The 45,934-nt window shown below is 40.4% G+C and carries 38 protein-coding genes and 1 pseudogene; 22 read left to right on the top strand and 17 right to left on the bottom strand.

The annotated features are described in order from the left end of the window. Positions 1-196 precede the first annotated feature (196 nt). Positions 197-595, bottom strand: coding sequence for a four helix bundle protein (locus V7K45_RS26675; RefSeq protein ID WP_335008007.1), 399 nt, complete (start codon positions 593-595; stop codon positions 197-199). Between the two features lie 141 nt (positions 596-736). Between V7K45_RS26675 and V7K45_RS26670 the strand changes: the two genes are divergently transcribed. Both V7K45_RS26670 and V7K45_RS26665 read left to right on the top strand, forming a co-directional pair. Next, positions 737-2,914, top strand: a complete 2,178-nt coding sequence (locus tag V7K45_RS26670; protein ID WP_335008005.1) for an ATP-binding protein — start codon at positions 737-739, stop codon at positions 2,912-2,914. Next, positions 2,907-4,880, top strand: a complete 1,974-nt coding sequence (locus V7K45_RS26665) for a hybrid sensor histidine kinase/response regulator (protein ID WP_335008003.1) — start codon at positions 2,907-2,909, stop codon at positions 4,878-4,880. The genes V7K45_RS26670 and V7K45_RS26665 overlap by 8 nt, the downstream gene beginning before the upstream one ends. A 590-nt stretch (positions 4,881-5,470) precedes the next feature. Here V7K45_RS26665 and V7K45_RS26660 read toward each other — a convergent pair. Together V7K45_RS26660 and V7K45_RS26655 are read right to left on the bottom strand one after the other, a co-directional pair. Then, on the bottom strand, positions 5,471-7,699 hold the full coding sequence (locus tag V7K45_RS26660) for a hypothetical protein (protein WP_335008001.1): 2,229 nt from the start codon (positions 7,697-7,699) through the stop codon (positions 5,471-5,473). A gap of 174 nt (positions 7,700-7,873) precedes the next feature. Beyond that, positions 7,874-10,078, bottom strand: a complete 2,205-nt coding sequence (locus tag V7K45_RS26655) for a recombinase family protein (RefSeq protein WP_335007999.1) — start codon at positions 10,076-10,078, stop codon at positions 7,874-7,876. Positions 10,079-10,156: 78 nt separating this feature from the next. On the opposite strand from V7K45_RS26655, the gene V7K45_RS26650 reads away from it, so the two are divergent. The 3 genes and pseudogenes from V7K45_RS26650 (at position 10,157) to mltA (ending at position 14,411) form a co-directional block, all read left to right on the top strand. Next, complete coding sequence (locus tag V7K45_RS26650) at positions 10,157-11,512, top strand: proton extrusion protein PcxA (RefSeq protein ID WP_335007997.1); 1,356 nt, start codon at positions 10,157-10,159, stop codon at positions 11,510-11,512. Positions 11,513-12,235: 723 nt separating this feature from the next. Further along, positions 12,236-12,784: pseudogene (locus V7K45_RS26645) on the top strand (DUF4082 domain-containing protein); the annotation flags it as partial. A gap of 358 nt (positions 12,785-13,142) precedes the next feature. Beyond that, on the top strand, positions 13,143-14,411 hold the full coding sequence (gene mltA / locus V7K45_RS26640; RefSeq protein WP_335007993.1) for a murein transglycosylase A: 1,269 nt from the start codon (positions 13,143-13,145) through the stop codon (positions 14,409-14,411). Positions 14,412-14,548: 137 nt separating this feature from the next. Here the strand turns inward: mltA and V7K45_RS26635 are convergent, their stop codons facing one another. The 3 genes from V7K45_RS26635 to V7K45_RS26625 form a co-directional block, all read right to left on the bottom strand. Further along, complete coding sequence (locus V7K45_RS26635) at positions 14,549-14,782, bottom strand: DUF3134 domain-containing protein (RefSeq protein WP_289797739.1); 234 nt, start codon at positions 14,780-14,782, stop codon at positions 14,549-14,551. Between the two features lie 207 nt (positions 14,783-14,989). Then, positions 14,990-15,418, bottom strand: a complete 429-nt coding sequence (locus V7K45_RS26630) for a hypothetical protein (RefSeq protein ID WP_292779861.1) — start codon at positions 15,416-15,418, stop codon at positions 14,990-14,992. Between the two features lie 487 nt (positions 15,419-15,905). After that, on the bottom strand, positions 15,906-17,186 hold the full coding sequence (locus tag V7K45_RS26625; protein ID WP_335007990.1) for a substrate-binding domain-containing protein: 1,281 nt from the start codon (positions 17,184-17,186) through the stop codon (positions 15,906-15,908). Between the two features lie 1,365 nt (positions 17,187-18,551). On the opposite strand from V7K45_RS26625, the gene V7K45_RS26620 reads away from it, so the two are divergent. The 12 genes from V7K45_RS26620 to V7K45_RS26565 all read left to right on the top strand — a co-directional run bounded on the left by V7K45_RS26620 (position 18,552) and on the right by V7K45_RS26565 (position 31,271). Further along, entirely contained in the window at positions 18,552-19,742 is a 1,191-nt protein-coding gene (locus tag V7K45_RS26620; protein ID WP_335007988.1) for a choice-of-anchor tandem repeat GloVer-containing protein, read from the top strand. A 698-nt stretch (positions 19,743-20,440) separates the two neighbouring features. Further along, positions 20,441-21,061 carry a hypothetical protein gene (locus V7K45_RS26615; protein WP_335007987.1) on the top strand — a complete coding sequence of 207 codons (621 nt, stop codon included), beginning with the start codon at positions 20,441-20,443 and terminating at the stop codon, positions 21,059-21,061. A gap of 14 nt (positions 21,062-21,075) precedes the next feature. Beyond that, complete coding sequence (locus V7K45_RS26610) at positions 21,076-21,447, top strand: hypothetical protein (RefSeq protein ID WP_265276060.1); 372 nt, start codon at positions 21,076-21,078, stop codon at positions 21,445-21,447. Then, positions 21,401-24,148 carry a hypothetical protein gene (locus tag V7K45_RS26605; protein ID WP_335007984.1) on the top strand — a complete coding sequence of 916 codons (2,748 nt, stop codon included), beginning with the start codon at positions 21,401-21,403 and terminating at the stop codon, positions 24,146-24,148. The genes V7K45_RS26610 and V7K45_RS26605 overlap by 47 nt, the downstream gene beginning before the upstream one ends. 243 nt (positions 24,149-24,391) lie before the next feature. Next, positions 24,392-25,246 (top strand): hypothetical protein, encoded by an 855-nt coding sequence (locus tag V7K45_RS26600; RefSeq protein WP_335007982.1) that lies wholly within the window; start codon positions 24,392-24,394, stop codon positions 25,244-25,246. 130 nt (positions 25,247-25,376) lie between these two features. Further along, positions 25,377-26,426 (top strand): hypothetical protein, encoded by a 1,050-nt coding sequence (locus V7K45_RS26595; RefSeq protein ID WP_335007980.1) that lies wholly within the window; start codon positions 25,377-25,379, stop codon positions 26,424-26,426. A gap of 94 nt (positions 26,427-26,520) precedes the next feature. Beyond that, positions 26,521-27,342, top strand: coding sequence for a hypothetical protein (locus V7K45_RS26590; RefSeq protein WP_335007978.1), 822 nt, complete (start codon positions 26,521-26,523; stop codon positions 27,340-27,342). Between the two features lie 46 nt (positions 27,343-27,388). Next, entirely contained in the window at positions 27,389-28,084 is a 696-nt protein-coding gene (locus tag V7K45_RS26585; protein ID WP_335007976.1) for a hypothetical protein, read from the top strand. A gap of 8 nt (positions 28,085-28,092) precedes the next feature. Next, on the top strand, positions 28,093-29,751 hold the full coding sequence (locus V7K45_RS26580) for a hypothetical protein (protein WP_335007974.1): 1,659 nt from the start codon (positions 28,093-28,095) through the stop codon (positions 29,749-29,751). Positions 29,752-29,788: 37 nt separating this feature from the next. Beyond that, positions 29,789-30,361: a hypothetical protein gene (locus tag V7K45_RS26575; RefSeq protein ID WP_335007972.1), complete on the top strand. Its 573-nt coding sequence runs from the start codon at positions 29,789-29,791 to the stop codon at positions 30,359-30,361. Between the two features lie 349 nt (positions 30,362-30,710). Continuing rightward, entirely contained in the window at positions 30,711-30,950 is a 240-nt protein-coding gene (locus tag V7K45_RS26570) for a hypothetical protein (RefSeq protein WP_292735900.1), read from the top strand. 63 nt (positions 30,951-31,013) lie between these two features. Continuing rightward, positions 31,014-31,271 (top strand): hypothetical protein, encoded by a 258-nt coding sequence (locus V7K45_RS26565; protein WP_335007970.1) that lies wholly within the window; start codon positions 31,014-31,016, stop codon positions 31,269-31,271. Positions 31,272-31,350: 79 nt separating this feature from the next. On the opposite strand, the gene plsY is transcribed toward V7K45_RS26565, so the two are convergent. The 4 genes from plsY to V7K45_RS26545 form a co-directional block, all read right to left on the bottom strand. Continuing rightward, complete coding sequence (plsY, locus tag V7K45_RS26560; RefSeq protein ID WP_335007968.1) at positions 31,351-32,034, bottom strand: glycerol-3-phosphate 1-O-acyltransferase PlsY; 684 nt, start codon at positions 32,032-32,034, stop codon at positions 31,351-31,353. 96 nt (positions 32,035-32,130) lie between these two features. Then, the gene (locus tag V7K45_RS26555) at positions 32,131-33,405 is read right to left on the bottom strand and encodes a DUF3086 domain-containing protein (protein WP_335007966.1); all 1,275 of its coding nucleotides are present in this window, start codon (positions 33,403-33,405) and stop codon (positions 32,131-32,133) included. Between the two features lie 136 nt (positions 33,406-33,541). Beyond that, on the bottom strand, positions 33,542-33,928 hold the full coding sequence (locus tag V7K45_RS26550) for a DUF3119 family protein (protein ID WP_194043054.1): 387 nt from the start codon (positions 33,926-33,928) through the stop codon (positions 33,542-33,544). A 125-nt stretch (positions 33,929-34,053) separates the two neighbouring features. Continuing rightward, complete coding sequence (locus tag V7K45_RS26545) at positions 34,054-34,848, bottom strand: MlaE family lipid ABC transporter permease subunit (protein ID WP_335007964.1); 795 nt, start codon at positions 34,846-34,848, stop codon at positions 34,054-34,056. Between the two features lie 468 nt (positions 34,849-35,316). Here V7K45_RS26545 and V7K45_RS26540 point away from each other — a divergent pair, with 468 nt between their 5' ends. The 3 genes from V7K45_RS26540 to aroH all read left to right on the top strand — a co-directional run bounded on the left by V7K45_RS26540 (position 35,317) and on the right by aroH (position 37,495). After that, positions 35,317-35,613 (top strand): hypothetical protein, encoded by a 297-nt coding sequence (locus V7K45_RS26540; RefSeq protein ID WP_335007962.1) that lies wholly within the window; start codon positions 35,317-35,319, stop codon positions 35,611-35,613. A 544-nt stretch (positions 35,614-36,157) separates the two neighbouring features. Further along, positions 36,158-36,979, top strand: a complete 822-nt coding sequence (gene sppA / locus V7K45_RS26535; protein WP_335007960.1) for a signal peptide peptidase SppA — start codon at positions 36,158-36,160, stop codon at positions 36,977-36,979. 102 nt (positions 36,980-37,081) lie between these two features. Continuing rightward, entirely contained in the window at positions 37,082-37,495 is a 414-nt protein-coding gene (gene aroH / locus V7K45_RS26530) for a chorismate mutase (protein WP_335008009.1), read from the top strand. 15 nt (positions 37,496-37,510) lie between these two features. Here the strand turns inward: aroH and V7K45_RS26525 are convergent, their stop codons facing one another. Beyond that, positions 37,511-37,912, bottom strand: coding sequence for a type II toxin-antitoxin system VapC family toxin (locus tag V7K45_RS26525; protein WP_099102030.1), 402 nt, complete (start codon positions 37,910-37,912; stop codon positions 37,511-37,513). Continuing rightward, positions 37,909-38,268, bottom strand: a complete 360-nt coding sequence (locus V7K45_RS26520; protein WP_335007956.1) for a hypothetical protein — start codon at positions 38,266-38,268, stop codon at positions 37,909-37,911. The genes V7K45_RS26525 and V7K45_RS26520 overlap by 4 nt, the downstream gene beginning before the upstream one ends. 90 nt (positions 38,269-38,358) lie before the next feature. Between V7K45_RS26520 and V7K45_RS26515 the strand changes: the two genes are divergently transcribed. Continuing rightward, positions 38,359-38,529: a DUF4926 domain-containing protein gene (locus V7K45_RS26515; RefSeq protein ID WP_335007954.1), complete on the top strand. Its 171-nt coding sequence runs from the start codon at positions 38,359-38,361 to the stop codon at positions 38,527-38,529. 35 nt (positions 38,530-38,564) lie between these two features. Here the strand turns inward: V7K45_RS26515 and V7K45_RS26510 are convergent, their stop codons facing one another. The 5 genes from V7K45_RS26510 to V7K45_RS26490 all read right to left on the bottom strand — a co-directional run bounded on the left by V7K45_RS26510 (position 38,565) and on the right by V7K45_RS26490 (position 43,977). Beyond that, a complete protein-coding gene (locus V7K45_RS26510; RefSeq protein ID WP_335007952.1) occupies positions 38,565-38,978 on the bottom strand; it encodes a type II toxin-antitoxin system VapC family toxin in 414 nt (137 codons plus the stop codon). Continuing rightward, a complete protein-coding gene (locus V7K45_RS26505) occupies positions 38,965-39,225 on the bottom strand; it encodes a DUF2281 domain-containing protein (RefSeq protein WP_335007951.1) in 261 nt (86 codons plus the stop codon). The genes V7K45_RS26510 and V7K45_RS26505 overlap by 14 nt, the downstream gene beginning before the upstream one ends. Positions 39,226-39,478: 253 nt before the next feature. Beyond that, positions 39,479-40,186: an alpha-ketoglutarate-dependent dioxygenase AlkB gene (locus V7K45_RS26500; protein WP_335007949.1), complete on the bottom strand. Its 708-nt coding sequence runs from the start codon at positions 40,184-40,186 to the stop codon at positions 39,479-39,481. A gap of 1 nt (position 40,187) precedes the next feature. After that, entirely contained in the window at positions 40,188-41,093 is a 906-nt protein-coding gene (locus tag V7K45_RS26495) for a hypothetical protein (protein ID WP_335007948.1), read from the bottom strand. A gap of 670 nt (positions 41,094-41,763) precedes the next feature. Then, on the bottom strand, positions 41,764-43,977 hold the full coding sequence (locus V7K45_RS26490; RefSeq protein WP_335007946.1) for a phosphoketolase: 2,214 nt from the start codon (positions 43,975-43,977) through the stop codon (positions 41,764-41,766). 188 nt (positions 43,978-44,165) lie between these two features. Here V7K45_RS26490 and V7K45_RS26485 point away from each other — a divergent pair, with 188 nt between their 5' ends. Further along, positions 44,166-45,548 carry a cytochrome P450 gene (locus V7K45_RS26485; protein WP_335007944.1) on the top strand — a complete coding sequence of 461 codons (1,383 nt, stop codon included), beginning with the start codon at positions 44,166-44,168 and terminating at the stop codon, positions 45,546-45,548. Positions 45,549-45,934: the final 386 nt, after the last annotated feature.

The following is a 45,934-nucleotide window of genomic DNA, read 5'->3' as shown; positions in this document are numbered from 1 at the left end:
GAGTAATGAGTGATGAGTAATGAGTAATGAGTAATGAGTAATGAGTAATGAGTGATGAGTAATGAGTAATGAGTAATGAGTAATGAGTAATGAGTGATGAGTAATGAGTAATGAGTAATGAGTAATGAGTAATGAGTAATGAGTAATGAGTGATGAGTAATGAGTAATGAGTAATGAGTAATGAGTGGATTATTTTTTATTTTTCTTTCAATTTGTTGATTGAAGTTGTTAATATCTTAAGAATTCTTTCATTCTCTTCTATCAGATTTTGAAATTCTGATTTTGAAACCAACTCCGACTTTATCATTATTTTTATCCAATAAAGGGTTTCATTGGCTTCCTTTAATGCTATAGAATATTTATTGATAAAGTCTTTATTTGATTGTGCATATTTAGCTTCTGAACAGTTTGCACCTATTGATGTCCCGCTTCTTAAAAATTGTTTAGACAAGATTTTACCAGCGTCGTCAAAAGGTCTTTTATTTAGCTCAGAATAAGCTTTGATAACTCTTATTGCAAAATTTTCTGTTCTTTCTTGAATACTGATATTTGCGTTATAATTAACCACGAGTAAAAAAAAGAATGCGGTAATCAATTTTACTTTATAAATAATGGAATGGGTATTTACTCATGACTCATCACTCATGACTCATTACTCATCACTCATTACTCATCACTCATTACTCATTACTCATCACTCATTACTCATTACTCATTACTCATGGAGCGAAGCGACTTGACAATCCTTTTGGCGATCGCCATCCAGTACGAACAGGATGTTGTGCAAGCTCGGCAACGAACTCGTGAGATCGCCGAGCAGTTAGGCTTTGATGCTCAAGATCGGGCGCGATTGGCAACGGCAGTTTCCGAAATTGCCCGCAATGCGTTTCAATATGCCCAAGGCGGAACGGTTGAATTTTCTGTAGCAGGAGAGCCGCAAGCGTTTCTGATTCGGATTCAAGATCGGGGTGGGGGCATTCCTGATTTAACAGATGTTTTGGCAGGACGCTACACTTCTGATACGGGAGCGGGGCTAGGCATCGTGGGTACTCGGAGATTGATGGATTTGTTCGAGATTGAATCACTGCCGGAGCAAGGAACAACAGTAACAATTGGCAAAAGGTTGTCGAAGCGCACACCTACTTTCACCGATTCGCAATTGCAGCAGATTCGAGAAACTGTAATTGGGCGATCGCCCGAAAATCCCTATCAAGAAATCCAGCAGCAAAACCAGGAATTACTCCGGGCTATGGCAGAGCTACGCAAGCGCGAAGAAGAACTGAGCCAGCTCAATCAGGAACTGGAAGATACCAATCGCGGTGTAGTTGCTCTCTATGCAGAACTGGATGAAAAGGCCAGCTCCCTGCAACAGGTAAACGAGCTAAAAACCCGCTTTCTCTCGAACATGAGCCACGAGTTTCGCACGCCGCTCAACTCGATTCTGTCCCTCTCTCGGATGCTGCTAGCCCGGATGGATGGCGATTTGACCATCGAGCAAGAAAAGCAGGTGACATTCATCCAAAAGGCGGCCAGCGGATTATCAGAACTGGTTAACGACTTGCTAGATTTAGCAAAGGTGGAAGCTGGAAAAATTGAAGTGCATCCCAGTTCTTTTGAAGTTAGTGAATTGTTTGCCACGCTGCGGGGAATGCTGCGCCCCTTATTGGTTCAAGGCTCCTCTGTGGGGCTGATTGTCGAGGAACCTGAAGGTATTCCGCCGCTCTATACCGATGAGGGAAAAGTCGCTCAAATTCTGAGAAACTTTGTCTCGAATGCCCTCAAATTTACCGAGCAAGGAGAGGTGCGCGTCAGCGCTGTACAAACGGGTCATACCGTCACTTTCTCCGTATCTGATACGGGCATCGGCATTGCTCCCGGCGATCGAGAACGGATTTTTGAAGATTTTATGCAAATTGAGTCCCCTCTGCAAAAGCAGGTGAAGGGAACCGGGTTAGGATTGCCGTTATCGCGCAAGCTAGCGGAGCTAATCGGCGGCAGGATTTCGGTGAAAAGTCAGTTGGGTGAAGGCTCTACCTTTACAGCATTGATTCCCATCGTCTACCCACATGCCACCGAATTGACCACCGTACTGCAACCAATCGCATCAGTTGAGCCAACTCGGCTGCCGATTCTGGTGGTTGAAGATCATCCAGAAACTCTATTTATTTACGAAAAGCATCTTCAGCAATCAATCTATCAATTAATTGCTACCCGCACCTTAGCTCAGGCAAGGCTTGCCTTACAACAATTTCGACCAGCGGCGATTATGCTAGATATTCTGCTGGAGGGGCAAAACGGCTGGACGTTCTTGCGAGAAATCAAAGGGGATGAAATTACCCGTACTATCCCTGTACTTGTTATTACCATCATTGATAACGAGAAGCAAGCACTGGCGCTAGGAGCAGACGGTTTTCTAATTAAGCCGGTAGACAGATTGCCGTTGTTGAACAAACTGAATACGCTAATTACTGAGAACAAGCCTCAAAAAATCTTGTTAATTGATGATGACCCCGCCTATCGGTATTTGGTGAAACAGTTGTTAATAAATACACCATTGAGGATTTTAGAAGCCGCAAATGGAAAAGAAGGATTAAATGTGGCACAACAAGAGCAGCCAAACGCCATTGTGCTGGACTTGGAGATGCCAGAGATCGGCGGGTTTGATGTACTCAAGCAACTTAAAAACAATTCCGTCACTCAGTCGATTCCTGTGATTATTCACTCATCTGCTCAACTGGATGCAGAAGCGCAGAGCCGATTAGCGGCGCAAAGCATAGCCATTGTTTCCAAAGAAATAGGCTCTCAAACCACGGCGATGTCTGGCGACAAGCCGCTAGGCGTCTACGCTCAACTTCAAGATGCGCTCGTCAAAGCCGGACTTGTTCTAGAGGTTTCAGGGAAAAATCATGTCTGAGCCACGAGTTACGATCCTGCATGTTGATGATAACGAAGCCAATCGTTACGTTGTTACCCGGATTTTGCAAAATGCAGGCTTTAGTGTCGTGGAAGCGGTAACTGGAACGACAGGCTTAGAAGCTGTTGTTAACTTTCAGCCTGACTTAGTAATTTTAGATGTCCAATTACCAGATATCAGCGGTTTTGAAATCTGTCGCCAAATTAAGGCAAACCCAGAAACGGCTTTTATCCCTGTGCTACACCTTTCTGCAAGTTTTGTCCAAAGCCAAGATAAAGCAGAAGGCTTAGATAGCGGTGCTGATGCTTATCTAGTGCAACCCGTTGAACCAATTGAACTGCTTGCCACCTTGCGATCGCTGCTGCGAATTCGCCGGGCGGAGGAAGCTGCTTTGTCCTCAGCGCGGGAGTGGCAAACCACCTTTGACTCCATGAACGACGGCGTTTCTCTGGTAGATCGGGAAGGTAGAATTATGCGCTGTAATCGAGCGATGATGCAGCTTTTTTCCAAGCCCTCCCACGAAATCTTAGGTTATGCCCACCACGAGTTGATGGGCGCAAAATTGGGAATCGGCGATGGCACTTGTTTTCGCCGTGCCAAAGAAACTCACCAACGGCAAATTCTCGAATTTCAGTCCCAAGAACGCTGGTTTGCCAAAACCATCGATCCGGTACTTGATGGGGATGGGACTCTCACAGGTGCGGTTTTCATCTTGTCTGATATTACCGAACGCAAACGAGCAGAAGCATTGCTGCAAGAGCAAAACGATCGCCTCAATCAACTGATGATTTCTTTGCAGCAACAGACTGAACAAGCACAGCAAGCCAACCGCATCAAAGATGAGTTTTTGGCAGTGCTGTCTCATGAATTGCGATCGCCCTTGAATCCAATTCTGGGTTGGGCAAGAATTCTGCAAAAGAATCACCAGGATGCAGCCAAAACTCAGTACGCCCTGGAAACGATCGAGCGCAACGCGAAACTGCAAGCACAACTAATCGAAGATTTGCTCGATGTGTCGCGGATTCTCCAAGGTAAGTTGGCTTTAAACACAGTTCCAGTCGGTCTTACTTTTACTATCAAAGCTGCCCTTGAAACTGTGCGCCTTGCTGCTGAAGCTAAATCTATTCAGATTCAAACAATATTTGAACCGAACGTTGGACAAGTGTTGGGTGATTCTGGTCGTTTGCAACAAGTTGTTTGGAATCTACTTTCTAACGCGATTAAATTTACCTCACAGGGTGGTCGAGTCGAGGTGCGGTTAGAAACGATCGAGGATGAAGTAGATACTCGTGTTGCGGAATACACTCAAATCACTGTCAGCGACAATGGTCGGGGCATCTCTGGTGACTTTTTACCCTACGTCTTTGACTACTTTCGCCAAGCCGATGGGACAACAACGCGAAAATTTGGCGGGTTGGGGTTAGGGTTAGCGATCGTGCGTCATTTGGTTGAATTGCACGGCGGAACCGTTCAAGCAGCCAGTCCTGGAGAAGGTCAAGGAGCAGTATTTACAGTCAAACTGCCACTCATCACTGCTGCAAAATTAAATCAAGTTAATGCTGCCGATCGCGAGCGCTCAGACTTCAATCTCAATGGATTGCAAGCGCTGCTTGTAGACGATGACAAAGATTCGCGGGAGTTCATTGCCTTCGTGCTAGAACAGTACGGGGCACAAGTGACTGAAGCGGACTCAGCACATGATGCTCTGAATAATTTGGGACGAGCAAAATTTGATTTGTTAATCAGTGATATTGGTATGCCCGATATGGATGGCTATACACTAATTCGTCAAATTAGAAAGCAGCCGCCCGAACAGGGCGGAGAAATTCCAGCGATCGCTCTGACTGCTTATGCGGGAGAAATCGATCGACAACAAGCACTAGCCGCCGGATTTCAACACCATATTTCTAAACCAATTGAGCTAGAAGTATTAATACAGGCTATTTTGACGATAGTAACGGTTTAGCAACCTGAATTTTGCCTTATCTATTGAAGCTAATCTCTGAAATCATCTTTAGCATTGTTTCTGCGATCGCGGCGTTTAATAAACCTATTTTAAGTAAACGCTCATTCGTAATAGGTTAACTTACTTCTGCTGTAATCCAACATCTATAGCAAAGTGCTGAGTTAAGAGTGCTGTTAGCGGAAAGCTAAGGTTTAGCCCGTGCTGAGTATAAAGCCAGTGAAATCAAGGCTTTTAGCAATCAACATTGTCCTAAGCTATGTGGCTACGGCTATAAAAGAGAATAAGCTAAAACACATTTAATTTGCATATTAAAATTTTCTCAATGTCTTGTGGGGTGGGCCGAAAAGCCATTGGTGTCAACTTAAGCCGAAAACTATATCGGATAGGCGTTTTGCAAATCCCTCCCGCCCTCATCCCCTAACCCCTTCTCCCTTGGGAGAAGGGGAATCGAATATCTAACTCCCTTCTCACGGATGGGAGAGGGGCTGGGGGTGAGGGCAAAACGTTGTCACCAAGCGGGTTTAGCGTTAACTTGACACCAATGGCAACATGAGTGCCCTGATTATGCAACTTTAATGCTGATTAGCTTACTACTTTAAATTATCCCGTGCAGCAGCACGAACAATACGATTGGGGTCTTGGGTTAGTTGTTGGCAAATATCGCGGTCAGTATTTGGATTTTGAGCGATCGCATATCTTTCTGGCCAAAACCAAGATTTATAGTATCTTGCCAGAAATGAACTCGGTATATGAGGATTCATCAGAATTAAAAAGCGAGAAAATGATGGTCTATCGGGAAATTTTAGACATCGATCCAAGAAAGGAATCGCCGCTTCTGGTTCTTGGGTCATTAAACTTTTAACAGCAGCTAAATTGAGTCGATTAAAGTAAAATCCCCCATCGACTGCGGGTTGAGTAGCTAACTTAATTAGTAAATCTTTCGGCGCACCAGGGTTTTGAGCGACTGCTAAAGGTAATCTTCGATCTGGATGCTCTGTAAATCTAGTTAGAATGTCGGTTGGAGTTTTTGGATGTTTAGCTACAGCCAATCTGACAATTAACTTATCGTCAGCTAGTTTTGCCAGAATTGAACTATCAACGTTAGGATGTCGAACAACTTTAGTTTTGACAGCAGTATACTCACTATTTGCTAGTTCTCGTAAATCTAATAAAGATAAATTTGGATTTTCCAAGCTTGCTAATTGTTCTCTAAGCATCGAATCAAGTTTGGGATTCGCCAAAGCAGCTGCTCTAACTTCTGGATTGCGATCGTTAATTAACTTATCTAGAGAGTTTTGAGTTATATTGTGATGACTAGCTACCAAAACTCTCACTCCCTGGATTGGATGCTCCACTAATTTTGATAGGATTTGCGATGAAGTTCTTGGGTCGTTCGCTAGAATTACGCCATAGTATTCTAAATTAGAAAATCTAATAAATATTGGACTATAGTCTTTATATCTACCTCTGCCAAAATCCTTAAGCATATTTTCTCGGTAGGATCTTCTTCTTCTCGAACCCCTATTTTTTTGTATCAAGTCAAGTAAACATAAGTTAATTGTTGGGTTTTCTATGGGAATATATCTTATTTTAACCCACCAATTTCTATCTTCTAACATTGTAAATAGAGTATTAAAATCGGCAACTATGGGGTTAATTTGATTGGCTACAAAATTATTTGATAATTTAGTACTATTTACTGGTAGCGTTCCCGGAAGTAAATCGAAAACTATTGCTTCTCGCTGTTTTAAATAAGTAACACATTCAGAGATTAGTTGAGAAAGCCTGGGGTGGTTCTCAAGATTATCTAAAATCCTTCTATCTGTATCAGCAGAACAAACAATCTTTAATAAAGTACTTGTATATTCGTGTACTGACTTTTGATTTAAATAAGGTAAAGTGCTTTCATCAATTGCTCCTGTGTACCACAATCGCAGTTCAATTCCTTCTTCATCATTATTTAAAATAGGCAGTTGCGCTCTATCAATTTTGCTTTCCGCTAGATTGCGCCATCCAGTTCCCAATTCTCCAGCATAATTAATGTGTAGCTTTGCGGCTTCAGCAATAAAAGGAAGGCTATTTTTTGCAAGCTTATCAAGTAATTCTTTGGGCGTTTTCGGATGATTAGCAATAATATTGAGAATTTCTGGAAATTTTTCAAGCTGGGATGCTGCTTTTAGAAAATTTGTGGATATTTCGGGCAATTGCACCAATTTAAACATCAGCCTATGAGGAATAAAAAGAATGAGATTTGGTTTTTTATTTAAAGCCACCTTATCCCAGAAAGCTATGTCATCATTGGGACAATCAAGACGTAACTGAGCAAATTCTGCAATAATATCCTTACCAAATATAGATAACTCAAATAGTTTTTTTTTAGAAGTATTGTGATGACTAGCTATAACAATTTTAAGATTAGTCTCGCAAATGTCAGCAGCAAATTCTAGAAAAGAGGTTGGTGCATTTAATGCACAAACAAGCTTCAAGAGGAATTTTTTCCCAAAACCGTGAGGAAAGTTAAAATTTTGCAGAATCGATAAATCATAAGCCGGATTACTAAAGAATTCTTCAGGAAATAGATGCGCTAGTCCGATTAACCATTGTGTTGGTGTATTGGGATTACTTGCGATCGCTCTTTGCATTTCCACATCTTTGTTAGTTCTGGCTTGTATCGCAAGTTCTCCTAATAAACTACTATCGGCACGAGGATTTGCAGCAACTAATCTCGTTAGTTCATCATTAATTACAGCTAATTCTCGTAATCTTTGTGGTGAAGTGTTATGACTTTTTGCTTCTTGCCTAAGCGAATCGAGTGACATTAACTTAACAATCCTCTCTTACTATTCTTACTATTTCAGCAATATCATTTTTAATTTACTCGGATATTTCAGTAAGTGCTAGGTTGATTTAGTAAAAGATTCAAAGCCTCTCTCCTAAAAAAGAGAGAGGTCAAAATTGTACTTCACGCTTGTCGAGAACCGCTATAAAAACACTCAATTAACATTAGCCTCAGAAATAACCGTCACACAGGCATTTACTAAGGGTAACAACGGCCCGATTTGCTCTTGTCCATTCACGGCTAAATCGCTGTGACACAAATAAACTCTTTCGGATACACGAGAGAGCAAATCTGTCAAAATTCTTTGTAATCGTTGTTCTTCTGCCAATTTTTCATCTTCTGCTGTCCAAGGTTCGCCTAATCTATCTCGCAGGAAAAACGGCGCACCGAATAAAGTCGCCGCACCACCTTTCGCCCATAGAGGTGAACCAGCATCCAGCCAAAAATGCCACTGGTGCGATCGCCTACTAGATCGATATTGAAATATAGTTGCTAAGGTGACAGCCTTTCTCGCTCCACCAATGGGGCGCACAGGGTAAGCGTTGGCGGTAATTGTACCACGTCGCAGTAGTTGAATGAATTCAATAATAGTTGTATGAGGCGTTGTTTCCACTGGGGTAATTTGTCGTAACCTGGTGTCAATTTCCCAGTAGTGTTGGGCAGTTTCTAATAATTCCCGCAATGCTGCTAGTTGTTCGTAAGGGAGATTGCTCCCATTCCATAAAAAGCGCTGAATTGCTCTGTCTAAAAGGGAAATGGGACTGGGAATTAACCGCAATTCTTGTTGCGATCGCTGCTGTTCTAACCACTCTAATATCTCACTATAGGCTGTAGTAGCTGCATAGCCAATTCGATCCCAGCGCTCAAAGGCTGACACTGGTAGCAAGTTGGGGCGATCGGGATGGGGTACAAAGCAGTAATCTGCAATCAAACCAGCACGTACCGGATCGATATCAGTGCTGAGTGCTGAGGGAGGAGTGCTGAGGGAGGAGTTAGGAGTTAGGAGTGAGGAGTTTTCTGGTGGTTGTTTCCTGCTCAACACAACCAGCATTTCTGCGACGGCATCCCGATCTACCAGGCGGCCCAAGCCGGGATAAACTAGTGCCAGCATGGTGAGTAAGGCGCGAATCACGGGCGAACTAATTAGGGGACGTTGGTCATTGAGCGATTCTACTGGGATATTTTGCTTGACGAGGATTTCTACTAGAGTATAACGAGCGATCGCATCTAAACCTGGTGCAATAATTGCCACTTCTTCCGGTTGCACTTGCTGCGATTGAATGGCATCAGCAATTATCTCTGCTGTTTGCCGCAATAATTGGGCGCGGGAGGTGGTTTGAATTGAATGCACTGTTTTTGGTAAACTCAACATTACCATTGGGGAAGTGACTAATTCCACCATCTGTTTAGTCAGTTGCTCGCTCAGGGACTCTGGAGGCGGCCCGTTCAATATTTCTACCCGACAACGCTCTGCTAACCCTTCTAGGTAGTTGGGATCTGCTCCCAATCCCAATCGCACCGCACCATCAGGATTGTAGCTAAACGCGCCAACTGCACCTCGATCTAATAGCAACTCAAACAAAAGACGCGCTACGCTAGGATAGTCATCGACATCATCCGCCAGTACTGCCTGATAGCGTTTAGTTAGGTGCTGCTGGTAATGGCGATCGCTTAATAAGTGCTGACTATAAAGTTCCGTAATAATTCCATAAGTCAGTAAACCCCTCTCTAAACACCAATTACGCCAATCTAGCAGCAAAGATGCTAAAAATTCCGGCTCTAAAGTTGTGGTATTTTCCCCTAGACCCTTGGCTAAAATCTGGGCAATATCTTCGCAAGGTATACCACTGTAAGCTGCTAATTGTAATAAGTCCAAGATGCGACGCACCAAGCGAGATTCATTCACTCCCGCCATACGTAGAATTTCTTCGTCTAATTGCGGACGCCAAAGTTTGGTTGCTAACTCTTGTTCGGTTTCTGGTCGCAATCTTACCGGAAACTGTGCTTTCAGGTTCAACGAGTTAATCAGTAACGGCCAAAATAAAATGACTTCATCCTGAAAAAAACCTAGTGGCGTCTTGGCACGAACCGGATATTTACCTAATGTAGAAGTAACAATTATATCTCCTAATTCTCGGCGATTATCATCATTGGCAGCTAAGACTAAAACTCCCGGCTCTGTTTGTTTAAGATATAAAAATTCAGGTACATCACCAGTTTTTTTACGCCCTGTTTTTTTTGTATAAAATGATTCAGTATATTGTTTTTCTGATTTTACCCAATTACAAAATTGCTCTACTAAGCGAGCCGTCTTACCACTACGGCTAGTGCCAACAATCCAAACCGAATGAGAAACCACAAACTTTCTCCTTGTAGATTTGTTAGTATACCTCGTGCGTTAACTTAAGGTTAATAGTCATCAAACAATGCTGAATGATTGTCTGCAATGAAAAACTCTGTTTTTAGTCAAAAAATCTATTCTTTCTTGCTTGCTGCTTATCGATGGTACTTACAGACTCCTGAACGTTCTTTACATGAAGCCTACGATGCAGCATTAAAGATTCAGGAAATAGAAGATAAGCATTTCAATGGTAATAAAATAGACATTGACTCAGCCATGTACAGTAACAGTGTGATGGATTATTTTGAGTCAGACCTCAACAAGCTATTAAAAATTGCCAGGATGCGGCTGACGGAATTTAGAGGAAGCCGCTGGTTTTTAAATGAAGAGAATCAAAAAGCTGCCGAGAAAGCAGGTATAGAGTATCTCAATCCTTCTTTAGTTTTGGAAAAGCTCAACTTTATCGATCGAGTTATATCTAAATACACAACAAGTTCCGATAAAACAACTTCCCAAGCTTTAGTAGTACAACCTCCAAATCTACCAGTTAACTCTGTAATATCTGACGACAAATCGCTGCTCGTAAACACTCCAACATTACCACCCAAAATACCAAATCCAAACTTAAATAATAAGCCAAAAGTCAAGAGTAAAACCGATACAATGGGTGTTTTACCTCGCTCTATTTTAAGTACTATTAGTCGTCTGCAAGTTGAATTAGACCCAAATTCGGAACAAGAAGTAATTCAGAGTTTTCGTCAAACTCAAAAAAGAACAATAATATCTATCAGGTTTATTTTACTATTAATTATTGTACCACTTCTAACACACCAAATAGCAAAAGCTTTTGTAGTCGGGCCAATTATTGAGCGGTTTAGAAGCAATCAGGAAATGCAGATATTTCTCAATTCTGAAATGGAAGAGGAAGCCCTTTTAGAATTAGAAAGATTTGAAGAAAAACTCAAGTTTGAAAATCTTATTATCAAAGCACCTCCACTGTTACCTGAGCAGATGGAGACTGAAATGAAAAATAAGGCAAAAGAGCTTGCTGAAGAATTTCGTCACGAAAGCTCTGGTGCTATCAAAAATGTTTTTGCAGATATGTTTTCTGTGGTTGCTTTTATCTGGCTTTTGTTAGTCAGTAAGTCTTCTATTGCTGTACTCAAAGATTTCTTTGATAATATTGTCTATGGACTTAGCGATAGTGCGAAGGCATTTATCATTATTTTGTTTACTGATATCTTTGTCGGATTCCACTCTCCTCATGGCTGGGAAGTACTGCTAGAAGGTGTATCACGCCATTGGGGATTACCGGCAAATAGAGATTTTATCTTCTTATTTATCGCTACATTTCCGGTGATTTTAGATACCATTTTTAAGTATTGGATCTTCCGATATTTGAACCGGATATCGCCGTCTGCTGTTGCGACTTACCGTAATATGAATGAATAGAGATTGGGTGGAAAAAATTTTAGTAAAACAATTAACTTACGGGAGCATCCCATTTTGGAATATGTAGTGCGAACGAGACGCTCGCATATATAGATGGCAATCATGCCGGAGTTAGGATTAGGGACTTGCAACTAAAAAAATATCCCATCGCTCTGGCGTTGCAGGGGAGGAAGAATCTAACGATCATCTTCGCTCCCAAAATTGAATAATTTAATTTCTGGAAATCCCTTAAGGAGACGAAAATCTGAGAGGAGATGACCTGACTTTTCACGGTAAGCCCTCAAACCTCGAAAAAGCGTGGCTTTTTACGCAGGCTAATTTTCAATAGCTTTAAGTTAATGAGAAAAGCTAACAGAAAAATCAGGGCTTAGGAAATCTTTAAAATGAACTTTTCCATATGCCGTGAAAAGTCAGATATCTTCTTCTTTTGACGAAGGTATTGCGCTAAATAAACTAGTCCTTATTAAAGTTTAAGTAAATTTGCTGAAAAAATATTGACGTTGCGAGTATAAATAAATATATTACTGTAGAGAGTCTCGAATGTTAAATATTTATCGGAGAAATAAGATCGTGACAATCGTAAATGTACTAAAAAAGTTATCAATAGCTTCTCCTTTCATCCTGACAACAGCTTTAGTTTCTGCACCATCTGTATACGCATCTGAAGCGATACAGAGTTTGGCAGGTGGATCTAACTTCCCAGCTTTTAATGGTACAAATCAAACAATCGGTTGGTCATTTACTGCTAATGACAACCTCTCAGTTACTGCATTAGGTTTTTACGATCAAACTCCTGCGAATCCTCTATCACAATCCCACTTAGTTGGGTTGTGGACATCGGACGGGAATTTACTAGCTTCAACAACTGTCCAAACCACCAGTCCACTAACTGGAAGCTTTCGTTACCAGGATATTACATCAGTCAATCTTCTTGCTGGAATGTCATACGTTATTGGTGCAGCAATAACTAGTCCATTTAGTGATATTTATAGTGTTCCTGCATCTGTAAATACGGCTCCAGAAATTACTCTTACCGGTAGCGCCAGAAATGGTTCATCCCAAGGGTTTAGTTTTCCTTCAACTCTAACATCCGGTAACGGGAGGATTGGCCCAAATTTCAAATTTGACGTAGTTACCCAAGCTGTTCCCGAACCGACTTCTCTCATCGGTATCTTAGGCTTAGGTGCTTTTGGCATCACCTCTCTTCGCAAACGTAAGCAACTAGTACCGCAAGGCGGAATTCAAAATTCAAAATTCAAAATTCAAAATTAATACAGCGCAAGCATTTCATTGGTTTTGAATGGGTGGTTTATTTACTTACGCCGTACTGTACTAGTTACAGAATAAACGAACGGACAGTAAATAGGATTTTATGTGCTTCTTTACCTCTCCCTTGCGCGTGCGCTGGGGGAGGCGCTTCGCGCTTTTGGGTGTAAGTAGTTTGATGGAGTCTGGGCTTACTACCAAATTGAGACAATTTAGTTCAAATGTACTCACGCTTGAAAAAAGTGATGGGTTTTTTTAGTCTTTTTTTATAAAGTATATAAAAACATATTAGGTCTACTGTATTTTTAGCTTTTGATTTTTGAATTTGAGTAAAGTGGGATAATCTCAAAAATTTTAAATTTTGATGAAAAAGACACTTGCTGGGTTAGGAAAGCTAAACAAATTTATCGCCATCAGCCTACCGCTGCTTCTGTCGATTTTCTTAGTGCGTATGGAATCTTTGGCGTATCGGGAACTCAGTCCGCCAGAATGTCGCGTGAAAAAGTGGGATATACCAGTATCCTTTACACAAAAGCAAAAAGCACCATTAATCGAGAGACAACCAATTACTTGTTGTCAAAGTGATACCTCTTGTCTGGATGAAGTCATTTATGGCAAAATACCAGAGAAAAAGGCACTGATCGGTGCGATCGCTCGCAGTCTCCAATATCTGCAAACAGCTAATGCTGCGGCTGCTTATCAAAAGTATCCGGTGGCTGGGATTACGCGCTCGCGCGTCATCAAAAGCTTGCAAAGATTCCGCGAACTCCTATTAAAAACCAATTCTGCAACAGAATTACATCAAGCCATTGAGCGGGAATTTGTTCTTTACCAGTCAGTCGGTAAAGATAACCAAGGTTCCGTTTTATTCACCGCCTATTATGAGCCACTTTATGCAGCTAGTCGCGTCCCCACAGCAGAATATCGCTATCCTGTTTACCGCTTACCTCCTGATTTCAACTCTTGGACTAAGCCTCATCCGACACGTGAAGAATTGGAAGGAGCAGATGGTTTACAAGCTGCAAAAGGGAAATTGCGAGGACTAGAGTTGTTTTGGTTTCGCTCTCGCCTTGAGCCATATCTAGCTCAAATTGAAGGTTCGGCGAGGCTTCAACTTCCCGATGGCAGTCAGACAACAATCGGCTATGCTGGTCATACCGCTTATAATTACAAAAGTATTGGGCGAGAATTAGTGAATGATGGCAAATTACCGCTAGAAGGTATAACTCTGCCAATTATTCTCGATTATTTCCAAAAACATCCCCAAGAATTAAATATTTATATTCCGCGCGATCGCAGCTTTGTTTTTTTTCAAGAAAATCACGGTGAGCCAGCCCAAGGTTCGATCGACGTACCATTAACAGCAGAGCGTTCTATTGCTACAGATAAATCTCTTATGCCTCCTGGTGCTTTAGCGTTGATTCGCGCTTCTATTCCCTTCGTTAATCCTACCGGAAAAATGCAGGAGCGCATTATTAGCCGCTATGTTCTTGACCAAGATACCGGCGGTGCGATTAAAGGTGCAGGTAGAGTGGATTATTTTTTAGGTACTGGGAAAATCGCAGGCGATCGCGCTGGTGTTACAGTCAGCAATGGACAATTATTTTATCTCTTACTCAAATCCAAAAATTAAACAACTGCCATTTTAATACTAAAATTCCCGACTTTTTAGAGAAGTCAGGAATCTTAGCCTTTTGGTAAAAAAGAAGCACCCATTCCAAATCAATGGAACGCTTGCGATATAGTAATTACGAATTACGAATTACGCTACTAGGCTTCCAAATCCATGTCACCATCATCATCGTCATGATCGTAAGGGATATCGTCAAGGTCTATCATTTCGGAAATTTCTTCTACTTCAGTTAGATACTCAGATTCTTGATGTTCGCGTTCGATTAAACGACCAGTTGACTTCAGCCATTCCAAGAGAATAAATTCATTACTTGTACGAATTACAGGCGCTCGCTGGTTACGAGGTTCTTCACGCAAAGGACTTATAGGCATAAAAAAAACTCACTTTGAATTACAGGTTAGCGTACAAAAAGGTCAAAATTGTAAATTAAGGTTAAAAGTCTTGTCTGACAAGTCTTCTCTCAACAGACAAAATATGACCTATTGAAGTTTTGTCTCAAGTCCATTTAGCTACTTACTATTAAAATGTCCCGGTGTCAGTTTTAATAATAAATATTTCAGTGGATGCAATATATAATATTACAAAGCATTTGGTAGCTTGACGAGAGTTTCATACATATCAGAGGGTAATGCAGACAGTCTATTCGCTACAGCGACTGCATCAGCTAAGTTACTAAATTGACACCGGACTATTTCTTGTCCATTTCCCGAAGGGAATCGTTTCCTAGCTTTATTAGATACAGCACAAATAATCGCTAAAGCTTTGGCGAACCCGTCTTTTGTCAATATTCTTTCTTGAGCGAACCCTTCAACAGGGATAAGACAAACCTCAAACCGATAGCCAGGTCTGGGAGAAACAGCTATGTCGATATATGGTTTATCTTCTTTTCTGATTCGGCGTAAATATTTGGCTGTTGAATTAGGATCGTGCAAATTAGTCCCAAGGGCGTAAGTAAAAAAGCAATCTTCTGTGAGGGACTCAGGACGAGTAATTATATCCGTGGGCATAAGTTCCAGTAGTATCCGTATGTTGTCTGCGTGTGTGACACACTATACTTGTCCGTTCTTCTTAGCACATTTTTTACAGTTCGATGTATTAGTGTCAAGCGAGACATTGCAATACATTTCGACTAACTAAAATTTTAATTTTTGAAATACTTATGACATCAACACCTTCAGAATCAAAGGATGTAGAGATTTAGATTCGGAGAGGGGTCTATATAGTCAGTTACATGACCGAAAATATTTCTCAACAAATAAAATCATAACATAGTTGACGCCAAACTCGGCGATCGCATCACCTGACAGCATTGGCGAATGCCTAAAAGCGATCGCAAACTATCTGAATATTTAGTTATTGAGATCAAATCATCGCCTTAATAAATCCCCAAGATTATAAATATAATCCTGGGGTATAACTTTCATATCTTTGTCAAGATATGTAAAAATCTAAAGGATACAAGGGAGGATAATACCAAAAACAGTATTCACCCAATTATGGTTTGACGTAAGTATTCACAACATTTTGAGACAGAGTTTTAATGGCAGTGGGAAGAGGAGCATATCCCCGATTTTTAGCGATAGTGTCCCCGGCTGTTCCGAAAGCCCAACCGATCAATCCTTTAATACCAGCTGCTACTTTAGCATCTGCATATTTATCATAAAATAGCACGTAAGTTGCGGTAACAATGGGATAAGCATTTGCAGCTGTTGGATCGGTAACTACGAGTTTAATCCGTTGAGCATTTGCATCTTGGTCACTCGCACCGACAAAAGCATTTGAAATTGTAGTTGGTGAAATGGCATTGTAAGTACCTGCCTTGTTCTGCAAGACAGCAGCTTTCAGATTCTTAGCTAACTGCGTAGCACTATCCACATAACCAATTGCACCAGGAGTGGTAGCGATCGTGGTGGCTACACCTCCACCTCCTGTAGCACCTTTGGAACCAACTGGCCAAATAACTGTATCGGCTGGTATTGTTGAGGGTACAGAGCCAACAGTACTTTTTTTACCAACTCCTCTGTTCCATGCAGTAAATGCCGCTTTGAGATGACTGCTTAAAGCAAAAGTAGTACCGCTGTCGTCACTACGATATACTAAAACGATGGGCTTATTTGCTATTGTTACGCCACCGTTATCTGCTTTGATTTTGGCATCATTCCAATTTATGATGTTGCCTTGAAGAATACCAAGGTAAGTAGCTCGTGAAAGCTTAATTCCACCTGCTGGCACGTTTAGACCAGTGGGGTTATAAGCTAAGGCGATTCCAACGGTGATTGCAGGTACTTGGACGTATGCATTTGCGGGCGTGCCAGCGTTATTGGGACTGCCACTAACTTTTTCTGTTCCTAATACAGGGTCGTCACTAGCTGCAAAAGAGACAGGGCGATTGATAGTAGGACTACCAGCGGGTACGGTTTGAGTGAAAAAAGCTGTTAAGCCCTTACCACTACCAACCGAAGCATATCTGAATGTGACAGCTGCATTTACTGGACCGGGAGGATTGAGGCTTGAAGGATTTCCAACACCGTAAGTGTTAAACCATGAGCCTTTCGGATCAAAAGGAGAGGTAGTTCCTGTACCTATAAATAAAGTAGTTATACTGCTTGCACCTGCACCATTTATGGAAGTTACTCCAGTTGGCGCAGGAGTGGTAGAGGTCTGAGCTAGAGATTGATGAGTAGCAGATTGACCTACTACTAAACCAGTTGCTATGGCAAGTACAGAAATTGAACTTGCTAAATAGGTCAATTGACGATTAGGATAAAAAGTCATGTCAAGCTCCTTCAAATTAATTTCCAGTTCAACGCCTATCAGATCAAAATCAAGTGTCAAGTTGACGATTGTAAATAACCTTTTATATGCATAAATAATTAGCATCAACAAGGCTATTAACAAATTAGAAATTGACACCAAATCATGAAAAATATAGAGCAAAATTAAAGCAACTTTTTCAAGGATTAGAGGGCATTAAGCTACTGCCAATCCACCTTAAAACATGATTTTTTGCTAGTTAAAAACTCCATATTCATAAAGTAAGTTTGTATTAATCTTCAGTGGTTTTAATACAAGAAAGTAATTATTAGTACTAGCAATCATGCTTCAATTACCATTTTCACTCTCTTATTTACTTTTAAAAACCATGTTTAATTTTACCCACTTACTTATTTAGGATGGCAATTTCATTTGAATTATGGAAATCACTTTTTTCGATGTAAATGTACAGCAGTTTATGACAAACTACCGCTAAGTGCGAAGTAAAGAAATTTAGAATTCCACGATTCTTGTATAACTGCTACAGGTAATAGCTGTTAAATTTTGCCAACGGAATCAACAGTATAGTGTGAAGGTAAAGCTTAAGTCATGATTACATTATGAAATGATTAAAAAGCTTAAATATATTTTGGGAATTTAAAGGTGTTTTAAAAGTGATTTTTATAGCATTTTTAATTACTTTATTCAGAGGAAAATAAAACTTTTCACTTATGTGTAATATGTGGTTTTGCTTATTAAGATTTTTTAGAGGTTTTAATCAGTATTTAATAGAGCTTACTAATTGCTTGACAAAAAAAACACTGTATGATTTTTTTGATTCGAGTTTTGTGACTAGATTCTGTCAAAATCGTGGATTTTTCACTGTTTTTTGTGTTTTTCACGACATCAAAAACATAAATAATGATCTATGCTACCGAACGAAATCATTAATTGTGCCATTCACATTATTGACTCAGTGCTAGTACGGTTTTTGTGATGTAGGTAAAACAGTCTTTCTGAGTCCTTTTCAAAAAGAACTATACCAACATTTAAGGCATTTTCTCGTTAATGCCTAACCTGATAAATTATACCAATTTTAGATAAAAATGCGCTCAATACGTAGATTGAGTCATAGCAATATCTCGTAGATTACGGGGTAAAACTCAACATATATCAAGATGTTGGGGCTTTGGGTTTCGTCCTTTAAACGCAGAAAAGCTGGGAAACCCTTCGACAGCACTGGCTTCCTAACCTACTTTGTAGCAATCATTTTTCAAATTGGTATTAGTCATGAGTAGCAGCGATGCCGAAGGCGGGCTACGCCTACGCAAAATCCGTTACAACTAGCTACGATTCCGTCTCCACGAAACTTTTTTGAGGTATTCAATGAACAAGATTAATCTGTACAAACAACGCCAGGCTAAAAATCAGGTATTGATTTTTACTTCTTTGACTGTTTTGGCTTCTTCATTAGTACTACCGTTCCAACAAGCCTTTGCTGCAACATTGACGACTGTTGTAAATTTCAACGGCACCAACGGAGCTACACCAAGAGCTGGTGTACTTAAAGGCAACGGTACTGATAACAATCTTTATGGAACTACTTCTGCTGGTGGCACTTCTGGCAAAGGAACTGCATTCAAGTTAACTCCTACTGCTTACACTACTCTAACCACACTAATCAACTTCACCGGAACCTCTGGAAGCAACAAAGGGACTAATCCAGTTGCGAGATTATTCCAAGCAGCCGATGGCAATTTATATGGGGCAACCTTTACAGGTGGTACAAGTGACCTCGGCAGTGTGTTTAAGTTGGCGAAAACAGCTTTTACAACCCTGACAACTCTTACAAATTTCACAGGCGCTAATGGAGCTAACCCAGCAGGCCGACTGATTACAGGTACTGATGGCAATTTGTGGGGGACAAGCTCTACAGGTGGGGCTAATAATAAAGGAAGTATATTCAAGGTTTCGCCCACTACCGGGGCACTCACCACCATCAGAAGCTTCAGCGGTACTGATGGAGCAACTCCATTAGCAAGATTACAACTGGCTACCGATGGAAACTACTATGGCAGCGCCTCTGCCGGTGGAGCAAGTGCTAAAGGAGTTGTATTCAAGTTAACTCCCGCAGGAATACTTACTTCATATAGCTTTAATGGCGCCAATGGAGCAAATCCGCAGTCTGGATTAATTGAAGTTAGTGGATTCCTCTATGGCACCGCTAAACTGGGTGGAGCCAACAATAAAGGAGCTGTATTCAAGGTTCCCATCGGTGGCGGTACACCCGTTTTAGTTGCCAGTTTTAATGGTACCAATGGGGCCAACCCAACGGCTGCACTCATCAAAGCAAGCAATGGTAACTTCTATGGCACAGCTTCTGCTGGTGGGGCAAGTGACAAAGGAGTTATCTATCAGCTGACTGGAGCAACCATCACTGGTTTAATTAGTTTCAATGGCACTAATGGGGCAACGCCAGAGTCCACGCTAATTCAACTCTCGAATGGTGCCTTTTACGGTACTGCCTCTTTTGGCGGTAGTTCTAATCTAGGAACTGTGTTTAAGTTTGTAATTTAGTCTGAAATCTAATCAGTGTGTAGAAAAATGGTAAAACGTAAATTTGAACATCTACCATTTTTCTACAATCGATCTAAACTTTTCAAGACAGGTTATTTGAATTTCAGTGACTCAATACTGTTTCATATCATGTTCGCTCTAAAGAACCCTAAAGAGCCAAAGCTACGCTTGGTCTCCTCTAAGAGCAAGCCTATGGTCTACATACAAGTCAATACGGTTCGGTTAAAGGCGAAAGGGAAAAGGTTTTCAATATATCCTTTACCCCTTACCCCTTAACCTTTTCCCAGACTACGAGGAAAGTAAAGAGTGCTTATCTAAACCACATTTACATACAAGTCTGAAATATTTATAGCAGTTCGCTCAGATACCTGTAAGGTAGAAAAAGTCAAGGCTTTGAAGTTGGTCGATCGAGGCTATCTGTATGAGAAGATTGAGACAATTCTCAAAGTCGAGAGGACTCTACCGATTCAATCTCGATATTTGCAATCCAGCTTCTTAAATCAGAGAATCAAAGAAATTTGTTTTTAGATAAATCTTAATATCATGTTAACTTAACTTTAGAATACTGATGTAGAATGTAGAACTTTACTACAGGTTTATAATTTAATTAATAATGAATGATGTTAAAGCATGTTGAATTAGATTAGTTGTAAAATTCGATACAAGGATTAGTTATAGTACACATAGGAAATTAGCAAATGTTTAGACAAAGTTCTCACGAGAGAAACTTTTTCAAAGCTTTAACTGGTAGTGCGGCGAAAGAATCTCACAAGTTAAGACGGGCATTTAAATCCTGTCTGACTATTCTGCTTGAATCTGTACCTTTTTTGATTGCTTGTGCTGTATTGGTTAGCGTTATCAGCCTCAAAAGTCCTATTCTGGTCTTTTGTTTACTTGTTGGTAGTTTAATTGCAGTCATCATCCAGCAAATTGGTCAGCAAGTAAATTTACCAAGGCGATCGCTAATATTATTACAAATTTTAGCAGCAGCGATCGTTCTGAGTTTATATTGGTTAGACTGGTTCGCAGCCCCTGCACAAGCTCAATTTTTTGGGAAAGCTGAAGACTTTTTCAAAAACAGCTTCCGTGGTTCAGCAACCACAGGTGGTGATAGCAACACAGCAATAAGTTTGATATTTAATGTTTTGCGGGCGATTTACTTACTCTATATTGCAATCTCCCTAGTTGGTGTGATTAACGCAGTGCGTAAAGATGAAGATTGGCAAAGCATCGCCAGAACTCCCCTATTAGTGGTTGTTGCTGTTACCGTTGCTGATGTACTTACAGGCTTTGTAATTGGCCCTAGCCCTAATAAATAATTTAGATATTTCAAATGTCTCAAGAGCGGGAACAAGAATTTCGTCCAGTCAATCAAGTTCTGGGAAGCCAACCTTCACTAGGGCCAATTCCTGCCGATCAAATTCTTCCTTGGACGGTAATTGCCTTAGCCTCCTATTTTATTATCAATGGAATTTTTGGGGGGATTTTCCAAGAAGAATTTCAAAAATGGTTGTGGACAGTACTAATGACTGGTTGGGGAATCGGAACTTGGTGGATTTTAACTGGTGGTAGGAGTTGGAGTTTTTTAAGTAAATTTATTGGCGTTCCCGCTTGGACAAGAGGCTTTGCTCGTTATCAAAGCTTATTGGAAGTTAACCATGAAGCAAAAAATCGGAAAACAAAGCGTCGGCATCGCCGGAAATGAAAGTAGATTAACGCCATTTGAAGACGCCTTGCACTTGGCAACAATGCTGCGCGTTGCAATGAATGGACGTGATATTGGCGCTTACCTGTTGACAAAAGGTACTCAAAAAGATCGGTTCTGCTTTGTTTTTGGTTTTGATTGTAAGGGAATTCATACTACCTTAAGACCTGAACAGATTGATACACTTTTTAATAACATTGAAGCCGGATTAAAAGACATTCCTAGTGGTGAAAGAATGACGCTACACTTGGGTTCTTTTAGTTCAGATAAAGAGCGCCAAAAAGAGTTAGCAACATTAATCAAAAATGCATCATCGCGAGACATCAAATATTTGTTGATGGCAGAGAGAGCCAGAATTAAAGAACTGACTATTTCTGGGATTCGGAAACCTAAATTTTTGCGGATTTATGTAACTTACACGATTGAATCTAACTCGCAACATGCAGATGATTGGATAGAAAAGCTTTTAGTCAAAGCTGAATCCTGGTGGTTGAAATTTAAAGGCGATCTTTTAGAAGTAGAAAACCAACGTATCGAAACCCTGATTACAAATGCTTACAATCAGGGCTTTCTCCGCTGGGAACAAATCTTATCTAACAAAATGGGATTGGATGTCAAACCTTTAACTGCTGATGAACTCTGGGGGGAAATCTGGAAAAGGTTTAATGATACGCAGCCAATAGCTATTCCCCAGTTAATGACTTTAGATGAAGAAGGATTACACGAACAAGTTAATTCAGATTTAGCTAGTACTAAATTACTTCTAGACAATATCCACGGCACAACTTTGCTGATGGAATCTAGCGTACCTTGTGCCGATCGCCGCTGGGTTAATGTTAATAATCGTTATATTGGCGCACTGTCATTTCTGGAAAAACCCGGTGGTTGGGTTAATAAATCATCTCAACTGCGGTATTTATGGGAACTTTTAGCCAGAGAAACAGTAGTAGATACAGAAATTTTTTGCGAGTTGACTGCTGCAAATCCAGCATTGGTAAAAACTACTCTGCAACGAGTGCTGAAGCAGTCAAACATGACAACCATCATGGCTCAAGAAAAAAGTAAAACTATTGATGTCAACGCTCAATTAAAGTTGAAGAAGTCGGTAGCAGCGCAAGAGCAGCTATTTGAAGGTGCAGTCCCGATTTATACGAGTGTCGCTATTTTAGTACATCGTCCAACCTTAGAAAAATTAGATGAGGCAACAAGATATATTGAAAACTGTTTTCAACGTCCAGCCAGAGTAATTAGGGAAACTGAATATGCCTGGAAAATTTGGCTGCAAACTCTACCAATAGTTTGGGAGGGTTTATTAGCAACACCCTTCAACCGTCGCCAGCTATATTTAACCAGTGAAGTTCCGGGATTAATGCCTCTAGTTTTAACCAAAAAAGGTGATAAACAAGGCTTTGAGTTGATTGCTGAAGAAGGCGGAACTCCCATACATTTAGATTTATTTAATCAGCACAAAAATTTAGCTTTGTTTGCGACAACTCGTGCGGGTAAATCGGTGTTGGTGTCAGGGATTTTAACTCAGGCTTTAGCGCATGGGATTCCGGTTGTGGCGTTAGATTTCCCAAAACCTGATGGGACATCTACTTTCACTGACTACACAGAGTTTATGGAGGGGAATGGAGCCTATTTTGATATTTCCAAACAATCGAATAACTTATTTGAACAGCCAGATTTACGATCGCTAGAAGCAGAACAACAGCGCGATCGCTTTAACGATTATACCGCCTTCCTCGAATCAGCGTTAATGACAATGGTTTTAGGATCGTCCACTGAAAGTCAAATTTTATCGCAAACCGTGCGATCGCTGCTCAACTTGGCTCTAGAAGCCTTCTTTAGAGATGAGGGCATCAAAGAGCGATATCGACAGGCGATGGAGGGAGGATTTGGCACTCTTGCTTGGCAGAAAACCCCCACTTTAAAAGATTTTCTCTTCTTTTGCTCGCCAGAACACTTGCAGCTAAGTTCTTTAACTGGCAGAGTTGAAGACGCTCTGAGTCAAATTCAGTTGCGCTTACGTTTTTGGCTTTCTAGCCGCGTGGGACAAGCCATTTCTGCACCATCCAGCTTTCCTACCGATGCACAACTTTTAGTTTTTGCTCTCAGAAACTTATCAGATAGTGAAGATGCAGCCGTACTCTCTTTGAGTGCTTATTCAGCCGCACTCCGACGCGCATTAAGTAGTCCAGCTTCCATATTCTTTATCGACGAAGCACCAATTTTGTTTGAGTTCGAGCAAATTTCTGACTTAGTTGGTAGAATTTGTGCGAACGGTGCTAAAGCTGGGATCAGAGTCATTTTATCAGGACAAGATCCTGACACCATTGCTAAATCTAAAGCTGCATCGAAAATATTGCAAAACCTGACAACACGGTTGATTGGACGCATTCAGCCAGTTGCAGTAGATAGTTTTGCAGACATCTTGAAATATCCCCGCCAAGTTATTTCTCGTAATGCCTCAGAAAGCTTTTTTCCCCGGAAAGAAGGCGTTTATAGCCAATGGTTATTAGATGATAACGGTATTTATACATTCTGCCGTTACTATCCAGGTTACGAACAATTGGCAGCAGTTGCTAATAACCCTTATGAACAAACTGCACGTAGCCAAATGATGCAACTTCACAGTGATAAATATGAAGCAATTTCTGCCTTTGCACGTCAGTTAGTGGCGACTCTGCGTAGTAGTTAATTGGGTTCTTAAGGCAGTTAACAGTGAATTAAATAAACCATGTTGGATTTTAGATTTCCCATAGCGTAGCATTAACAACTTCCGAGCGTGTTTTAGATTTACAGGGCATTGCAACGGGAGTTGAACCGAAAAACTAATTCTATTATCCAAAATCTAATATCCAAAATCTAAAATTAGCACGGTTCAAAAGCTAAATTTTCACCTCACTATATAATGTAGTTTACCTTTCTCAGGCACAGATATATGCGAAAAACTACCATTTTTACTTTTACCTTGCTATCCCTGGCAATATTACCAGCAGTAGCACAAGTTCAGACGGGTGGATTAGGTCAGGTTTGGAGTGACTTTCAATCATATTCCCAAGATATGCAAGATTACTTTCAATATAATTTGAAGTATACCTTAAACCCTTTAGAACAAGGCCAGGGTCAAATTGCTATTGAGAATGCCAAGGGAGATTTGAAGATACCTAACCCCGTTGCTGCGGGACAAAAAATTCGTGATGATTCAATTAACTACTCTTATAATTCAGATGCTAAATCAAGTCGCTTTGAGAATAATGCAGCAGTGCGGGGAAATTTAGTTAGTAATGAAATTAATCGTATAATTACCCGTGGAGTAGCGGTAGGTGTACTGGGAAAAAATGGACAAATACGGACAAAAACGAAGTTAGAAAATACTGAGAAATCTCTGGAAGATATTGAGGGATTTTCTCAGGAAATACAGGATAGTAATAATACATTTATCAATCAAATTAAATCTGGTATTAGTAGTGCAGGTAAAGCAGCCACTCCAGAAGCAAATGCTATTTCTGGATTGGCAGAATTGCTAGGTGTTAGTCAAGTGCAAATGATGAAAATTCAACAGGAACAAATAAAAATTGTCGCTGAAACATTTGGTCAGACATTACAAAATAATCAGGCTTTGCAATACTCTAACTTAAATTTAGCAAACATTTCTCAGCAGGCGGAAGAGGCAAATCGCGCTCGGAGAGTAGAAACATCTACAGAAGCAGCGCGACTTTTACGAGCGACTTCTCAACTAGATTTGTTTGGCAGACAAGTTAATAATTTGGATTTGAAGAGAAAAAAACTCTAATCTTTTAGACCATTTTTAAAATACTTTAAATTTTGATAAACCAATAGTAAATCTAAAAAACAGTTTAGGGGGGTGGGTTATTTTCCTAACACACCTGGCAAAATCTTAGAAAATAGCCCATCAATTCAAAATGCAAATTTCTATTAAACTAACTTTTGCCCAAGTAGGCATCGATCAGATTCTCGATACTGGTGCCGCAACTTCCCAAAGTATTGCCGAAGGTTGGGACAAACAATGGCTGGATTTATTACAAAATAACACCAGTAATAACTTATATGGAGCGCTGACAAATCTGGGTATTTTTTTTGCTGTAGGAACCTTGTTATTTTTTATGATACAATTCCTCAAAGACTTAATATCCTACGAATACACCCGTCCCATATCAGCTTTAATTTGGCCTTTTATTGTGGTAGTACTTTTAAGTAATTCAGGCAATGGAAGTATACTATCTAATCTGACGCTGGGAGTGCGGAATTTTTTAAACACCGTGAATCAGCAAGTAGTGGTATCAGCAGATGCAGATAAAATATATCAGCAAGCACTGAATATGAGTGTTGCTGAAGAAGTAGCTGGTTCTTTACTACGTCCTTGTCAATCACTAACTGGCGAACAACAAAGTCAATGTTTTGTGAAAGCTGCTGAAAAAGTTAACGTTCTCTGGCAGAAATATAGAGATATTTATGGAAATAAAAGCTGGATCAATAGACTACAAACAAAGGTAGATAATATCAGATATGGCACTGGCATTGTATCAGAAACCTCATTTAATTCTCTGTTAGGTTCTACAGTCCAAACGAGCATCAAAAACTTTTTAGTTTCCTTACAATATGCCTTTCAGAATTTGATAGAAGCTACCATGTTGTTAATAGCAGCTTTAGGGCCAATAGCAGTAGGTGGATCTTTGCTACCTGTAGCTGGTAAACCAATTTTTGCATGGCTGACTGGATTTCTATCTATTGGAATCGCCAAAATTTCATTCAATATTATTGCTGTGCTGACTGCCGCAGTGATTGTCAATGGCCCAGGTCAAAATGCTAATGTCGATCCAGATTTAATGTGGTTCATAATTTTTCTGGGGATTTTAGCACCAATTTTATCTTTAGTTGTGGCTGCTGCTGGTGGTTTTGCAGTCTTCAGCGCCATCAACAGTACGGCTTCTTTAGTAAAGGAGAGGATATAGGAAATATAAAATTTTTGCAAGTGTTGTAAATAGTAAGTATATGCAAAACATCATATATAATAGCTGAAGTTTTTTTGCAGGAGGAGGTGAAGAAATGGTGCGTTTACTAGAAAAAAGACAACGAACGGGAAGTGTTTTGACCTTTTTTGCGATCGCAACCTTCAGTTTACATATATTAGTTTTATTTTTATTCTTATTACAAGGGCTAAATATTCGCCAACTCAGCTTGAGAAAACCTCCTAACTTTGTGCAATTAATCAATGGTAAACCAGTAGATAATATTGATGATTTAGCAAGAGAACCAGAAGCAATTCGCCAATTTATCAGCAAAACGATGATCTCAATGTTTAGCTGGTCTGGAACCTTACCACCACAAAATATTGAAGAAGTCGCAAACCCCAAACCAGATTTAGGAATACTGATTAACACACCGCAAGGTGGTAGCCAAAAAATTACTACCAGTAGTTGGGTAGCTAGTTTTGCTTTATCAGAAGACTTTCGTAAAGGTTTTTTAAGCACAGTTGCAGAAATGACACCGCCAGAAGTTTTCTCGGAAAATCCCAACCAAGCGATGACATCACAACTAGTAATTAAAAGAGTTTATCCGCCAAAACAAATTGCACCAGGGAAGTGGCAAGTGGGTATGGTAGCCGACTTAGTTCAAAAAAATCGAGTTGGTGGTGCAAAACTTATAACTCCTTTTAATAAAGATTTCCTTGTACGTGCATCAGATTATTTCGCTAATCCCCAAGCCGACAATAGCACCGACTTGCAAAAAGCAATTTATAGTGTCCGCACTGATAGATTAGAAATTTATGAAATTCGTAACTTATGTTTGCTAGATGACTACAACCTAAACGCAGATAAATCAAAACAATGCGGAACTGGACAAACATCTGATAGTTTTGTCAGATAATCAATTTTTTATGTGAAGATAGTTCAATTTATGCGATCCATTATTAATGCAATTACTCAAACCAGAAAATAATAAAAAAAATAGCCCTTTACCCCTGTTGGCAGTAGGAACATTTGGTTTACATCTATTTACCTTGCTGTTACTAATATTTCACGGGTCTATGTTGCAACAGTTAGGTCGACAACTCACTCCTCAAAGTTTAGTGCAACTTGTTGATGGTCATGCTATAACGGTAGACCCCCAACCCAATTTAGAGCGGCAACCAGAGACGATTCGGCGCTTTGTGGGTGAAACTATGAGTTTAATGCTTACTTGGTCACAACAACAGCCACCAACACAAGTCTGGGAAATTACTTCCCAATTGGTAGCTGATGATTTTAAAGAAAAACTTAAGTCAGAAATTACTAATTTAAATCCAGATAGCCAATTTGAAAATGTTAATAGAGGAGCGGAGAATGTCTTAGTAATCCAAAAAGTTTCTCAACCGAGAGAAATAAGTAATGGAAAGTGGAAAGTAGAGATACTTGCTAATCAATTAATTTTTAACAGTTATGATAAATTAGGTAAATCAGTTTCCTTTAATAAACAAATTTTCGTAAGAGCAATAGATCGACCTGTAACTTCACTACCAAATGCAGCACTACCATCGCAGTTTGCAGCTTACCGCCTTGGAGAAGCCAGATTAGAAATTTATAATATATGTGAAATTAAAGATAATAATTGTTCTGGAAATCCAAACTAGGCTCTACCATGACCCGATACTCAATTCCTGCCGAAACGCCTCCTCAAAATGGATTTACTCTAACTACCGACGATCGCCAACCAGAAGTAGAATCTGTAGATTGGGAATCGCGGATGTCAAGGCTGGTTGGCTTTGAAGAATCTTCTAGTGACACCGAAGGATCGGAAGACTCTGCAACGCCGCCAGAGCCGCTATCTCAACCACAAGAAGTTCAAACTAAGCAAGCACTCTCATCTAATCCCTTTGCCAAGTTAGGCTTGGTAGGGGCTGCTACCTTAGCGATCGTTTTGGTAGGTGGTGTGTTTTTGTCTCAATTGATGAGTAGTAGCAATCAAAAGCCAAAAACTATTGTTTCTCCACCAGTGCAAGAGCAGCCTACTGATGAATCCATATCTCAACAGATGGAAGCCCAAGTAGATACTCTCAAAACGAAATTAGCCCTGACTGAACAAGCACAGATGGTGAGAGCTGCCCAACAACAGCTGAGAATTGCCAAATCAACGCCGACAGTAGCCTTACAACAACCCTCAGTTAGACAAAAAGTGATCCCAACACCCCCACCAACAGCTTATGTACCTCGGACAGTGACAGTTGAGCGCATCATTAGAGTACCTGCTTCTCAACCTTCGCTATCGCCCCAGCCACCAGTTGTGAACCCCACTCAACCAGTAGTTAATGTAACTCCACCAACTCCACCAAGCCCATTTGAAGAGTGGGCAAGGTTAGCAAAGTTGGGTAGCTATGGTCAAGTTAATGCTAGCAATCAACCTACTAGTAATATAGCTACTTTAGAACCTGCAACCAATGCGCCGCCGCAGCAAGAGGCAACAAATCCCAATCCCGACCCCAATCCCGAACAAACCCCACAACAGGACAATCCTGCGGTCAGTCAAGCCCAACCGCAGGGACAGAAATCTGTAGCAGTTGGGAGTAGTGCCAAAGCTGTGCTGGCGACAGCAATATTTGGAGAAACTAGTAATAAGTCAGGCGGTGGTGGTGATGCAGATGAAGCGAAAAACGTATTTGTAATCCGATTGAAAGAACCACTTAAATCTACCGATGGTACAGTCGCTCTACCTGCAAACACCGAATTCCTAACTGAAATTGGTTCGCTTTCCGAACAAGGTCTTTTGCAGATGAACGTAGTCAAGGTTATCTCGCAAAATAATGGCAACCCTGTAGAACGAAGCTTACCCAACAATGCAATTATTCTTCGCGGTACCCAAGGTAAACCTTTAATTGCCAATAAATATCCCGGTCAAAGTTCGTCTATAGCCTCGATGGATGCAGGACTATTTGTTTTGGGAGGTATTGCTAAAGCAGCAGAGTTAATAAATCGCCCTGATACCAGAGTTCTGCCTTTATATGGCGGTAACCTAAGCAACATCGACTCTAACGGCAATCCTATCGAGAACGACAACAACGGCAACAACGGCAATAATGGCAACAACGGCAACAACGGCTACGTTACTGGTTATACTACTATCACTGAGAACAGACGCAACCTTTTAGCTGGGGTTGCAGAAGGTGGTATGAACTCTGTAGTACCCCAAATTGCCCAACGTAATCAACAAGCGATCGCCCAAATGTCTCAACAAGGTGGTGTTTGGTTTTTGCCAGCAGGCACAAATATTGAAATATATGTTAATCAAGCAACTCAGTTTTAAGAGGTAAGATTTATAGCAATTTTAGATATTTGCAACCATGAAAAAGAATATTAAATTGTCAGGAAATAATCCAAAATGTTCTTATTTCCTACCTATAGCTTCCTTAATTTTCTCGGTTGCTATGTTCTTCTTGGTAGGTCGCGCCGTAGCTAATAACGCCGTTCTGCGTTCCATATTTTCCTGTCAAGCACAAGGTTTAGGGGGACTAGTACCTACGGTTGATGTCTGGTATCAACAAGGAACAAACTTAAGTTTTATTCCGGCTGGAGAAGTAATTAAAAAAGTTTGGTTAAATGACCCATCACAGGTAACTATGGATTTTGATGGGCCAGTATGTATGCAGTTTGGTCAAGAAGCTAATAGTAGTTCAGGAGATTGTAAAAACTCCTCAGCAAATGTAATTCAACTCAGACGAATTCAAAAACTGGACATTCCTGGACTTCCTCCCACTAGCAATACACTTTTAACAGTTGTTACCGAAGCGCAAGGTAAAAACAAGTTGTATACTTTTAAAGTGATATATAAAACAGATAATCCTGAATATCACACCTTAGCAATTTTTCCCGATCCTTCTGGTCAGGAAGGAGCTTGTTCGAGAGTTTTACAATAAAGTTCTAGTAAAATTACCCAATAGCCACAGAGTTTTCCCTCCAAGAAAAAGCGTTGATGCCTACGTATGTCTGCATTGTGGCCGATCAAAAGCCCTGCCATAATTCCCTGCTGATAAAAAAGGTTAGAGAAGATTTAAGTCTTTGGGCAGTTTTTTTTCTTTAGATAGCACGGCTAAGATAAAGCGTGGATTACTACTCTAGTGCAATCCATTGAAAAACGCTATAACTTAACAGATTTAACTGATTCAGGCATTTTTAGCCTATATCTTTATAAATCTTCAGACAAAAACTAACCACAAATTCCAAAATTGTGTAAATATAAAGAAAAGCTTAAGAGGTTACAGACTCATGGTGACAGCGAAAATGATGCAACAGCTTTGGGCTGTAATCGAGTCTACCCAGGTCAACACCCTACTCCAGTTTGACGATGCTGCTTTAGTACAATTGCTTCTCCAGCAGTTAAAAGCCAAGCAGGGACTTGATGCTCAGTCAGATAGTACTCTCAATACTTATATAAAATCTAAACTGCCCCTAATTCGTGATACGGCTGAAGGTCGATTATCTTTAGGGCAAGGCGGGAATCATTAGTCCGAAAAATCAAATTATTGCTCGCTGCCAAGCATACGCTCAGAGTTCAAACAGTGGAATATTATGAATAACTGGCTAGTAATTGCCCTAGTAGCTTATCTAATTGGAGCAGCGATTGAAGGGGTGAGTACAGCCAGTCAGCTATCTCATTCAATGCCAAAACTAGCTAAAAACACACAAGCTCATCCTTCAGAGTCTGACACTGGGTCTAGTTCAAATTGGCGAGTTGTGGCCGCCATCGCCTCAGTCAGTATTTGTGGAGCTTGTTTGTGGCCTTGCCGCCTTTTCCACCGTTTAATTAAAGGCAACGTTAGTTCGTAAGCCGAAAATGTCAATACAGTAATTCTGGAAGAAGCTCTCTGTTTCTGAAAGATAAGTTTTGAGTTTAGCTCTCACTTACCTATGATGCACTTTGTTCGGGTTCTGTCGCTACAGGTTGCCCAATTTTTGGCTCCGTTCCCGCAAACAGTCGTTCAATATTAGCGCGATGACGCAAAATCACATACAACCCACCGGCAATCCCAAACAGAATATAGGGTAAAGGTTGATGCAAAATTACCATGAAAATGGAAACTGCGATCGCACCTGCAATTGAACTCAAAGAGACAATCCGCGATATCGCCACAACGACGGCAAACACACCCGCTGTTGCTAAACCTACCTGCCAACTCATTGCCAACAGAATCCCCAAGCTAATAGCAACGGATTTACCACCAGTAAAGCCTAAAAAAATTGATTTACTATGTCCTAGAATGGCAGCTAACCCAGATATTGTTACCAACCACGGTTGCCACAGTTGTGCATCTACTGTTGGAGGGATATAATTTTTAATTGGTTCAAAGTTGAACAACCAATAAACTAAAGCGATCGCTAATACTCCCTTTAACGAATCAAGTACTAAAACCAATGCTCCCGGCCCTTTACCCAAGGTTCTTAGTACATTAGTTGCGCCAGTGGAACCGGAACCAACTGCCCGAATATCAATACCTTTTAACTGCTTCACAGCAATGTAGCCAGTGGGAAAAGAACCCAGCAGGTAAGCTATGACCACAATTGCTCCGCACAGAGTTAACCAAATAGCCATAATAAAATTCAAAATGACGCTCTCTACGAGACGCTACGCTAACAAAATTTAAAAAAGTCAAGAGTAATAGCTCTTGACCAATGACCAATGACTCATTTAAAAGTCATCATCATAGTTTCTCACTATTTTGGGGTCAGGGGCAAAGGCTAACCACAGGGGAAATTGCAGCAGTGACAGACTGATTTGTTCTTCGGAATCGTCAATGATAATTAAAGGCAATTGATTGGCTTTCGTCAATCGGTCTGCTTTTTGAGCCAGAGCGTCAGATGCCTCAAATAATACCACACCCCGGTCTGGGCCGAAATCTGGGCGACCGATTCCTAGACAATCTTGCAAGCCACGCCGCCATTCACCTAATCGCTCCGGTGTATTAGCTAAAACTAAAGTACGGACGCGATCGCCATAGAGCTTGTGTAATATCGAAATTGCCGCTGAGGCAATCAAAATATTTTGTAAGCGGCTACCCATTGTCCGCAAACCACCTCTTCCTCCTTGGGTAAAAAACCAGTTAGAGATTCGTTCAGCGTGGATTGGTTCAAAGGTACGGCGTAGTTGCCACGGTGGCCCGTAGTAATCTGGTTTATTACGGTATTGGTCAATTAAGCGGCGAATTTGCTTGGTAGTATCTTGAAACTGCTGCTGGGCAAATTGGGGTATTCCAGGTTGGGGTTCAGCTGGTTTAGCCTCTTTTACAGCTGGTTTTTCTCGTTCTACCACACTTGGCGTTAGTTGCAGCTGTTCAGCAGCAGAGGCCAAATCCTGTAAGCTACCCGTGAGATAGTCTTTAAAACCTTGCACCCGAATTGCCAAGTCTTGTGATGTACCAGCAAAAGTGGTTCGCATCTCATTGCGGATACGTTCTTGACGGCGTTCTAGTTGTTCTACAGAAATTTGCAGCGTTTGTTTGCGTTGTTCTAACTGGACTAGCGACTCTTGCACGATTCGCCCCAGCGAGGTTTGAGTTTCACTCACTTGTGTCTGAAGCTTTTCGTAAGAAGCTTGCAGCTTGGCTATTTCTGACTTGAGAGCTACTTCAGCACTCTGCAACTCTGCTACTCGCTGCTCTGCTTCTGCATATAATGAATTATTTCCCGATCCTATTTCAGACCCCAGAGCGACATTTTCCGCTTCTAACTGCGCTACAAACTCGCCATTTGAATTTTCTGTTAGCTCTACTGTAGAATCTACCACTTCTGCATTGGAAATGAGTGGCTCAAAAGTTGTGTACTCCTCTGATGAGCTAATGGCTTTTGTGTCTACCACTGGCTCAACTGATGGAATTACTGGATGTTCACCTGCATTGTTGTTTTCTGGTTTTTCTGCCAACCGCTCATCAATTGGTTCTGGGGTTTGAGATGCCTCTGGGTTCATAAACAATAGTGTAATTCCTATGACGCGAATAAATAGCTTTCAGAAATATTACAATTGACCTGCCATAAAAGTCCTGAGCATGAGTGCTGAGTTCTGAGTCTATATCAAAACGACTCAGAACAGATGGCAATCAGCACTAAATACGCGGACAACGTTGTTCTAAACAAGTTTTCAAGGTGTTGGGGTCAAATAAAATCGGCAAAAAGTGAATACTTTTAATTTCTTTAAAGTAAAACAAAATGGGGACTCTATTCCAAAAGATCCGCCAGTTTTGCCACTCTTGGTAGGGAAAGCGGCGAATCAATTTTTCGCCTCTGTAAATATCTAAGTCGGTAGCGGTAAATTGCAAACGCAGCGTTAACGCCTGAAACATGAGAAACAAACCAAACAGCGTAAAAACGGAGCCTACCCAAGGTTGTACCAACAATAGTGGAATCGCGGCAATCACCAACACTATCGGTATATTGTAACTAGGCTTGAGTTCCACAGTTGATGTGGAGTTAGAAACAAATGAACTGGTCACAGTCTTAAATCCTGCTTTGTTTAGTACGCATCTCTCCTATTTTAGGAGTCAGGAGTTAGAAGTTAGAGTTAAGAGTTAAGAGTGAGGAATTTTAACTCATAACTCATACTCATAACTCCTCACTTCTATAGCCCTATGAATGCACTGCCAGTCCCCTGAAACATTAACCAAGAAAGAAAGAAGTTGCTAACAAATATAATCAGCAAGGCAGTCACAACAGCTGTTGTAGTTGACTGTCCTACACCTTTGGCACCTCCTGTTGTCGTCAACCCCCAACTGCAACCAATTACAGCGATTAAAATGCCAAAACAACAGGCTTTAATCATGGCGCTAAAAATATCCCACAGACCAAGAAAGTTACGGGCTGAGTCTAGAAATACCGTATCAGACAGGTTGTAAATACTTGTCGCAATGATAAATCCTCCGAACATCCCTGTCACTAAAGACAGAAGAGTTAAAATTGGTAGCATGAAACAGCAAGCAAGAACGCGGGGGATAACCAGGTAATCAATTGGGTCTGTTCTCAACATCAACATGGCATCGATTTGTTCTGAGACTCGCATGGTACCGATTTCTGCTGCAAAAGCAGAACCGACTCGTCCGGCCAAAATCACTGCTGTTAACACAGGAGTGAGTTCTCGTGTCAACGCTACAGAAAGGACTCCGCCGATAATGTTTCCTGCACCAAAGTTGATGAATTCTCGCGCCACCTGAATGGTAAACACTGCGCCAACGAAAATAGCCGTCAATAGGGCAATAAATAAGGAATCTGGCCCAACTGCTGCCATTTGTTCTAAAGTGTTGCGCCGATGGATTTTGCCTCTCAATAGGTGAACTAGTACTTGTCCACCCAGAAAAATCGCCGCCAGCAGCCGCTGACTCCATTCCCCTAAACTAGATTTGGATGTAGTCTGGTTCAATGTTCTGTAGCTAACTCGGTAACTGCCTTAAGAATAGCGGAAGTCATGGGAATGGGGAATGGGGAATGGGGAATGGGGAATGGGGAATGGGGAATTGATTATTTTTTATAATCCTCTGCCCCTCTGCTCCTCTGCTCCTCTGCTCCCCTGTCCTCATCTCCCTACTCCCCCAAGAAGACTGAATATTAACTTAGATTAAAGATGTTCTCAGAAAATAAAGCTGTTCTTAAACGTGCTGCAAAGCAATAAATAAGTAGTCCCCTTGGCTATAAACTCCATTTTACAAGGCTTTTGTAGATTTAAGTCGCTTTTTATATCCCCAGCATGGGCTGTAACTGCTACCCGTTTATTTTAATGAAAACTTAAGATTTTTGACAGATTCGTTGCTCTGGAGCGATCGCCCGTATTGTAGAAAATGACAAACCGCTATCTTGCCTTTGTCATCTCTACTCACGGAGTTTGTCTTAAATGACTATTTTCACTAACTTTCTCCGCTCCCTACTACTCACAATCATTTTTAGTTTTCTCCTTCCCATATTTTTCGTTGGCGGCGGATTGCTCCTTCTATCCCTCGTTGGTAATATCCCTGGTTTACAAGACTTAACTGAGGCGATCGCTACTGAGATTATGCATTTTCTCGCCACCTTCGGCAGTGGAACTCCCCTACGCGGATTATTTGTAATTAGCTTGACCTGTAGTTTCGTTGGGGCACTGTTTGATATGTTTGTCTATTATCGGTATCAAATTTTACGTATAGATTCTTGAGTAGTGAAATCGCTTCATCAAGAGATTATTCGGCTGTAGAAGACAGGAGAAAGTGATATTTCCAAGAGTGAAAGTACTACTAGTCTATAACCTAAATAGAGATTAGTGTTGCTGAATGAATTTGTATTAATTAAATTGAGTGTCGAAGTAATTGATTAAATATTTATATATTCATTAGTTATTAGTGATTAATTACTGACAACTAATAAACGTGTGCGATCTTAGTAAAACCAGTCCTCAAACATTCAAAAAGCCAGAATAACAAGGCATTGAGAGCTTTTAATTTTGCAAAATAGCTAAAATAGCCTTTCTAAATCATCAGGTTAACGCTAAACTAGAGTTTGGCATTTTATGCTAGCTGCAATCTTTGAGGATTTGATTAGTATTAATTGAGAATATCAAATAAAACTCACTGAAAAATATAAAAATTTCCTTAAAATTCTGACGATCGCAATGCTTGCTCATGTTTCTTAACAGAGGAAAGCAGGTCGTCTGACCGTTGGGGATCTTATATTGAATTTATTACGAGGTATGTTGACAGCTCATGGTTTGGCCGTTTAAGCCCAAGTTTAGAAAACAAATTGCGCGGATTGAAATTACTGGTGCGATCGCCAGTGCTACTCGCAAACGCGTCCTAGAAGCCCTGAAAACTGTAGAAGAAAAAAAGTTTCCGGCATTATTGCTACGTATTGATAGCCCTGGCGGTACAGTCGGAGATTCTCAAGAAATCTACAGTGCCCTGAAGCGTTTACGCGAGAAAATCAAAATCGTCGCTAGCTTTGGCAATATTTCGGCTTCTGGAGGAGTCTACATCGGCATGGGAGCCGAACACATCGTCGCTAACCCAGGTACGATTACGGGTAGCATTGGTGTGATTCTGCGTGGGAATAACTTGGAACGCTTGCTAGAAAAAATTGGTGTTTCCTTCCAGGTAATTAAGTCTGGCCCTTACAAAGACATTTTGGCTTTCGATCGGCAACTGACTGAACCAGAAGAAAACATCCTGCAAGAGTTGATTGACACAAGTTATCAGCAGTTTGTCCAAACGGTAGCTGATGGCCGTTCTTTAACGGTAGAAGCTGTGAAAAGTTTCGCTGATGGTCGGATTTTTACTGGACAGCAAGCCCTAGCCTTGGGTGTTGTAGACCGCCTGGGCACAGAAGAAGATGCCCGTCGTTGGACAGCAGAACTGGTTGGTCTCGATCCAGAAAAAACTCTCTGCTATACCCTAGAAGAACGTAAACCCTTATTGAGTCGCTTTATACCAGGAAGTCGTCAGTTTTCATCAGGAATTGGGGCTGGTATTGATTGGCTGGAATTTGAAATGTCTACTAGTGGTTTACCTCTGTGGTTATATCGACCCTAATATGAGTTAGGAGTGATGAGTGAGGAGTTAGGAGTTAAAAATCTTAACTTTTCATTCTCAATTCCTAACTCCTCACCTTTGTGTTTTAAGGAGGATTTTGGCGTGGACTGGCAAATGCGGGCTATTCGCGGAGCAACAACCGCTTCAGAAAATACTGTTGAGACAATCCGAGAAGTGGTGACAGAACTACTAGATGAACTGGAAAACCGAAATCAATTCCAGCCGACGGATATCATTAGTGTAACTTTCTCAGTGACACGCGATTTGGATGCAGTTTTTCCAGCTGCGATCGCAAGAGTGCGTCCTGGTTGGGATAATGTGGCCATGTTGGATGTGCAGCAAATGCACGTCGAAGGCAGCTTACAGCGCTGTATTCGGTTCTTAATCCACGCCTATCTGCCAACTTCCGCCTCAATTCATCATATTTATTTACGCAACGCCGCTAGCTTGCGTCCCGACTGGAGTTTGCCTCAGACTTTACAAGCATCACAGCAAGCAGTTAAGTCAAAAGTGTAAACTAGTTAATATTTTTTAAGATGAAATCCAGTTTTCCAACTGTAAATTAGAAATGCGGCTGTAGTGACGAATATTGTTTGTTACTAAAGTGTAATTTTCTGCAACTGCAACACTAGCAATTAGTAAATCAAATTCAGCAATAGTTTGTCCTATTCTACGGAGTTCTGCCTTTAATTCACCATACTTTCTCAAAGCAGGATCGGTTAAAGGTACAACGGGTAAGTTTTGAATAAATTCTTCTGCACGAGTTAAATTTTCCACGACTCGTTGAGAATTATAAGCACCAAAATACAACTCAGCAACCGTGATGCTGCAAATACAAATTTGCTCCCATCCTATTTCTCTAACTTTAGTTTTGACTGGATTAATATCTTTAATCCAATAAATGCAGGTATCGGTATCAAGTAAATAAGTCATAGACTGATGTCATTGTTAGAAATAGTACGGCTATCATAAATATCTTTAACTATTTCCTCAGCAGTACGTTCATCTTCCCAAGGGCCAAGCCTTTCCATAAATGTGTCTAGTGGATGAGGTTTTGGCTGCTGCTCAGATGAGAGGATGATTTCATTCACTATTAATTGGTTTGCTTCTGTAACTCCTAATTTTTTGGTTTCCTCTTTAGCGATAACCATAATTTGCATCAAGGTTATAGCCTGACGCAGAACATCACCTTTATTTGTGCCTATTTTATTTGCTAGTTCGTCTAATATCTGATTTAGTTCAGGTGACAAATCTAAGTTTAAGCGAACCATCTTTTGAGTATTAGTCATGGTTCCATCCTTACGTAAAAACTTAATTACATTATAGTTGGCTGAGGCTGCAAGATTGATCGCGATGATTTAAGAACTCATCGGCTTATTTTGACTAGCAATCTCCCAGAAAATAGTTTAGAAGAGGGTGATATAGGTACAGTTGTTTTAGTGCATCAGGGTGGGAAAGGATATGAGGTTGAATTTGTCACATCGGATGGTGAAACTGTGGCAATTGTTTCACTCCACAGCATACAAGTACGTCCCATTGGTAGAAAATAAATTGCGCGATCGCGGCTGATAAATTTATAATTACTTCAAAATAGAAGATTTTCAAAAGGATAACTTTGCTTCCAACGATAGGTATTAAAGTCACGCTGGTCTACTGAAAAAATGCGCCCATGCCCTAAATGTTCTGCTAAAATTACTAGGGAAGCATCAGCTAAATCCATTGGAAGATTAGCATATTTTTTCATTAATTCAATAATTCGAGGAGTATGATGAGGTTCTAAATTAAAAATCGTAAATAATTCTTGTTGTAGACTATTTAGAAAAATAATTTCAGCTTCAACTCCCTTGCGAGTTACCAAAAGATAACAAGTTTCTGTGACAACAGGCCATGTTGTAATTAAAGGTTCATTATATTGTTTTAAAGCTTGTTTTACTCTTTGGTGGTGAGTGTCTTTTTTATCAATAAGGGCTAACCAAAATCCTGTATCAACGATGATCATATTTTTTATCTAATGTATTAGATAAAACTTCTTTATATGTGGTTGATAAATTTTCGTCAACAGAAGAAGAACCAATTAATCCAATTTCATCAAACTTTTCATAGAGACTTTTTTCTTGACTATGATTTTCTGATTCTGGTTGTGGATAACGCTTTTTGAGTAATTGAATAAAATCAAGTAGTAATATTTGAGCTTCTTCTGGTAAAGTATCAATATCTCTATATATTTCTTCAAATTTTATAAGCATAATTAACTTTTAAGATTGAGGAAAATTTTCAGTATGACCTTATTATAGACTACTTTTTAACCTGAGTGAGGTGATTGGTGAAGTTGAAATCTGTGCATTCGTCTTCATCAAATATTGCTTAATATAATGTTTTAACTTGGCTGAAACAGCCAGAAAGTTCAGAAACCTTAGCAATATAACCCTAATGTACTGAATCAAAGGTAAAAATTACTTGAAATTTAATAATAAAACGCCTAATGTGAATTAGATGCGCTTACCCTGCTAAAATAACTTTTCTAAAAGTTAATGAAACTCGGCGTTCTCGTCTTATCACTTGTCCTCGAAACTTATCAACTTTTCTAGGAGCAATGCTGTGAGTCCATTTGTATCTAGCATCCTCTTTGAGGATTACTATACTTTTAGGTTCAAGCAGTATAGGTATTTTTTCACCTGTTAAAACGTTTGTAAAATTCATAATACAAAAAGAGCCTAGACTTAGAGAAATAATTGTGTCAGTGAAACAAGGAACACAATCAATATGACTAGTGATACCTTGACCCGGTAAATATTCATTCACAATAACTTGGTCGGGTAGTGTATCAATCAAATTATTTTCATATAGCTTGTATGCTAACTCTAATGCCCAATCTGGTAAGGCGCCTATTTGCATGGAAGTATCAATTATTCGAGCCTTATAATTATACTTGTAGCCATAGTGCTGCACCCTTCTTTTGAAGTCTGACAGCCAACACTTATCGTCTAGCTTTTGTAGAAGGTAATCATGCTTTGATTGAGTGATAAATTCGGGGATATATTTGAGTCCATTTATCTCATTAATTTCGACAATCTTATAAGAACTATCTTGTTTGGAAACCTCAAAGACTAAATTTAGCTCTAGTTGCTGTATGTCTGGGCTTGATTTAACTGTATTTATTTGTTGATTATTATTACTGTCACTAGCTTTATTCTTCTTCGTTTTCATACTATTTTATTCTTAATAAATCGTAGTACAATTGTACAGCCTTATAATTATTATAGTCATTCATAGTATATTCATAAAATATTTCTTCTTTTAACGAGCCATTTATTACGCTCTCAAACTGTGGTAATAAACTTCTAAATTGATGCCATTTAATATTTTTAGTTTCTACTTGTGGGTTTTGAAATACAACATATACTTGATTGAATTTGTACTGCATCAATATAGTTCTTACTATACCTACTAAATCTTGTACGTTAAGTGATGTACTTGCAAAAAAATAGGAGAAATTTAAAATAATTAATATATCAGGCTGTTGCGATATATATTTACTTATCATACCTACAAGATCATTATAGCTTTCTAAAAAATCAAAGGTGCTATCTTTACTGAAGTGTCTACCTAAACTAAATTCTTTTGCTTTCTTAAGCATAGGTTTAGCTCGATCAATTCCAATGTAATGAAAAGCTATTCTATTTTTACAACTAATAAACTGCATATATGCATGGGCGAATGCTAAACCCGAACTTAGTGGGCCACAACCAAAATCAATAAATAGTGGAGATGGGTTATGGAAGTATGGATCGCTATCGTAGGAAACATAACCATTAAATAAATCCCAGTGCTTGCAAAAAATATGATAGCTACTCATTACATGCATCTGCATATATTGATAGCAGTATAGTAAGACTTTGGCATCAGGATTTAGTTCATTAAAAGATACACTAAAATCTGCTGTTCCTTGTTCTAAAATAGATTTTCTATGATAATCGGCAGTTGTATTTAGTATTTCTGTCTGCCAAGCATCTGTCTTAATATGATTATTGTAAGGACGTTTTACTAATTGTTCAAAACATTCCTTCATGTCGCTAGGTACTGGGTATTTTATCGCTTGGATTAAATTTTCCATAATCAACAGTCGCAGTTTTATTCAGCACTACAACTAAAAATTATGTGTTATAAATAACAGAAAGTTTAAGGGTAATATTCCTTAAATAATATTGCTTTAATTGAATATGGAGAGTCTGTATTTTTAACTAGCTTTTATCCAGAAAAACACTTAGGTAGGAGCATCACATTAGATTGCCTCCAGTTTTAATGCACTAATGCGAGCGCACCTTTCCTCAACCCTCCACAGTCAATCCATTAAACGCCATATTTTCCATAAAATGTATCGCGCTTTGTCTTGGCTTGTAAATAAATCAAGTTTTGAACTCGTAAACCTACTTTTGTCACTCGTGAAGCAGCTTTTGTGATTCCAAAACTAGCTTTTGCGACTCCAAAACCAGCTTTTGCGACTCCAAAACTAGCTTTTGCGACTTCAAAACCAGCTTTTGTGACTTCAAAACCAGCTTTTGTCAGAGAATTTCAGCAAATCTACTCCCATTTTTCCTGCTTGCTAAGTTCTCTTCAATAAAAAAACGCAAATATACGCATTCTGACGCAATTTCAGCGTTTCTATACGTATAAATGCGATAAAAGTAGAAATTATTCTAGTAGTCTGTCCCATTAAATATGATAAGTTTGTAGTAAGCACTTCAGTGCTTAAAAATCCAGGACTAAAGTCCTTACTACGAACTTTAATGCACTAACGCGATCGCACGTTTTGTTAACGCTTCAGCTGTCAATCCATTAAATGCCATCAACTCTCCAGCACTGGCTGTAGTTTCGCCACGTTTCCACGCAAAAGTATCGCGTTTCGCCCTACTCCGCAACAAAATTGGTTCCAGCATCCCCGCAGCACCACCCGTCACAGCAATTAACGCATCGCCATCAAATAATTCGGCAAATTTTGCATCATCTAAGAAACCGCCTTCGGGTTCAGAACAGGTATCCCACGCAGTATCATCGCTACGGTACAATTGCCGAGGATTGATTACAGAAATAATCTTGGCACCAATACCTTCAGTTTCCAAGAAAGCAGCAGCTTCAAATACTGGCATTAATGTCATATCGCCAATTACAGCAAATACAACTTGTTTATCGCCAGCAACTTCATGCAATAGCACCGCACCATCACGCAACCCTTGATGAGTTTGTTCTAAAGTTGTGCGAATTGGCAATGGCGATTTACTTGCTGTAATCACAATTCCCTTATTCTTAGTTTTTAACGCCCAGTCATAACAGGCTTGAATACTATTAGCATCAGGCGGAAATAATGGGAAAACATTTCCATTTCGCATCAATGAAGCAAAGTAAGCTTCAATTTCTGGACGTTGGTGAGTCCAACCATTACGCCCTTGCTCTAATGCGCCTGCTGTGAATAAAGTAATAGTTGAGGGAGTTCGACGACGCAATTCTGCCATTGCTTGAGTCACAGTTTGCCAAATTGGTAATCCGTTGATGGCAAAAGATTCGTAAGAACACCACAAAGTTCTTGCACCCATTAACGCTAAACCCGCAGCTAAACCGGCACAAGCATCTTCACTCAATGGCTCATAAACTTGTCCGTTTGGTGCTTGGTTATATAAATCGTCGGTTGTGGGATGAATAATCTTTAATGCTTGGTTGATGTTGGCAATTCCAGATGCTTCATTACCATCGGCGTTGGTGACAAGAAAATTCCGGTCTTTATTTCCAACTATTCCTACCAATCGTCCCATCGCAGTTGTGGAAACTTTTGGTTCGCCACCGACTGCATATTCTTCTAAAGGCAATTCGCCTAATTCTGGCAATGGGAATTCAAATTCTGTCACCACAGTTTTTGCTGCTGGGCCACCACCGGCGCGTTCGGCATTTGTTCTTACCAATTGCCAAGCTTCGGCAGACAAAGCACGGGTTTGCAATGCACTAATAATATGTGGCGCGTCCAACGTATCTTTAGGATACAAGTTGTGAGATTTTGCACCCCGCGCGTGAACTCCTGCACCCTTGAGTTGTTTAATAATGAAGACGGTAAGTTTACCACCAAGGGCCGATCGCGCTGCTTTATCTACACCCGAAAGTACTGCTTGAGTAAATTCTAGGCGTTTCTCAAAGGAAAAGGCGGTACTATCAACGTAATCCCCTGGCTGGTTTTGATCGTCGAAATCCTTCGCATCCACTAACACCACTTCATCAAAACCGTTACCTTGCCAATATGCTTGCATCTGTTCGTTGGTTTTTAAAGAAACCATGCTGTGATGTTCTTGGCTGTAACCGTTCCACACCAACACCGGTAAAAAGTTGGTGACAGCAGGATAAGCAGTATGGAAATGTGCGATCGCACTGACAATATAAGGCTCACCCAATCCACCATCCCCAACTGTAAAGGGGAACAATTTATCTTTGTGCAACAGTGCAGCCGCCATTGCAAAGTGTTGCCCTTGTCCCAAAGGCCCCGCAGGTGCGAGAATACCGGGAATGTAACCAGAAAGGTGTCCTAAAAGTCCGTGCTTTTCTCGAAAGCGATCGCGCAATTGTTGGACTGTAAAAATTCCCATGTCCTCTAGCGAACGATCCAAGAACATGGCACTATAAAATCCGGGGGCGTGGTGTCCGACTTCGGTAATAATGTTCTTGTATCCCAGCATGACAAGAGATGCGTAAGCTTCTGCTTGGCTGGCAAATCCGCCGGGATGGCCAGAAGCCTTACTGCCGGTAACTTGCAAAGTCAGGTAGCGTAAGGCATCGGCAGCAAGTAAAGTTTGATACACTGCTGCTTTATCTGTGGGAAATGCGATCGCTATTTTGCCCGACTCTATAGCAGGTGTTGCACCATAAGTTTCAAAATCTGGTAACGCTTCACCAAAATATTGAATGCCTTCCGAAAAATTGGGAAGCGCTGAAGATGCCTTTGCGGAGATTGCAGTCATGCTGAGTACCTTTTGACGATGAGGTGAAACTGTAGATGCTCGTTGAATTTAACCAAAATTTTACATCTTCGAGGTTGTAACAGTTTATTGCTTTTTTGCAACGTTAGAATAAGTACTTTAAATGGTTACGCAACCAAGATTTCAATTAGTTGAAGTAGCAAAAAAATATTAAGTAGCAAAAAAAATTTATGAAATTCCCAAATGGGCCACAAATCCCAGCTTTTTTACAGATAGTGCGCTGGATTGTTAATCCGATGTTATTTATGGAGGCTTGTGCCAAAAACTATGGCGAGATTTTTACTCTCAGATTAGACAAAAATCTTCCTCCTTTGGTGATTGTCAGCAACCCCCAAGCGCAACAGCAAATTTTGACAACTGATACCAAGGAATTAGAAGCCCCTGGCGATCTAAATAAGGTGTTTGAACCGTTGCTAGGAAAGCATTCTGTGATTACCATCAGCGGCGCAGAACACCAGCGTCACCGCCAGTTGTTAATGCCTCCTTTTCACGGCGAAAGAATGCGGAATTATAGTCAGGTGATTACCGATGTCACCAAGCAAGTCATTAGCCAATACCAGATAGGCAAACCCTTCAATATTCGGTCTGCGACTCAAGCTATTACCCTGCGGGTGATTATGCAAGCTGTGTTTGGTCTACATGAAGGGCCTCGCGCCGAAAAACTACAGAACTTTTTGAGCGAGCTTTTAGAAAAGGCCAGTTCTCGCTTAAGTGTGGCTTTGCTTTATTTTCCAGCTTTGCAAAGAGATTTTGGGCCGATTAACTTCTGGGGAAACCAGATGCGCCTTCAGCAAGAAGCTGACGAACTCCTCTACGAGGAAATTCGGGAACGTCGAGAACAACCAGATTCATCACGCACGGATATTCTGAGCTTACTCATGGCTGCTAGAGATGAAGCCGGTCAACCCATGACGGATGAAGAATTGCGCGATGAATTGATGACTCTGTTAGTCGCTGGTCATGAAACTACAGCCACAGCCTTAGCATGGGCATTATACTGGATTCACAAAATACCATCAGTGCGCCAAAAGCTGCTGCAAGAATTAGATAGCTTGGGCGATAACCCAGATCCCGGAACCGTTTTCAAATTACCTTATCTCAACGCTGTTTGTTGCGAGACATTGCGGATTTACCCAGTAGGTATGCTAACTTTTCCCAGAAAAGTAAAAACACCGATATCGCTAGGCGGTTACGAACTAGAACCGGGTACAGTCTTACTTGGTTCTATTTATCTGACCCACCAACGGGAAGATATTTATCCAGAACCTAAGCAGTTTAAGCCAGAACGCTTTTTAGAACGGCAATTTTCTGCCTATGAATACTTGCCCTTTGGCGGTGGTGCTAGACGCTGTATTGGGCTAGCATTCGCCCAGTTGGAAATGAAGCTAGCACTTGCTCAAATCCTTTCTAGCAAGGAATTAGAACTAGTTAATAAAGGTGAAGTGCGACCTAAACGCCGTGGTTTGGTGACAGGGCCAGATCGTCCCATTGAAATGGTTGTCACAAGTCAACGTCAGGTCAAGTCTCCCATTCTACAAACAACTGCTGTTTGATGCTGAGGTATTTGATGGTTGCGTTCAGCAAACTTACCAAGAAGGGGAAAGGGTAAGGGGCAAGGGAAAAAGAAAAAACTTTTCCCCATAAGGTATAAAGCCCCTATTTTTAAATATGGAGAACAAAAAAGAAGATAATACCCGCCACGTAGTGCGATAACTTAGCAGCGTCCATGTCTTGAAACCCCTGTTTTTAAATATGGGGTTCCTTTTCTGCTTTCCCCCTCTTTTTCATAACTTTCATCTATATATTTAGATAGATTTTCAATGTTTTTAAATAATCCCCCATAGTTCAATACGGTTCAGTTAAGGCTGAAAGACTGATTAGTGATATGAAATTTAGGAGCTTCAACTCGTTGTCCAGTACCTCTATGTTTTGGCTTTTT

It is taken from the genome of Nostoc sp., assembly GCF_036917375.1.
In the GTDB taxonomy this organism is placed as follows: domain Bacteria; phylum Cyanobacteriota; class Cyanobacteriia; order Cyanobacteriales; family Nostocaceae; genus Nostoc.
This window is presented reverse-complemented; position numbering and strand designations above follow the sequence as displayed.

Bases quoted from the DNA above. Each gene is read 5' to 3' on its own strand.
- V7K45_RS26665 (WP_335008003.1), top strand. From the start codon at position 2,907: ATGTCTGAGCCACGAGTTACGATCCTGCATGTTGATGATAACGAAGCC.
- V7K45_RS26510 (WP_335007952.1), bottom strand. From the start codon at position 38,978: ATGATCATCGTTGATACAGGATTTTGGTTAGCCCTTATTGATAAAAAA.
- V7K45_RS26500 (WP_335007949.1), bottom strand. From the start codon at position 40,186: ATGAAAACGAAGAAGAATAAAGCTAGTGACAGTAATAATAATCAACAA.
- V7K45_RS26485 (WP_335007944.1), top strand. From the start codon at position 44,166: ATGAAATTCCCAAATGGGCCACAAATCCCAGCTTTTTTACAGATAGTG.
- V7K45_RS26555 (WP_335007966.1), bottom strand. From the start codon at position 33,405: ATGAACCCAGAGGCATCTCAAACCCCAGAACCAATTGATGAGCGGTTG.
- V7K45_RS26575 (WP_335007972.1), top strand. From the start codon at position 29,789: ATGAAAAAGAATATTAAATTGTCAGGAAATAATCCAAAATGTTCTTAT.
- mltA (WP_335007993.1), top strand. From the start codon at position 13,143: ATGAAAAAGACACTTGCTGGGTTAGGAAAGCTAAACAAATTTATCGCC.
- sppA (WP_335007960.1), top strand. From the start codon at position 36,158: ATGGTTTGGCCGTTTAAGCCCAAGTTTAGAAAACAAATTGCGCGGATT.
- V7K45_RS26565 (WP_335007970.1), top strand. From the start codon at position 31,014: ATGAATAACTGGCTAGTAATTGCCCTAGTAGCTTATCTAATTGGAGCA.
- V7K45_RS26505 (WP_335007951.1), bottom strand. From the start codon at position 39,225: ATGCTTATAAAATTTGAAGAAATATATAGAGATATTGATACTTTACCA.
- V7K45_RS26625 (WP_335007990.1), bottom strand. From the start codon at position 17,186: ATGACTTTTTATCCTAATCGTCAATTGACCTATTTAGCAAGTTCAATT.
- plsY (WP_335007968.1), bottom strand. From the start codon at position 32,034: ATGGCTATTTGGTTAACTCTGTGCGGAGCAATTGTGGTCATAGCTTAC.
- V7K45_RS26595 (WP_335007980.1), top strand. From the start codon at position 25,377: ATGCAAATTTCTATTAAACTAACTTTTGCCCAAGTAGGCATCGATCAG.
- V7K45_RS26610 (WP_265276060.1), top strand. From the start codon at position 21,076: ATGTCTCAAGAGCGGGAACAAGAATTTCGTCCAGTCAATCAAGTTCTG.
- V7K45_RS26635 (WP_289797739.1), bottom strand. From the start codon at position 14,782: ATGCCTATAAGTCCTTTGCGTGAAGAACCTCGTAACCAGCGAGCGCCT.
- V7K45_RS26580 (WP_335007974.1), top strand. From the start codon at position 28,093: ATGACCCGATACTCAATTCCTGCCGAAACGCCTCCTCAAAATGGATTT.
- V7K45_RS26495 (WP_335007948.1), bottom strand. From the start codon at position 41,093: ATGGAAAATTTAATCCAAGCGATAAAATACCCAGTACCTAGCGACATG.
- V7K45_RS26605 (WP_335007984.1), top strand. From the start codon at position 21,401: ATGAAGCAAAAAATCGGAAAACAAAGCGTCGGCATCGCCGGAAATGAA.
- V7K45_RS26585 (WP_335007976.1), top strand. From the start codon at position 27,389: ATGCAATTACTCAAACCAGAAAATAATAAAAAAAATAGCCCTTTACCC.
- V7K45_RS26570 (WP_292735900.1), top strand. From the start codon at position 30,711: ATGGTGACAGCGAAAATGATGCAACAGCTTTGGGCTGTAATCGAGTCT.
- V7K45_RS26490 (WP_335007946.1), bottom strand. From the start codon at position 43,977: ATGACTGCAATCTCCGCAAAGGCATCTTCAGCGCTTCCCAATTTTTCG.
- V7K45_RS26520 (WP_335007956.1), bottom strand. From the start codon at position 38,268: ATGACTAATACTCAAAAGATGGTTCGCTTAAACTTAGATTTGTCACCT.
- V7K45_RS26615 (WP_335007987.1), top strand. From the start codon at position 20,441: ATGTTTAGACAAAGTTCTCACGAGAGAAACTTTTTCAAAGCTTTAACT.
- V7K45_RS26620 (WP_335007988.1), top strand. From the start codon at position 18,552: ATGAACAAGATTAATCTGTACAAACAACGCCAGGCTAAAAATCAGGTA.
- V7K45_RS26600 (WP_335007982.1), top strand. From the start codon at position 24,392: ATGCGAAAAACTACCATTTTTACTTTTACCTTGCTATCCCTGGCAATA.
- V7K45_RS26630 (WP_292779861.1), bottom strand. From the start codon at position 15,418: ATGCCCACGGATATAATTACTCGTCCTGAGTCCCTCACAGAAGATTGC.
- V7K45_RS26660 (WP_335008001.1), bottom strand. From the start codon at position 7,699: ATGTCACTCGATTCGCTTAGGCAAGAAGCAAAAAGTCATAACACTTCA.
- V7K45_RS26540 (WP_335007962.1), top strand. From the start codon at position 35,317: ATGACTATTTTCACTAACTTTCTCCGCTCCCTACTACTCACAATCATT.
- V7K45_RS26590 (WP_335007978.1), top strand. From the start codon at position 26,521: ATGGTGCGTTTACTAGAAAAAAGACAACGAACGGGAAGTGTTTTGACC.
- V7K45_RS26525 (WP_099102030.1), bottom strand. From the start codon at position 37,912: ATGACTTATTTACTTGATACCGATACCTGCATTTATTGGATTAAAGAT.